Raw genomic sequence first — 46,470 nt, 5'->3', positions numbered from 1 at the left:
TTTTTTGGTTTCCCCCGCCTTTGTTCACAAGTTCTGCCAACCGTCTCGGGAGGGTGGTCCTGGTGCGCTGGTTTCCCCCCCCGAGCGCCTGCCCCACGACGCTGGTCGAAATCACCAAGGCCGGGCGCGATCTGGCGCTTGAGGCAACGGAGCGACTCAACAGCAAGGTGTTCGCGGCTCCCGGCCTGTCCGCGGATAAACTCGACACCCTGGTCCGCATCCTCGCGGAGTTGCGCCGCGAGGCAGGCGACTTCGACACCGGGGGCGCGCCGACCCGATGGTGACGTGATCTGCGACGAGGAGTTCGACAGTGGCGCTGGTTCTCGGTGTCTCGGCGGGAGCGAGCGGGGCCCGCGCGGTGCTGTCGCTGCCGGATCGTCCCCACCACGAGCCGGTGGCCCGCTGCGCTGTCGGGCGCGGGCCGGGGGTGTCGATCGGCGAGCCCGCGGTGTCCGCCATCCGCACGCTGCGTGCGGTGGCCGCCGAGCGGGGTGAGGCCGTCGCCGCGACCGCGGTGACGGTGCGGTCCGGCCTCGAACCCGAGATCGCGGCGGATCTGGGCTCGGTGGCCGGCCGCCAGCATGTCCGGGTGCTCGCGGAAACCGCAGCGCAGGTGCGGTATCTGCGGTTCACCGGAGCGCTCCCCCGGCACGCCGTCGCGGTGCTCTACGACATCGGCCGTTCCGGACTGTCGCTGTGCCTTGCCGAGGGGGCGACCGGAACGATCATCACCTCCCGGCGCAGCGCCCTGGTCTGCGGGGACCGCCTCGACCAGCTGGTGCAGGAGACGCTGGCCGCGGCCGGCGTGTGGCGGGACCTGCAGCACTGCGCAGAGGTCACCCGGCAGCTCACCATCGATCGGGTCGCGACCGTCACCGATCCGCACACCGGTGCGGCGACGGTGGTGACCGCAGGCGACCTCACCAGGCTGATCCGCGACGACCTGGCCGCGTCGACCTCGTTGCTGGACAAGATGGTTCGGGAAAGTGGCGTCTCCCCCACCACCGCGGTCCTGCTCGGCGGTGGTGCCCAGCTACCCGGCCTCGGCACCCACCTGCAGGAGCTCCTCGGCCTTCCGGTCGCGGACGTGGCGGATCCGGCGTCGGTGGCGGCGCGGGGCGCAGTGCTCCTCGCCGCCGCCGGTGCCCCCGTCAGCCGTTGACGAATGTCGGCGCCCGCTTCTCGACGAACGCGGCCATGCCTTCCTTCTGGTCGGCGGTCGCGAACGTCGAATGAAACACGCGCCGTTCGAACTTCACGCCCTCGGCGAGGGTGGTCTCGAACGACCGGTTGACCGCCTCCTTGGCCATGATCGCGATCGGCAGCGACATCGACGCGATCGTGGTCGCCGCGTCGAGCGCGGTACCCTGCAGTTCGGCGGCGGGGACGATGCGGGCGACGAGGCCGGCGCGCTCGGCCTCCTCCGCGTCCATCGTGCGTCCGGTCAGGCACAGGTCCATGGCCTTGGCCTTGCCGACCGCGCGGGTCAGCCGCTGGGAGCCGCCGATGCCGGGGATGACGCCGAGCGTGATCTCCGGCTGACCGAACCTCGCGGTGTCGGACGCGATGATGAAGTCGCAGAGCATCGCCAGTTCGCAGCCGCCGCCGAGGGCGTACCCGGACACCGCGGCAATCATCGGGGTGCGCACCGAGGACAGCCGATCCCACTGGGAGAACAGGTCTTCCGCATACACCTGCGCGAACGTCTTGGGTTGCATCTCCTTGATGTCGGCGCCCGCCGCGAAGGCCCGCTCCGAGCCGGTGACGACGATCGCGCCGATCTGCTCGTCCGCGTCGAACGCCTCCACCGCGGCAACGACCTCGCCCATCAGGCGGCTGTTGAGCGCGTTGAGGGCCCTCGGCCGGTTCAGGGTGACGACGCCGACGCGGCCCGTGCGCTCGGTCAGGATGGTCTCGTACTCGCTCACGTCGGTGCTCACTCACTGTCCCTGGATCGGCTGCGGATGTCGCCTACGATGGCGGAGAAGTCCTCACCGCCATGCCCTTCGGTGTTGAACCGGTGGTACAGCTCGGCGGCGCGCAGACCGAGCCCGTCCTCGACGCCCGCCGCGCGCAGCGCGTTCGCGGCCAGCCCGAGGTCCTTGTCCATCAGCGCGGTGGCGAAACCGGGCTGATAGTCGTTGTTCGCGGGGCTCGTCGGCAGCGGGCCGGGCACCGGGCAGTAGCTGGTCAGCGACCAGCACTGGCCGGATGCATTGGACGCGACATCGAACAGCGCCTGGTGGGTCAGCCCGAGCTTCTCGCCGAGAACGAACGCCTCGCTGACCGCAATCATCGAAATGCCGAGGATCATGTTGTTGCAGATCTTCGCTGCCTGCCCGACCCCGGATCCGCCGCAGTGCACCACCTTGGCGCCCATGACGTCGAGCAGGGGCCGGGCCGACGCAAAGTCGGCCTCGGAGCCGCCGACCATGAACGCGAGGGTGCCCGCCGCTGCCCCGGCAACGCCGCCGGAGACGGGAGCGTCGACGGCGCGGTGACCGGCGGCGTGCGCGCGGTCCGCTGCCTCGCGGGCGTCGGCGACGTCGATGGTGGAGCTGTCGACGAACAGGGTGCCCGCCTTGGCGACCGCGAGGATCTCGGCGTACAGGTCGAGGACCAGCCTGCCGTTCGGCAACATCGTGATCACCACGTCGGCGTCCGCGACCGCGGCCGCGGCGGTGTCAACGACCGTGACACCGTCCTTGAACGCCTGGGTCTGGGCGGCGGGCACCGGGTCGAACCCGGTGACCGGATAGCCGGCCTTCACGAGGTTCGCGGCCATCGGGCCGCCCATGTGCCCGAGACCGAGGAAGGCGACGGTGGGGTGGGTGGTCATGGTCGGACCCCTTCGAGGTCGGGTGCGGCGAGCCCGAGTTCGAGGTCGCCGAGCGGCTGGAAGTAGCGGTCGACGTCGGCCGCGGTGACGTCGGCGAGGGTGGCTGGCGCCCACCGCGGGGTGCGATCCTTGTCGATGACCTGGGCGCGGATGCCCTCGACGAGGTCGTGCGAGTCGAGTGCGGCGACGGAGACCCGGAATTCCTCGCCCAGCACCTCCTCCAGGCTGCCCAGGGTGCGGGCGTGGCGCAGCGAGCGCAGCGTCACCTTCAGCGCGACCGGCGACTTGCCGAGGATCTGCTCGGCCGCCTTCCGCGCCTCGGGGACGTCGCTGCCCTGCAACCGGGCGACGATCTCCTCCACGGTGTCGGCACCGTAGGCGGCGTCGATCCAGGAGCGCTGCCCGAGCAGCGGGGATTCCGGTGCGGGGCGCTCGAACTCGGCGAGCGCATCCGGGACCGACCCGGATGCGAGGGCGGCAACGAACGGGCCGAGGGAGTCCGACGGCACGAAGTGGTCGGCGAACCCGAGCGCGATGGCGTCACCGGCGTTCAGCCGCCCGGCGGTCAGCGCCACATGGGTGCCGATCTCGCCGGGCGCCCGGGACAGCAGGTGGGTGCCGCCGACGTCGGGGACGAAGCCGATCCCGGTCTCCGGCATCGCGATCGACGATCGTTCGGTGACGACACGGACGCTGCCGTGCGCGGAGATGCCGACCCCGCCGCCCATCACAATGCCGTCCATGATCGCCACGTACGGCTTGGGGTAGCTGCCGATCGCGGCGTTGAGGATGTATTCGTCGCGCCAGAAGTCGCGGGAGCCGGTGCGGCCGAACTTGGCGTCATCGTGGATGGCGACGATGTCGCCGCCCGCACACAGCCCGCGTTCCCCGGCCCCGTCCACCACCACCGCCCGGACCTGCGGGTCGGCCTCCCATTCGAGCAGAGCGGACGCCATCGTCCGCACCATCGCATGGTTGAGGGCGTTGATCGCGCGAGGCCGGTTGAGGGTCAGCCTGCCGATCGCGCCGACCCGCGCCGCGATGACCTCCGGTTCGTTCACGCTGCTCACGTCGCGTCCGCCTTTCCTGCCACCACGCTGCGGGCGACCACCACCCGCATGATCTCGTTGCTGCCCTCCAGGATCTGATGGACCCGCAGATCCCGGACGATCTTCTCCAGACCGTACTCGGCGAGATACCCGTATCCACCGTGCATCTGCAGCGCGCGATTCGCCACCTCGAAACCGGTGTCGGTGGCGAACCGCTTCGCCATCGCACACAGTTCGACCTTGTCTTCGGCGTCGGAGTCGAGCGCGGCCGCCGCCCGCCACAGCAGCGTGCGGGCCGCTTCGAGCTCGGTGCGCATGTCCGCGAGCTGAAACTGAAGCGCCTGCGAATTCACCAGCGGCGCACCGAATGCGCGCCGCTCACCGAGATACGCGACGGCCTTCTCCAGCGCCGCCTGAGCACCGCCCACCGAACACGCCGCGATGTTGAGGCGACCGCCGTTGAGCCCCGCCATCGCGATGCGGAATCCGTTGCCCTCACCGCCGAGCAGGTTCGCCGCGGGTACCCGCACGGCGTCCATGACCACCTGCCGGGTCGGCTGCGCATTCCAGCCCATCTTCTTCTCGTTCGCACCGAACGAGAGCCCGGCCGCGTCCTTCGGGACGAGGAACGCCGAGATGCCGCGCGGGCCCGCATCGCCGGTCCGGGCCATCACCACGTACACGTCCGAGGTGCCCGCGCCGGAGATGAACTGCTTCACCCCGGTGAGCAGGTAATCGTCGCCGTCCCGGACGGCCTTGGTGGACAGGGCCGCCGCGTCCGACCCGGCGCCCGGCTCGGTCAGGCAGTAGCTGCCGAGGTGCTCCATCGTGGCCAGCGCGGGCACCCAGCGGCGGCGCTGCGCGTCGGTGCCGTAGGTGTCGATCATCCACGTGACCATGTTGTGGATCGAGAGGTACGCGGCGATCGACGGATCCCCGGCCGCGAGCTGCTCGAAGATACGGACGGAGTCGAGCCGGGTCAGGCCCGACCCGCCCACGTCCTCGCGGATGTAGATGCCGCCCATGCCGAGCGCGCCCGCCTTCCGCAGCACGTCCACCGGGAAGTGCTTGGTCTGGTCCCATTCGATCGCGTTGGGTGCCAGGTACTCGGCGGCGAAGTCGCGGGCGGTCTCGGCGATGGCCCGCTCATCGTCGGTGAGGGTGAACATGCCGGCCGCCCTAGTCCATCGTCGGGATGACGAAGTGGTCGCCGGGAGCCGAGTCCACGGAGCGGCTCTTCAGCTCAGGATGCTCCTTGGTGCCCGACGGCCAGCGCTGGGTGACCGTCTTGGTCTTGGTATAGAAGCGGAACGAGTCCGGGCCGTGCTGGTTCAGGTCGCCGAATCCGGACCGCTTCCAGCCCCCGAAGGTGTGGTAGGCGATCGGAACCGGGATCGGGACGTTGACGCCGACCATGCCGACGTTGACCCGGTTCGCGAAGTCGCGGGCGGTGTCGCCGTCCCGGGTGAAGATCGCGACGCCGTTGCCGTACTCGTGCTCGGAGGGCAGCCGCAGCGCCTCCTCGTAGTCGGCGGCGCGGGTGACGACCAGCACCGGGCCGAAGACCTCCTCCCGGTAGATCGCCATGTCGGTGGTGACCCGGTCGAACAGGGTTGCGCCGGTGAAGAAGCCGTCCTCGTTGCCCGCGAGGGAGAAGCCGCGGCCGTCGACGACCAGGTCGGCGCCCTCGTCGATGCCGACCTGGATGTAGTGGTTCACCCGGTCGACGGCGTCCCGGCTGACCAGCGGCCCGAAGTCGACACCCTCGTCGTCGGAGCGGCCGATCGTCAGCCTCCCGACCCGCTCGGTGAGCTTCGCGACCAGCGCGTCGGCGGTCTCCTCACCGACCGGCACCGCGACCGACAGCGCCATGCAGCGCTCGCCCGCGGACCCGTACGCCGCCCCGACCAGGGCGTCCGCAACCTCGTCGAGGTCGGCGTCGGGCATCACGATCGCGTGGTTCTTCGCGCCGCCGAAGCATTGGGCGCGCTTGCCGTTGGCGGCGGCGGTCTCGTAGATGTACTGCGCGATCGGGGTGGACCCGACAAAGCCGACCGCCCTGACCCGATCGTCGGTGAGCAGCACGTCGACGACCTCCTTGTCGCCGTTGACCACGTTGAACACGCCCGCGGGCAGGCCGGCCTCGAGGAACAGCTCGGCGAGGCGCAGCGGCACCGACGGGTCGCGCTCGGACGGCTTGAGGATGAACGCGTTGCCCGCGACGAGGGCCGGGCCCGCCTTCCACAGCGGGATCATCGCCGGGAAGTTGAACGGGGTGATGCCCGCGACGACGCCGAGCGGCTGGCGCATCGAATAGACGTCGATGCCGGTGCCCGCGGATTCGGTGTATTCGCCCTTGAGCAGATGCGGGGCACCGAGCGCGAATTCGATGACCTCGAGGCCGCGCTGAATGTCGCCCCGCGCGTCGGGGACGGTCTTGCCGTGCTCGGAGGACAGCAGGCGGGCGAGCGAGTCCATCTCGTCCTGCACCAACTGGAGGAACCTGATCAGCACCCGGGCCCGCTTCTGCGGGTTGAACGCGGCCCATTCCCGCTGCGCCGCTTCGGCGTTGGCGATGATCCCCTCCGTCTCGGCGCGGTCGGCCAGCGGGACGCGGGCCTGCACCTGACCGGTGTTGGGATCGAAGACGTCGGCGAACCTGCCGGAGCTACCGGGGATGCGCTTGCCGCCGACGAAGTGCGTGAGTTCCTGAACCATGACCAACCGTCCTGACTGAGAGCGTGAGCGATCCTCGCGAATATGTGCTCATCCTATAGTTGGATGTCCATGTATGTCTAGATCGGCGCACCGAGAGGTACGACCCGCCCTGCCGCGCATGCCCGCCGGAGCCACCCGGACCGTGATGTTTGACGGCGCCCAGAAACGGTCATCCCACCAACATGCGACGCAGATCAGGGATGACTCTCGGCACCATCGCGATCGCCGGCACGGTGTCCGGCTGCTGGGGTGGCGCCAACCCGGTCGAGGACATTCCGCACGCGTACGGCAGCCAGGCCGAGGTGGGCGGCATCGACCTGCGGAACGTTCGAATCACCCCCTCGGTCGAACCCGGAACCTGCGACCTGCAACGCGACGGCCCGTCGGAACTGTCCTTCACGGCGGTCAACACCGGCCGGGAGCCCGATCGCCTGGTCGGAATCACCAGCGACGCTGCGCAGTCGGTGACCATTGAGGCTGCGCCGGATCTGCTCCTCCTCGCCGGCGGGTCCGCCCTCGCCGCCGGTCAACCCGTCGAGCAGCTCGACACGCCGATGGCACCGGACGAACCGATCCACGTGCTGATGTACCAACTGGAAGAATGGGTGCAGCCGGGGCGGAGCGCGGCGGTCACCTTCGTCTTCGAGGTCGCAGGCAGCGCCACCGTCGAGGCACCGATCGATTCCTGCCCCTCCGGCGCACCCCGGTAGCCGCCATGTCCGCCGACCCGATGGCGGCCCGACCGGAATGACGACGAGCGCTATCCCCCGAGGGCCGAATAGAGGTCGTCGAGGTCGCGGGCGGCCCGGACGAGGTCGTGGTCGCCGGGGGCGGTCGCCCGCAGCGCGGCATGCAGGTGCACCGGGTTCAGCTCCTGCGGCGCTGGCGCGATCGGCGGGCGCGGCAGCCCGGGCAGGTCCGTCGCGTCGCCGAACCAGTCCCCCGGATCCTCGGGTCCGTCGGAGCGGTCGTCGACGCCGTGGATCAGGGTGTCAAGGTCCACCCCGCGCAGCGTCAGCAGCAGCGTCGGGTCGGTGTCGAGCCGCTCCGCCGTCACCGCGACCAGCGCGGCCGCGTGCCGGCACGGCCACCCCTGGTCCGGGCAGGTGCACCCGAAGTCGATGTCGCCCGACCCGGTCGGCAGCAGCAGCTCCCCGAGCTCGGCGGGCACCTGGCCCGCCGCGACCGACGCGAGCACTCCCGGCGTGCCGCGGACCCGGTCCACCACCTCGCCCAGTTCCGCGGCGTCGAGGCGGCGGACCGTGACCGTCGCGGTGAACGGCTCGTTCTGACTGCCCTGTACTTCGCCGATCACCAGGCCCGGCGCGATCCGCGTCCCGAGCACCTGGCCCGCCCGGACGTGGCTGCGCCCGCGCGCGAGGCGGGCCACCTCGACGGAGCGTTCGATGGCCGCGAGCAGGGACCGACCCCAGCCGGGCGTGGCCGCCCGACGGGGCACCGCACGGCTGCTCATTCGCCGACCGCGTCGGGGCCGAGGCGCATCAGCGCGGCGAGCTCGTCGTCACTCATCTCGGTGATCCACTTCTCCCCCACCCCGACCGCGAGGTCCGCCAGTTCCGCCTTGCCGGTAAGCATCGCGTCGATCCGTTCCTCGAGGGTGCCGACGCACAGCAGCTTGCGCACCTGCACGTCCCGGCGTTGCCCGATCCGGAACGCCCGGTCGGTGGCCTGGTTCTCCACCGCCGGATTCCACCACCGGTCCAGGTGCACGACGTGATTGGCGGCGGTCAGGTTGAGTCCGGTGCCGCCGGCCTTGAGGGAGAGCAGCATGATCGGCGTCGTCGACGCGCCCTGCTGGAAGTCCCGCACCATCGCGTCGCGGGCGGTCCGCGGCACCCCGCCGTGCAGGAACGGGACCTGCACCCCGAACCGCTCGGCGAGGTACGGCGCGACGATCGACCCGAACTCCCGGAACTGGGTAAACAGCAGCACCCGCTCACCGTCCCCGAGGACGGCGTCGACGATGTCCTCGACGAGGGCGAGCTTCCCGGACCGGTGCCTGCCGCGGCGCAGCACCGCCGACCCGTCCGCGAGGTAGTGCGCGGGATGATTGCACACCTGCTTGAGCCGGGTCAGCGCCGCGAGCACCACCCCCTTGCGGGCGCGCGGATTGTCGGCGTCCCGCAGTCGCCGGGTCATGTCGTCGAGCACCGCCCGGTACAGGCTCGCCTGCTCGGCGGTCAGGTTGGCGCGCACCGTCATCTCGAACTTGTCCGGGAGATCCGAGATCACCGCCGGGTCGGTCTTGACCCGGCGCAACACGAACGGTGCGGTGACCGCGGTGAGCCGCGCCAGCGCCGCCTGGTCGCGTTCGCGTTCGATCGGGACCGCGAACCGGGCCCGGAACTGCTGCGGCGACCCGAGCAGCCCGGGGTTCGCGAAGTCGAGGATCGCGCGCAGTTCCTCAAGCCGGTTCTCGACGGGCGTGCCGGTCAACGCCAACCGGTGCCGGGCGGGTATCGCGCGCACCGCCCGCGACTGCGCCGTCCCCGCGTTCTTCACGTGCTGCGCCTCATCGAGAACCACCCGCCCCCAGCCGATCCCACCCAGCACGTCGCGGTCGCGGGCGGCGAGCGCATAGGTGGTGACGACGAGGTCGTGTCCGGTCGCCGCGGCGATCAGCGCGTCGCCGCGCAGTCGGCCCGCGCCGTGGTGGACGTATACCCGCAGGCGCGGGGTGAAGGTCGCCGCCTCGCGCTGCCAGTTACCCACCACCGACATCGGGCACACCAGCAGCGTCGGTGGGACCGGATCGGGCTGTGTCCGGCCTGCCGTCTCCCGCTCGTGGGCGAGCAACGCCAGCACCTGCACCGTTTTTCCGAGCCCCATGTCGTCGGCGAGGACCGCACCGAGCCCGAGCTTGGACATGAACGCCAGCCAGTCCAGTCCGCGCCGCTGGTAGGGCCGCAGCGTCGCGGCCAGCCCCGCCGGGACGGCAACCGGTTCGGGACGCGACCGGGAATCGAGCAGCGCCGCAACCCATCCCGTCGACGCGATCTCGTCGACCGGCAGCGGAGGCGGGCCGGACCCGAGTTCGGCGAGCAGGCCACCCAGCGTCGAAGCGTCATCGGGTCGTGCGCCGACGTACTTCGCGGCCCTCGCGAGCGCCGCCCCGTCGGCCTGCACCCAGCGACCCCGCAGCCGGACCAGATCCGAGGCGGAGCTGGCGAGCCGGTCCAGTTCGGCGGCGGTGAGCACTAGGTCGCCGACGGCGAGTTCCCAGTTGTAGGACAGCAGCTGGCCGAGCCCGACGGCCCGGTCGTCGGTGTCGAGCAGCACCGGCGGGCTGGTCACCGTCAGCCGCAGGGAGGGCGCGGCGATCATCCATTCCCTCGGCAGCAGCAGCGCGATCCCGGCGGCGGCGAGCTCGCGGGCACCGTGCGCGACGAGGTCGGTGACCACCGGCAACGGCAGCAGCAGGTCAAGCCCGTCCGGGTCGGTGGGGACGGCGCGCAGACGCGGATAGGCCTCCATCGCGACCGCGAGTTTGCGCAACGCGAGCCGGAGCCCGTCCGGGTCGGTGTGCCGGACCGGTGCCGGCGCCTCCCCCGCCGGACGCAGGCACACCTCGAGCCGCCACAGCGCGTCCTCGGGATCGTCCCCCGAGTCGTCGGGCTCGAGGAGTCGGAGCACCAGATCCGGTTCCTGCGCGGTGGCCGACTCCCGCCATCGGGTCAGCCGGGCCTCCGCCTGCGCCGCCCCGCCCGCGTCGGCCACCGCGAGCGGGGTGTCGGTGAGCAGCGCGTGCAGCAGCGGATGGCTGGCGTCCCGGCCCGCGAGCCGGCCCCGCACGATCGGATCGGTGAGCGTCTCCACGAACGCCTCGAGGGCCTGCCTGCCACCGGCGGCGCGCAGCACGCCGGGCATCGCGACCGCGAGTTCGGCGAGCCACGCGCGCTGCCCGTCGCCACCGAGCAGCCGCCACCGCACCCACCACTGGCCGTCCTCGCGGCGCAGGTCCGGCACCACCCGCCCGGCCTCCGCCCACCGACACACCCCCCGCGCGACGTGGATCAGGTAGCGGAGGTCGCCGGACAGCCGGGGATCGGCGGCGGGCAGGTCGAGCAGCAGGGAGGCGGCGGCGGGCGGCGCCAACGCCAACGCGGGCACCGTCACCTCCGCGACGGTGCCGTCGCCGTTCGGCAGTGCGACGGTGGCACGGTGCCGGAACCGGCGACCCAACACACCGGGCAGCGGCGACGGCAGATCGGCGGCGTCGCCGGGAGCTGCGGCGTCGCGCCAGAGCATCAGGCCCGACCCGGGGGACCACAGCGCGTGCACCACCGGACCATCCAATCACCCGGGCCCGACACCTGGATTTACGACCGCGGCCGGCGGAATAATGACGCTGGAGGCCGGCAGCGATGACGATTCTGATTCAGGTGCTCGAACAGGGCTACTCGCACAGCACGCCGTGGCAGCACCGCAAGTACCAGTTCGTCGACGTCACCCACGTGCTCGGGATGCGACTCGACGGCAACCGGGGCGTCTGGCTGGACATGGCCCGGCCCGGTGAATCCCATCAGCTCGCCCTCGCGCCGAACGCCGAGGACGCGATCCTGTTCCTGATGAAGGCCTTCGATGTGGTCGCTACCTGCCACCAGCAGGGTGGCTCGTGGATGGTCGGGCACGACGGGACCGACTACGCCTCCCTTGCCGCGACCCGGTTCCCGCTGCCGTGACGCGCCGCCAGGATGCGGGTTAGGACGAGATCGTGATGGTGATCGCGCGGCGGGCGTCGACCGACCCGACCGTCACCTCCGGGGCACCGCTGCGGGTACCGACGAAGACCTGCTTCACCCCGTCGCCGGTCGGATAGCTCAGCACCTCGACGACCGGGGAGGTCGCGTCGCCGTCCGGCGTGATCCGGGTCGGACCGCCGCCCTCCCCCGGCTGGCCGGGGTCGATCCCGGTCAGGTCGACCTGCAGGATGCACGCCCCGGGGACCGCGACGGGGTCGTCCGTCCCCCGCAGCAGCGGCATCTGCACGAAGCGGGCGGCCCACCCCGTGGTGCCGTCGCCCCCGAGTTCGAGGACGACGCTGTCGCGGCCCGGTTCCCGGTCCACCCCGATCGACACCAGCGACGGAAGGTCGGGTGGCTGCGGCAGCGCCGCCCCCGGCTCCACCGGCACCAGCACCCGGGTCGGGGGCGCCGCGTCCGGGTTGCCGACGACGAGCTGCCCGGAGAACGACTCGAATCGTTGACACGTGCCGCCCCTGGCTGGCCCGTCCGCGTGGGTGTCGCCGTCGGGCGTGCCGCACCCGCCGAGCAGCACCGCGACGGGGATGAGGGCGGCCAGCCCGCTCGCTGATCGTCCGGTTCCTGGCACGGTGTTGTCCTCCCGGTCGGTGGTCACCGGGTGCCCGGCGCCGCTCAGGGTAGCGGTGTCATCGGGGCTGGTCGGCGGGAACCGGATCCGGCCGGTCACCGGCGGGCCGGACGAACCGCAGGTACGCCAGCGCGAGACCGACCAACCACACCGCACCAACGACGAGGGCCACCCTGGTGTCGGCGTCGAATGCGAGGACCACGATCACGAAGCCGAGGAACGCGAGCGCCGCGAGCTGCGCGTACGGCCACAGCGGGACCGGGAAGGTCAGCGCCGCCACCTCCGCGTCGCTCATCCGGCGGCGGGACCGGTACTGCGACAGCAGGATCATCACCCACACGAAGATGGTGGCGAAGGTGGCGATCGACGCGATGACGAGGAACACCGATTCGGGGATCAGGTAGTTCAACAGCACCGCGACCAGCAGCGCGCCGATCATCACCACCACCGTCATCCACGGCACCCCGGCCCGGGTCACCCGCGTCATCACGGCAGGCGCCTGACCCCGCTGCGCCATGCCGTACATCATCCGGCCTGCGCCGAAGATGTCGCTGTTGATCGCGGACAGGGCCGCGGTGATGACGACGACGTTCAGCACGGCCGCGGCCGGCCCAACCCCGAGGCCCTCGAAGATCTGCACGAACGGGCTGCCCTCGGTGCCGACCGAATGCCACGGGGTGATCGCCATGATCACCGCCAGCGTCGCAATGTAGAACAGCATGATCCGCGCGGGCACCGTGTTCACGGCGCGGGGAATCGTGCGGGCCGGATCCTCGGCCTCGCCGGCGGTGATGCCGATGATCTCGGTGCCGCCGAACGCGAACATGACAATCGCGAAGCAGGCGACGAACCCGCCGAAGCCGTTCGCGAAGAAGCCGCCCTCGGCCCACAGGTTGCTCACCCCCTCGGAGGTGTCGTGGATGCCGAACCCGAAGATCAGGATCGCAACGCCCGCCGCGATCATCGCGATGATCGCGGCCACCTTGACCAGGGTGAACCAGAACTCCAGCTCGCCGAACACCTTGACGCTGAGCAGGTTCAGTGCCCCGATGAAGAACACGATCGCCAACACCCAGATCCAGCGGGGGACATCGGGGAACCAGAAGCCCATGTAGACGCCGAACGCGGTGACGTCGGCGAGGCACACGACGATCATCTCGAACGTGTAGGTCCAGCCGGTCAGGAATCCGGCGAGCGGTCCGAGGTGTTTGCCTGCGTACTCGCCGAACGAGCCGGAGACCGGGTTGCGGACCGCCATCTCACCGAGCGCCCGCAGCACGATGTAGACGACGACGCCGCCGATCAGGTACGCCAGCAGCACCGACGGTCCGGCCTTCTCGATGGCCTCGGCCGAGCCGTAGAACAGTCCGGTCCCGATCGCCGAGCCGAGCGCGATGAAACGGATGTGGCGGGCCGACAAACCCCGGGTCAGCGCCGACGCGGCGTCCTTCACTGCGGAAATCCCCCAGACTGGTCGGGCATGCGTGCGACCAGGACTTTAGTCGTGTTACGCGGGTCACCCGATCGCGGCTCCGCCCCGATGCCGCGGGTTCGACCGCTGACGCTAAGATCGCTGCCAGGTCATGAGTGCCAGTGCCAAGCCCCGGCTCGCTGGTCGGCAACCCTCCATCCGCGGTGGGGTGCCCCGGGTGATGACCTGGTTGTTCGAGAACACGTCGGATGACAAGCGCGGGTCCGCTGGGACGGACCCACCGACAGGGCCACGACCCACCGGAGGTTCACCATGTGTTGTTGTCGCAGATAGGCCCGATCAGCCCTCGGCGCCGGAGACGCGCCCCATCTCCCGACACCCCTGGAGCCAGAGTCACCCATGAGTGAGAACACGATCGATCCGACGGCAGGGTGGAGCTTCGAGACGAAGCAGATCCATGCCGGGCAGACCTCGGACGCCACCACCAAGGCCCGGGCGCTGCCGATCTACCAGACCACCTCGTACACCTTCGACAGCACCGACCACGCCGCGGCGCTGTTCGGGCTTGCCGAACCCGGCAACATCTACACCCGCATCATGAACCCGACGCAGGACGCGGTCGAGCAGCGGATCGCCGCGCTCGAGGGCGGCGTCGCCGCGCTGCTGCTCGCCTCCGGGCAGGCCGCGACGACGTTCGCGCTGCTGAACCTCGCGGGTGCTGGCGACCACGTGGTCGCCAGCCCGCGGCTGTACGGCGGCACCTACAACCTCTTCCACTACACCCTCGCGAAGCTCGGCGTCGAGGTCACGTTCGTCGGGGACCCCGACGACCTCGAGCAGTGGCGGGCCGCGATCCGCCCGACCACCGTCGCGTTCTACGGCGAGTCCATCTCGAACCCGCGCAACGACGTGCTCGACATCCCCGGGATTGCCGCGGTCGGGCATGCGGCGGGGATCCCGCTGATCGTCGACAACACGGTCGCCACCCCGTACCTGCTGCGCCCGCTCGAGCACGGCGCGGACATCGTCGTGCACTCGGCGACGAAGTACCTCGGCGGCCACGGCACCGCGATCGCCGGGGTCATCGTCGACGGCGGCACCTTCGACTGGACGCAGGGCAGGCATCCCGGCTTCACCACCCCCGATCCCAGCTACCACGGTGCCGTCTTCGCGGACCTCGGTGCGCCCGCCTACGCGCTCAAGGCCCGCGTGCAGCTGCTGCGCGACCTCGGGTCGGCGGTGTCGCCATTCAACGCGTTCCTGATCAGCCAGGGCACCGAGACGTTGAGCCTGCGGATCGAACGGCACGTGCAGAACGCGCAGCGGGTCGCGGAGTTCCTGGATGCCCGGTCGGACGTCACGTCCGTCTCCTATGCGGGGCTGCCGAGCTCGCCGTGGCACGAGCGGGCGCGGGCGCTGATCCCGAAGGGTCCGGGCGCGATCGTCGCGTTCGAACTCGAGGGCGGCGCCCCGGCGGGCAAGAAGTTCGTCGATGCCCTGACGCTGCACAGTCATGTCGCTAACATCGGCGACGTGCGTTCGCTCGTGATCCACCCCGCCTCGACCACCCACGCCCAGCTGTCCCCGGAGGAGCAGTTGGCCTCCGGCGTCACACCCGGACTGGTGCGGCTGGCCGTCGGCATCGAGGGGATCGACGACATCCTGGCCGACCTCGAGACCGGATTCGCGGCGGCGAACTCTTGACAGTCGGCTCCGTCTCGGGCGCCCGTCCGGCCGGCACCCCCGCGGGGTTCCCGCCGCCGGACGGGCGGCTGACGCACATCCCGATCGGCGCGCTCACCCTCGAGAGCGGCGCCGTGCTGCCCGACGTCGTGCTCGCGGTCCAATGCTGGGGCACGCCCACCGCGGCCCGGGACAACATCGTTCTCGTCGAGCACGCGCTGACCGGCGACTCGCACGTCACCGGCCCGGCGTCCGCCGACCACCCGTCGCCCGGCTGGTGGGACGGCATGGTCGGGCCCGGCGCGCCGATCGACACCGACGAGTGGTGCGTCGTCGCCACCAACGTCCTCGGCGGGTGCCGCGGCAGCACCGGCCCGGCGACGCCAGCCCCGGACGGGCGGGCGTGGGGGTCCCGGTTCCCGGGGATCTCGGTGCGCGACCAGGTGACCGCCGAGGTGGCGCTCGCGGACCGGCTGGGAATCGAGCGGTTCGCGGCCGTCCTCGGCGGGTCGATGGGCGGCATGCGCACCCTGGAGTGGATCGTCGGCCACCCGGACCGGGTGACGGCCGCGCTCGTCCTCGCGGTCGGCGCCCGCGCCACCGCCGACCAGATCGGCACCCAGACCACGCAGATGGCGGCCATCACCGCCGACGCCGACTGGCAGGGCGGCGACTACCACGGCACCGGACGCTCGCCGGAGGCCGGTCTCGGCATCGCCCGCCGCATCGCGCACCTGACGTACCGCACCGAGGGCGAACTCGACTCCCGGTTCCGGAACGCCGCGCAGGACGGTGAGGACCCGCGCCACGGTGGCCGCTACGCGGTGCAAAGCTACCTCGAGCATCAGGCGGCGAAGCTGGTCACCCGCTTCGATCCGGCCACCTACGTGCTGTTGTCCGAGGCGATGAACCGGCACGACGTCGGCCGCGGCCGCGGCGGCGTGGAAGCAGCCCTTGCGGCGTGCACCGTGCCGACGATCGTCGGCGGGGTCGACTCGGATCGGCTGTATCCGCTGTGGCAGCAGCGGGAGATCGCGGACCACCTCGCCGGCTGCGAGGGCCTGCGGGTGGTGCATTCGAAGGACGGGCACGACGGCTTCCTCACCGAGGCGGCGTGGGTCACCACCCTGCTCGGCGAGACGATGGCCCTGGCGCGGGCGCATCGGGCGGGCTGCCGGGTCCGATAGCGGATCCGTCGACGCGACACACCCGCGGTGTTTGGCGGCCCGCACCCCGATCATTAGCATGGGGAATCGTGCCCGTCCCCGACTCGCCGCCCACGATCGCCGCATCGAACGAGCAGTCCGCACCGGGCGCCCCCGGGGCGTCCTGGCTGCTCCCGACGGACGGGACCCGAGTCACGGTCGGCATCGGCGCGCTGCGCCTCGAGAGCGGGTCCGTGCTGCCCGATGTCGTCCTCGCCGTGCAGTGCTGGGGCACCCCAACCGCAGCGCGCGACAACATCGTGCTGGTCGAGCACGCGCTCACCGGCGATTCGCACGTCACCGGCGAGGCCGGACAGGGATCCGCCACCGCCGGTTGGTGGAACGACCAGGTCGGCCCCGGCGCGCCGCTGGACACCGAGGAATGGTGTGTCGTCACCGCGAACGTGCTCGGCGGATGCGACGGATCCACCGGCCCGGCATCGCCGGCACCGGACCGTGCCGCGTGGGGCTCCCGGTTCCCGGCGATCTCCATCCGCGACCAGGTCGCCGCCGAGGTCGTGCTCGCGGACCTGCTCGGGGTGGACCGCTTCGCGGCGGTCATCGGCGGCTCGATGGGCGGCATGCGCGCCCTCGAGTGGATGGCCGGACACCCGAACCGGGTGCGGTCCGCGCTGGTGTTGGCGGTCGGAGCGCGCGCCACCGCCGACCAGATCGGCACCCAGACCACCCAGATCGCGGCCATCACCGCCGACCCCGACTGGCAGGGCGGCGACTACCACGGCACCGGGCGCTCCCCCCGGGCCGGGCTGGCCCTCGCCCGCAAGATCGCACACCTGACCTACCGCGGCGACGCGGGCCTGGACGGGCGCTTCGCGAACGATCCCCAGCCGGGTGAGGATCCCGGGGCGGGCGGCCGGTACGCGGTGCAGAGCTATCTCGACCATCAGGCGAGGAAACTGACCTCCCGGTTCGACCCCGGCAGCTACGTGGTGCTCACCGACGTCATCAACCGGCACGACGTCGGCCGCGGCCGCGGTGGCGTCGCGGCCGCCCTCACCGCGACCCCGGTCCCGGTTGTCGTCGGCGGCATCGACTCCGATCGGCTGTTCCCGCTGCGGCAGCTCGAGGAACTCGCGGACCTGCTGCCGGGCTGTGACGGGCTGCGGGTGGTCCACTCCGCGGACGGCCACGACGGGTTCCTCACCGAGGCCGCGTGGGTGCGCGGGCTGCTCGGCGAGACGATGGAGCTGGCGCGCGCCGGGCGCACCGGCTGACCGGCGGGCGGGACGCAGTTTCGCGAATGCTCCATCGCGCGTGTCTCGGCTCGATAACATCGCGCCGTGCTCCCTACAGCTTCCGCCTCGACCACCACCCGGCCGCTCCCCCGGCCGCTGGTGGACTTTCCACCGACCGACGGAACGGTGGTCCATCTCGGGATCGGCACCCTGCCGCTCGAGTCGGGCGGGCAGCTGCCCGACGTCACGGTCGCCGTCCAGTGCTGGGGTGAGCCGAGCCGCGACCTCGACAACATCGTGTTGATCGAGCACGCGCTGACCGGCGACTCGCACGTGATCGGGCCCGCGGATGACGCCCATCCCACCCCCGGCTGGTGGCAGGGCATGGTCGGGCCCGGTGCCCCGATCGACACCGACGAGTGGTGCGTGCTCGTCACCAACGCCCTCGGCAGCTGCCGCGGAACGACCGGGCCCGCGTCACCGGCACCGGACGGGCGCGCCTGGGGCTCGCGGTTTCCCGCGATCTCGGTCCGCGACCAGGTCGAGACGGAACGGGCGCTGGCGGACCTGCTGGGTATCGACCGGTTCGCCGCGGTCGTCGGCGGCTCGCTCGGCGGCATGCGCGCCCTGGAGTGGATCATCGGCCACCCGGACCGGATCGCATCGGCGCTGCTGCTGGCGGTCAGCCCGCGGGCCACCGCGGACCAGATCGGCGGCCACACCGCCCAGATCGATGTCATCGCGTCGGACCCGAACTGGCATGGCGGCGACTACTACGGCACCGGCACCTCGCCGGACAACGGGCTGAACATCGCCCGCCGGTTCGCGCACCTGACGTACCGCGGCGCGGCCGCCCTCGACGACCAGTTCGAGAACGCCGAGCAGGACGGCGAGGACATCTGGACCGGCGGCCGGTACGCGGTGCAGAGCTACCTCGAGCATTGCGCGTCCAAGCTGGTGGCGACCTTCGACGCCGGCTCGTTCGTCGCGCTCACCCACTGCGCCAACAAGCACGACGTCGGCCGGGGCCGCGGCGGCATCGCCGCCGCGCTGTCCTCGACGCCGGTGCCGGTGGTCGTCGGCGCCATCGACTCCGACCGGATCATGCCGCTGCACCAGATCGAGGAGATGGCGAATCTGCTCCCCGGGTGCGACGGCACCCGAGTGGTGCACTCGCCGGCGGGGCACGACGGCTTCCTCACCGAGGTCGCGTGGGTGACCGAACTGGTTGCCGAGACCCTGGGGCTGGCCAGGACCGCGCGCCCCGCCCGGTAGCCGCCGCCCCTCGGGGCGCGGCCGCGGCTCAGCCGGTCCCGAGCGGGTCGATCGAGACCGCGAGCCAGACGATGGTGCCACCGACGAGGGTGAGGGCGGCCACGTCGAAGGGCTGCCCGCGCACGGCGAGCAGGCCGACCTCCTCCGGTTGCAGGCAGAGCCGGAACCCGGCCGCCAGCAGTGTCGCGATCCCGAAGACGAAGGCCCCGCGCCGCCACCGATCGGCGAGCACGAATCCGACGCCGACCAGAACCACCGCGGCCACCACGAGCAGCGGCAGGTTCCGGCGCGCGAACCCCGGCTCACGGGCCGGGGTGCCAGCCGAGGCGTTCACCGGCGGTCAGGCCGACTCGGCCGCGAGCTGCTCGGCCCGCTCGACCACGTTGCTGAGCAGGAACGCCCGGGTCAGCGGGCCGACACCGCCGGGGTTTGGGGAGAGGAATCCGGCGACCTCACGCACCCCGTCGGCGACGTCTCCGCGCAGCCCGTCCGCGGTGCGGGACACCCCCACGTCGAGGACCGCGGCACCCGGCTTGACCATGTCCGCGGTGATCAGGCCAGCGACACCCGCGGCGGCGACGACGATGTCGGCGCGGCGCACCTCGGCGGCCAGGTCCTTGGTGCCGGTGTGGCAGAGGGTGACGGTGGCATTCTCGGACCGGCGGGTCAGCAGCAGCCCGATCGGGCGGCCGATGGTGACACCGCGGCCGACGACGGTGACGCGGGCGCCGTCGATCGGCACGTCGTACCGGCGCAGCAGGTGCACGACCCCGCGCGGGGTGCACGGCAGGGTGGCGTCCTTGCCGAGCACCAACCGGCCCAGGTTCACCGGGTGCAGCCCGTCCGCGTCCTTGTCCGGGTCGATGCGCTCAAGGGCGGCGTTCTCGTCGAGGTGCTTGGGCAGCGGCAGCTGCACGATGTAGCCGGTGCACTCGTCGTTGGCGTTGAGCTCGTCGATGACGGCCTCGAGCTCGGACTGGGTGATGTCGGCGGGCAGGTCGCGGCGCAGCGAGTTGATCCCGACCTTCGCGCAGTCCGCGTGCTTGCCGCGCACATACGACGCGGAGCCGGGGTCGTCGCCGACCAGGACGGTGCCCAGTCCGGGGGTGATGCCCTTGGCCCTGAGTGCGTCCACCCGGGCCTTCAGGTCGATGAAGATCTCGTCGCGGGTTGCCTTGCCATCCAGGATCGTCGCAGTCACGGCGACCATTGTTTCAGGTAAGACTGGACTCATGGCACACAGTCCTGAACTCGCGCCGGAATTGCGGGGTCCGCGGGTGCTGCTGACCCCGCTGACCGCCGAGCACCGGACCCGGCTACGGGAGATCCACCGGGAGCCCGAGGTGCGGCGCTGGTGGCAGATGCCGGACGACGACTGGCCCGACGCGGCGGAACCGAACACCACCCGGTACACGGTGCTCGCGGACGGGGTGATCGTCGGCTACGCGCAGTGGTACGCCGAGCCCGATCCGGAGTACCGCCGCGCGGGCCTCGACCTGTTTCTGTCCGCCGAGGCGCAGGGTCGCGGCCTCGGAACCGAGGTGGTGCGGGTGCTGTGCGCGCACCTGATCGACGACCACCACCATCACCGTCTGGTGATCGACCCGACGGTGTCGAACACGGCGGCGATCGGCTGCTACCGCAAGGTCGGTTTCCGGGATGTCGGGGTGATGCGCGAGTATGCGATGCGGCACGACGGCAGCTGGGACGACGGCCTGCTGATGGACCTGCTTGCCCGCGAGTTCGTCCGCTGACCCGCCGTCACTCCCCGACCACGAGGCCGTGCGCGGCGGCCATCGCGACGGCCTGAGTCAGATCGATCTTGGCTCCGGCGAGTTTTGCGGTGGTCCACAGCGAGGCGTCGGCGTGCGCGCCGCGCAGGTCCGCCCCGTCCAGGCGCAGACCGAAGGTGCGGGCACCGTGCAGGTCCACCGCCCGCAGCGCGGTCTCCCGCAGGTCCGTCTCGACGAGGTTCGCCTCCCGCAGCCGGCAGTCGGTGAAGTCGACGCCGCGCAGATCCGCCCCGCCGAGGGAGGCCAGGGTGAAGTCGACCTCGTCGAATTCGATCGGGCGCAGCCGACACTGCTCGAACCTCGACCCCAACATCGTGGAACTGTGAAATTCGCTGTGCCACAACGTGGCCCGCACGAAGTCGCAGGACCGGAAGGCGGCGACCCGGTGCACGGACCCGGACAGGTCCGCGCCGGTGAAGTCGCAGTCGGTGAACACCACCCGCTCGGTGCGCAGTTCGCTGAGGTCGGCGTCCCGGAAGGTGCACCCGGTGTAGTGCCGGTCCACCCAGTGTTGACCCGCGAGCCGCGCATCCGAGTAGTCCACGCCGACGAACTCCTGAATCTGCTCCTGCGCCATACCCCGATACTGCCCTGCCGCACCGACGGGCGGGACGGGCGGTACCGACGTCCGCGGGCGGGCGGGCGGTCCGGCCGACGCGGTGAACTCCCGCCGACGACGACGCGACCACCACACGACGACGTCGTGAAACCCTACCGAACTCCCTGCGCACGAGTCGATTTCGATGTTTTCGCTCACTAGCGTCCTGTGACGAGCGCCCGATCCGGGCGCCTTCGTACGCGAAAGGACTTCCATGTCGCACAGTCGACGTCCCGGTGGACGCCGTCCGGCCCTGTTGGTGCGCGGCGCAGCCGTCGCAGCCGCCGCCGTTGCCGTCACCACGCTGGGCACCGCCGCCGCGCAGGCCGCCCCGAACCCGCTCGACGACCTCGTCGGCATGTTCGGGACCGGTTCGAGCGGCACCGGCTCCCTGGCCGGGCCCGGCACCACCCTTCCTGCCGGCTTCGACCTGCAGGCGCACCGCGGCGGCATGGGCGAGACGATCGAGGAGTCGCTGCCCGCGTTCCGGAAGGCCCTCGAACTGGGGGTGACGACGCTCGAACTGGACGTCGTGATGAGTGCCGACGGCGTCCCCGTGGTGTGGCACGACGCGACCATCTCGTCGAACAAGTGCTCGGACACCGCGGCGGCCACCGAGAACGACCCGCAGTTCCCGTACGTCGGCGACGCCATCCACGACCTCACCTGGGCCCAGCTCCAGACCCTCGACTGCGACAAGAAGCTCGCCGCACACCCGGACGCCGAGACGATCGAGGGCAACAAGCTGATCCAGCTGCGCGAGGTCTTCACGCTCGCCGCCGCGCACGGGGCGGACGTGCACTTCAACATCGAGACGAAGATCGAGGCGGACCGCCGCGAGCTCACCGCGGAGCCCGAGGAGTACGTCGACGCGATCCTCGACGAGGTCCGCGCCGCGGACGTCGTCGACCGGGTAATGATCCAGAGCTTCGACTGGCGGTCACTGCCGCTGGTGCGCGCCGCGGAGCCGTCCATTCCGCTGGTGATGCTGTGGAACGAGCCCAAGTGGGTCCCGGGCTCGGCCTGGACCGGCCCCGTCGACTACGACGCCGTCGGCGGCGACATCTTCGAGGCCGCGGAGCAGTTGGGCGCCGACGTGATGTCGCCCTCGCACAGCCTGGTGGACGAGGCGCTCGTCACCGGCGCGCACGAGGCGGGTCGCGTCGTGGTCCCGTGGACCGTCGACGATCCCGCCCGGATGCACGCGCTGATCGACCTGGGGGTCGACGGCATCATCACCAACTACCCGACCCGACTGCGGGCCGTGCTGGCCGAGCGCGGGATGGAGCTGCCGCGGGCGTACCCCGCGCCGTGAGCCCCCGCCGCACGCGTCCCCGGCACCGGGAGCCGGGGACGCGTGCGGCACCCGGTGCCGCCGGGGACCACCGCGCGTCGGAGAGGTCCGCGTCGACGCATTCGTCGATCTCCTCCGCTGGTCACCGTTCCAGGGCTGGCTCGGGCACCGGATGGTCGGCCGCCTGCTGCGCGTCCGCGGGCCTGCGAACGAACAGGCACGCCGCGATCAGCACGAACGACAGGATGCCCGCGACGAGGAAGACCGCCCGCACCCCCTCAACGATCGCGTCGGGCGATTCGGCGTCCGCTCCGGATCGCGAGGCGACCACCGTCATCACCGTGACGAACATGGCCGTGCCCGCGGCGCCAGCCACCTGCTGGAAGGTGCCAACCACCGCCGAGCCGTGCGCGTAGAGGTGCGGGGCCACCGACCCCAACCCGGAGGTCATCAGCGGCGTGAAGGTCGCGGCGAGGCCGAGGCACAGGGCGATGTTGGACAGCAGCAGCCACCACAGCGACGTCGAAGCGCTCACCGCGATCAGCATCCACACACCGATGCTGACGAGGATCGATCCGGGGACCACCAGCACGAGCGGGCCCCGCCGGTCGTAGACGCGGCCGACGATCGGCCCCGCGATACCCATCAGCAGGCCGCCGGGGAGGGTGATGAGGCCCGTTTCGAACGGGTCGAGGTGCAGCACCGACTGCGCGAAGTACGGGACGATGATGAAGGTACCCATCATCGTCGCCATGCCGACCAGCATCGCGACGACGGAGATGGTGAACTGGCGGGAGCCGAACACCCGCAGGTCCAGCAGCGCCCGGTCCTCGCGTTGCAGCCGCGACTGTCGGGCGATGAAGCCGGCCAGCGCGGCCGCACCGATCAGGAACGGCACCCACGCCGGGGTGGTCGAGGATCCCTGCGCGGACTCGCCGATGCCCACCAATCCGTACACCAGGCCACCGAATCCGAGCACCGCGAGCGGGACGGACATCAGGTCGACGCGCGCCGCCGACGTCTCGGACACCGACACCACGAACCGTGCGCCGACGACCAACGCCACCACGGCGAACGGGGCAACGAACCCGAAGATCCACCGCCACCCGAAGTGGTCGAGGATGAATCCCGACATGGTCGGTCCGAGCGCGGGCGCCACCGCGATCACGATCGAGATGTTGCCCATCATCGCGCCCCGGCGGGCGGGCGGAACCAGGGTCATGACCGTGGTCATCAGCAGCGGCAGCATGATGGCCGTCCCCGATGCCTGCACGATCCTGGCGATCAGCAGCACCCCGAATCCGGGTGCGGCGAACGCGATCAGGGTTCCCGCCGTGAACAGCGACATCGCGAGCAGGTACAGCGAGCGGGTGGGGATGCGCTGGATGAGATAGCCGGTGAGCGGGATGATCACCGCCATCGTGAGCATGAACGCGGTCGTGAGCCACTGCCCGACGCTCGGCGGCACACCCAGTTCGACCTGGAGGACCGGGATGGCGATGGACATCACCGTCTCGTTGAGGATCACGACGAAGGTGGCGACCAGCAGGACGCCGATCACCTGGAGGTGTCGCCGCTCGATGCGGTCGCCGACGGCGGGCCCGTCGGCGGTGTCGAGACGGGTGGACTCGGTCACGATTGACCTTTCGGGTGGTGGGAGCTGGGTCACGCCGGCGGCCGACGGCACGCCAGGGGAGGATCCCGAACCTACTGCTCCCCCGCGGTGCCACGCCACCGGATTTCGGTGCGCTGATGTTTCGTGGGAGAGGGTCGCACGGCCCACCGACACGTTTCGGCCGGCGGGTCGGCGCCGAACGGGTGGTTATCGCGGCATCGCCCGAGAGGCCTGCCCGGCAACAGCCCGTTCGCTGCGGCTCGCCGCCGCGGTGGCAAGCTGAACGCCGTGTTCCGAGTGATGTTCCATGAGCCCCGCATCCCACCCAACACCGGCAACGCGATCCGGATGGTCGCCGGCACCGGGTGCGAACTGCACCTCGTCGGGCCGCTCGGGTTCGATCTCTCCGAGCCGAAGCTGCGCCGGGCCGGACTGGACTACCACGACCTGGCGTCGGTGACCGTGCACGCGGACCTGTCCGCGGCGTGGGCGGCGCTGTCCCCGCAGCGGGTGTTCGCGTTCACCGCGCACGCGAGCACCGGATACGCCGACATCGCCTACCTGCCGGGTGACGTGCTGCTATTCGGGCCGGAGCCGACGGGCCTGTCGGAGGAGGTGTTGGCGGACCCGCACGTCACCGACCGGGTGCGGATCCCGATGGTGCCGGGCCGCCGGTCACTGAACCTGTCCAACGCGGCCGCCGTCGTCACCTACGAGGCCTGGCGCCAGCACGGCTTCGCGGGAGGCGAATAGACGACACAGCGCGGGAGGCGAATAGGCGACACAGCGCCGGAAGCGAATAGCCGGACGCGGTCACCGCGCCCCGGCCGCGATGTCGAGGAACTCGCGGGCGGACCCGCGGACCCCGCGGTCGCGATCCCAGACGGCGAGCAGCCGCCGCGGAATCCGCAGGCCCTCGAGCGCGACGCCGACGAGGCGGCCGTCCGTCAGGTCCGCCGCGACCGCCAGCGACGAGACCACGGCGGGGGCGTTGCCCGCGACGACGGCGGCCTTGACGGCGGTGCAGGACGTCAACTCGAGCAGCGGTGCCACGCATCCCGGGACGGCCTGCTCGAGGGTGGTGCGGGTACCGGACCCGAACTCCCGCTGGATCAGCGGGGTGCGGGCGAGTTCGGCGGGCGAGATCGGCCCGGACCGGGCCCACGGGTGGCCGGGCGGAACAACGACCACCAGCTCGTCGCGGGCCACCTCCCGCGCGTCGAGACCCGCGGGCACCTCGGGCCCCTCCACGAAGCCGAGGTCGGCGTCACCGCCGAGGACGTGGGCGGCGACGTCGGCGGAGTTGAGCAGCCGCACCGAGGTCACCACCTTCGGGTTCTTGCGGCGCATCGTCACGGTCCACGCCGGGACCAGGTACTCGGCGATGGTCATGCTCGCGGCAACGGTGAGGTTCGCTTCCCGCTCCCCCCGGAGCGCGGAGACGCCGGAGGCGAGATGTTCTGCGGCGGTGAGTGTTCCGGTGGCCCATTCCAGCACCAGGCCGCCCTCGTAGGTGGGGGTGACGCCGGTGGTGGTGCGGTCGAACACCTTGATGCCGAGCTGCCGTTCGGCTGACCGGACCCGGGCGCTGACGGCCTGCTGACTGAGGCCGTGCTCGCGTCCGGCCGCCCCCATGCTGCCCAGCCGGGCGACGGAAACCAGCACGTCGAGTGCGGCCAGTTCGGGGACCCGGGGCGAGAGCGGCATGGCCGCCAGACTACCTCGGCAACAAACAGCGCTTGTGGGGTGACAACCGTGAGCTGCCCACCCGGATCAGAGGACGACGACCGCCAGCGCCGCCACGATCAGGGCGACCCCCGCGAGGATGACGAGCACCCACAGCAGGATTCGCCCGGCGGGTCCCGGCTCCGAGTCGGGGTCATCGTCGCCCGAGATCACGGCGGCGGTGCCGCCCGAGGGCACGGCGGCGGTGCCGCCCGAAATTACGGCGGCGTCCCTGCCGACCGGCTCGGGGTCCGCGGCGGCGGTGGCCGCCTCGGGCAGGACCGTCGCGACCGCCGCCGCGCTGGCCCCCGCCTCGATCACCACCACGTCCGGGGTGACCGTCTCGTCCGCCGCCGCACCCGACGCGGCCGCCTCCGCCGTCAGTTCGGGCGGCAGCAGCGGACCCCGGATCGCGGTCAACACCTCGGTCACGTCGTAGGACGGCGGCAATCCGATCGGCTTGTTCGGCCGGGTGGAGCTGCGGAACCCGGCGGCGAGGATCGCGGCACCGAGCGCCGCGGCCTGCTCCGGCCCCGGGCCGACGACGACGTGCACCCCGAACTTGCCTGCGAGCGCGTCGGCAACCCCCCGCAGCGCGACATCGTCGCGGGCGACCAGTCCGTCGCCGGTCACCACCACCGCGTCCAGGTTCGACGGCAGCCAGCCGAATGCGCCGAGCGCGGTGGACAACTGCGCGGTCGGCGACGATCCGCGGCCCGCGGCGAACCAAAACGAGCGGCCGCTGGACACTCCGGACCGGACCAGGGTGACCGTCGCGCCCGCGTCGTCGACGTGATAGCTGCCGATCAGCTGGCCGGGCTTCTCGGCAACCTCGGACTCGAACCAGGCGCAGGCCGCCTCCGCATCGGAGACGAGCGAAAGATCGTTCAGGCCCGCATAGTTCAGTGAGTTGCGCAGGTCCGCAACGAGGTCGCCGTCCCACATGGACGGGTACGCGGCGACCACGGTCGGTGCGCCGCCGTCGCGGCCGCCGAAGGTGGGGAGGGGCTCACACTCGCGCACCAGTCCGCGCATCGCGGACGCGACGACGTCCTCGGCGCGATACCGGGTCCCGTCACTGGCGGCGATGCCTTCCGGATCTCCGACTCGGCCAACGAATCCCGACACCGTTGCGACGAACTCGGTACCCTCCGGCGGATCGCCGCCCCCGAGGACCACCTCGCCGTTTGAACAAACGTAGAGCACGGTGTCCCGGACGATGACGATCGGATCGGGGGTGCCTGGCTCGTTCGACGCGACAACCAGCGTCGACACCAGGCTGCCGATTCGGACCCCAATTCCCACAGACATGCGCACTCCATTCGGTGACGAACAGAGTGCAATCTACGCGCCCGCCGCGGCGGATCGAACGTCAGGCGCGAAGCGCGTCGACCGCCGCCTCCAGCAGTTCGGCCGCCTCGTCGGCGACGGCAGCGAGCTGCGGGTTGCCGGTGACCTCGACCATCAGCCGGGGGTTCATCGCCTCAACGACCACCGCGTCACCGTCGGCCCGCACCACCACATTGCAGGGCAGCAGCAGCCCGATCCGCGGGTCGGCGCCGACCGCCCGGTTCGCCAGTCCGGGATTGCACGCGCCGAGGATGAGGTAGCGGTCCAGGTCCGCGCCGATCTTCGCCTTCAGCGTTGCCTGCATGTCGATCTCGGTGAGCACGCCGAACCCCTGCTGCTGCAGCGCGTCCCTGGTGCGGGCGACCGCGTCGTCGAAGTCCGCGGTGAGGGTGATTCCGATGCCGAGTTCCATGGTGCGTCTTCCCTTCTCAGTGGTGTTCGGGCTGCTCCCACGGACCGCACTCGAGCAGGATGTCGATGGCGGTACCGTCGCCCTGCTGCCGCAGGACGTGTTCGAGCGCGTCGACGCGCAGCCCCCGCGCGGCCGGTGCGAGGTCCGCGATGCCGGGCAGGATGGTCGGGTCCGGTGGGCCGCCGGTCCCGCGGTGATGGTTGTCGATCGAGTGTCCCAGGTACAGCAGGCGCCCGCCCGGGTCGAGCCACCGCGCTGCCGTCGCGATCAGCGCCTGCAGCTGCGGGATCGGCAGGTGCAGGAAGCTGATCAGCACCAGGTCAGCGGCGCCGTCCGGAACCAGGTTCGTGACATCGCCTACCCGCCAGTCGATCCGGCCGGCGGGGTCCTTGGCGCGGGCCTGTTCGATCGCGACCTCGGAGTGGTCGACGGCGGTGACCCGCCACCCCTGGCGGGCCAGCCAGCGGGCGTGCCTGCCGTCCCCGCAGGCCAGGTCCACCGCATGCCCCGGGGACGCGCCAGCCAGCCGCTGGCGGACGGTCTCCGCGGGTTCGCCGCCCCACGGGTCCGGCCGGTCCCGGTAGCGCTCGTCCCAGGCCGCGGCGTCCATCTCGGTCACGCCAGTGTGAGGAAGAGCTTCTCGAGCTCCGCCTCGGTCATCGGTTCCTGGTTCTCCCTGCTGGCGCCCTGCAGGCAGTCACGCAGGCCGGTCGCGACGATCTTGAAGCCTGCGCGGTCCAGCGCTCGGGAGACCGCGGCGAGCTGGGTGACCACGTCCTTGCAGTCGCGGCCGTCCTCGATCATCGAGATCACGCCCGCCAACTGTCCCTGTGCCCGGCGCAATCGGTTGAGCACCTGGGCGATGCTCTCCTCGTCTCCGGTCATCTTTCGGCACCTGCACTTTCTCTCGACGTCCCGATACCCCCAGGGTACCCCTCGGGGTATTTGACGGATCTCGTGGCGGGGCGGCCGTGACACGCCCACACTGGAGGCACAGAGGCGAACGCTCCCCCGTCCACGACCACAGGAGACCTCCATGACCAGCAATGGCCCCTTCGGATTCGATCCCGACGACCTCGACCGCCTGGCGAGGCAGGTCGGGGAGGGCATCCGTGAGACCGTCGACCGGATCGGCGACATCATCGGCGATGCCGGGCTTGAGTGGACAACCCACCACGGCCCCGCCAGCACGGTGACCTACCCGCGTCGACGGCGAACCACCGGCGAGACCGGCGACGGGGTGTGGGCGATCTTCGTCGTCGGAGACGACGGCGCAGCAACGGTCGAACAGATCCACGCGACCGAACTCGACGCGCTGCGCGCCAACAAGTCCAACACCGACCCGCGCCGCCGGGTCCGGTTCCTCCCATACGGCATCGCGGTCGGTGCACTCGACGACGACCGTGACCCCGGATCGGACACCGAACCGGGGCCGGACGAGTACACCGAACCCGATCCGGAGCACTGACGTCAGTGCGAGAAGCTGATCTCCGGCAGCAGCCTGCGCAGCCACGCCGGTGACCACCACGCCGCCTGGCCGGTGATGCGCAGCAGCGCAGGCAGTAGCACCAGTCGGATCGCCGCCGCGTCCAGCAGCACCGCGACACCGAGGATGATGCCCATCTCCTTCGGCGGCAGCGGCTGCGCCAGCGCGAAGCTGAAGAACACGCCGACCATCACCGCGGCAGCGGCGAAGATGACCCGACCCGAGTGCGCCATGCCCTCGACCTGAGCGGCCGCGGCGTCGCCGGTGCGCTCGTAGTGCTCCTTGACGGTGGAGAGCAGAAATACCGTGTAGTCCATCGCGATCGCAAAGATCATCGCGAAGAAGAACACCGGACCCCAGCCATCGAGGAAGCCCTGCGGCTCGAAGCCGAGCAGCGCGGCGCCGTGCCCGTCCTGGAAGATCAGCGTCGCGACACCGAACGCGGCACCGGTGGACAGCAGGCTGACGACCGTGCCCAGCAGCGCCACCAGCGGGGCGCGCAGCGCGACCAGCAGCAGCAGGAAGCCGAGCACCAGGATCACCGCCATCACGATCGGTAGGTAGTCGTTCAGCGTCTGCTGCAGGTCGAGGTTCTCGGCGGGAACGCCGCCGACGAGCGCGGACGCGGGCAGGTCGGTGCGCAGCCGGTCCAGGGTGTCCGCGAGCGCCGGATCGGACGGGTCGACGTCCGGCACCGCCTGCACCAGCACCAGACCGGAGTCACCCGAGGAGTACACGGCCGGGCTCACCATTGCCACGCCGTCGGTGGCGGCGGCGGCCCGGGCCACCTCGTCGGCGTCCCGGGCATCCGCGACGATCTGCAGCGTGCCGGGCACGCCCGCACCCATCTGCTCCTGCACGATCTCGTAGCCCTGCCGCACCGCGGCGTCCTCCGGGACCACCTGGATCGACGGCATCGCGACCTTCAGCCCGAACACCGGGATCGACAGCAGCGCAAGGACGGCGAGGGCGCCGAGCGCCAGCGGCCACGGCCTGCGGTGCACCACCCCACCCCAGCGGGCGAACAGCGGCGACCGGTGTTCCTGACGCTTCGCGTAGGGCAGTGATCCCGCGTTGATCTTGCCGCCGAGCCTGCCCAGCACCGCGGGAAGCAGCGTCAGGGTCGCGGCGAGCACGAACAGCACCGCCAGCATGATCCCGACCGCCATCGTCCGCACCGCGGGAGCGGGCACCAACAGCACCGCGGACAGGCTGACGAGCACGGTCAGCCCGGACAGCAGCACCGCCTTGCCCGCGGTCGCCATCGTCTGCGCGACCGCCAGCCGGGCACTCGCCCCGCCGCGCAGCGCGTCCCGGAACCGGACGACCAGGAACAGCGCGTAGTCGATACCGAGCGCGAGGGCGAACATCATCGCGAAGTTCATTGCCCACACCGAGATCGGCGTGAGTTCGTTCAGCAACACCAGCGCGCCCGCGGACGCGATCAGCCCGGCCATCGTCAGCAGCAGCGGTAGACCGGCGGCGACGAGCGAGCCGAACGCCAGCACCATGATCGCGAGGGTGACCGGCCAGGACAGCATCTCGGCCTTGATCATCGCGTCGTGATTGGCGGCGTTGAAGTCGCTCCACAACGCCGACGCGCCGGTCGGGTGGATCTCGATCCCCTCTCCCGCGACCGCGGCGAGGGGGTCGGCGAGGTCACCGGCCGCGGTGACCATGGCGTTCGGGTCGGCGCCTGCGCCGCCGAGCACGATCGCGGTGTGCCCGTCGGGGCTGATCGTCATGCCCGGCCGCGGCGGCACCACCTCGGAGATGCGGTCGTCCGCGTTCAGGACGTCGGTGACGCCGGCGATCGCGGCCGCCATCTCGGGGTCGTCGACGGTGCGGGTCGGCGAGTGCACGACGACCTGGATGGCGTCGGACCCGGTGCCACCGAATTGTTCCTGAGCGAGTTCGCGGACCTGGACGGACTCGGAACCGTTGGCCTGCCAGCCAGCGCCGGCGAGCGAACTGAACACGCTCGGCGCGGCGGCGCCGAGCGCGACGACGACGGCGATCCAGGCGAGGACGACGAGGCGGAAGCGGTCGGCCATGGTGGCGCCGAGCCGGGCCATCAGTTCGTGCCCCGGTACCGGTGGTGCGTGGGTGTCGGTGGTGGTCATGACTTTCTGAACCCTTCACAGAATACGGGTGGGGGTATATGGGTGGGCCGAGAAAAGCCCCGGCGAACCGGGGCTGCCTCGCGACTCAGACCAGGATGTCGGTGCGTGACCGGCCGGCGAGCCAGGTGCGGTAGCCGCCGTCCAGGTTGCGGACGTCGCGGCCGAGCTGACGCAGCAGCCGGGCCGCGGTGTGCCCGCGCTGGCCGACCTGGCAGTGCACGACGATCTCCCCGACAGGCAGCTCGCCGGCCCGCGACCGCAGCGCGTCGAGTTCGATGTTCACCGCCCCGGGGATCGACCCGGTCGCGAACTCCGCGGGGGTGCGCACGTCGACGAGCGTGGCCCCGGCCGCCAGCGCGGCGTCGAGTTCGTGCCACTGGATCGTGGCGGCGGTGCCGGCACGCAGGTTGTCCGCGACGTAGCCGAGCATGTTCACCGGATCCTTCGCCGACCCGAACTGCGGCGCGTACGCCAGCTCGAGATCGGCGAGCTCGGATGCGGTGATGCCGCCGACCATTGCGGTCGCGATCACGTCGATGCGCTTGTCCACCCCGTCGCCGCCGACGCCCTGGGCGCCGAGGATCGTGTCGGTATCCGGGTCGACGAGCAGCTTGAGCGACATGCCCTCGGCACCCGGGTAGTACCCGGCGTGCGACTGCGGGTGGGTGTGGATCGCCCGGTACGGCCGACCTGCGGCACGCAGCCGCTTCTCGTTCCAGCCGACGGCCGCGGCCATCAGCGCGAACACGCCGACGATCGCGGTCCCGACGACGGGACGCGGACGCACCGGCAACCCGGAGATGACGTCCGCAACGAGCCTGCCCTGCCGGTTCGCCGGGTTGGCCAGCGGAACGAGGCCGGTCTGCCCGGACACCGCGTCGATCTTCTCCACCGCGTCACCGACCGCGTATACGCGGTCGGCGGAGGTGCGCATCCGGTCGTCGACCGCGATGCCGCCACGCGGGCCGACGGCGATCCCGGCCGCGACCGCGAGCCCGGATTCGGGACGGACGCCGATCGCCATCACCACCACCTCGGCCGGGAGGACCCGACCATCGGCCAGGGTCACGTCGTCGGCGCCGATCGAGACGACCTGGGTGCCGAGTTCGATCCGCACCCCGTTGGCCCGCAACTCGTCCGCGACGGGCGCCGCCATCTCCGGGTCGAGCGGGGCGAGCACCTGGTCGGCGAGCTCGACGAGCGTGACGTCCAGGTCGCGGCGGCGCAGATTCTCGGCCAGCTCGACCCCGATGAAGCCCGCACCGACGATCACCGCGCTGCCCGCGGCGGAATCCAGCGCGGCAACGAGGCGGTCGACGTCGTCGACGTCGCGCAGCACCAGGGCACGCCCTACACCCGGCAGGTCGGGGACGATCGGGCTCGCGCCGGGGCTGAGCACCAGCTCGTCGTACGACTCGACGGCCTCGGCGCCGGTGCGCAGGTCGCGGACGGTGACGGTCCGCGCGGTGGGGTCGACGGCGGTCACCTCGGTGTGCACGCGCACGTCGAGGTCGAAGCGGGCGGCGAGCGACTCGGGCGTCTGCAGCAGCAGGGCGTCACGCTCCTCAATCACCCCGCCCGCGTAGTACGGCAGGCCGCAGTTCGCGAACGAGACGTGCGCGCCCCGCTCGAACACCACGATCCGCGCGTCCTCGTTCAGTCGGCGCAACCGGGTCGCGGCGGACATTCCACCGGCGACCCCACCCACGATGACGACCTTCACGTCGACTCCCTTCGCTCGTTCACCACACCATACCCCCTGGGGTATCTGAACGGCGACGGGTCGAGGTGTGTTCCCCGCCCGGCGTCGAGGTGGCGCGGGTCACCGGAAGTCCCGGGATTTCCCCGTCATCCGCAGGTCCATCCGCTGCAACCGGTCCGCGACCACCGTCACCGCGCCCTCCGCGTTCTGCACCCGCCCGCGCACCAGCAGCGCAGGCGCGGTGTGCGCGAGGGTGCGGTACCGCGCCCACAACCCCACCGAGCAGACCACGTTGACCATCCCGGTCTCGTCCTCGAGGTTGATGAAGGTCACCCCCGCCGCGGTGGCTGGCCGCTGCCGGTGCGTGACCGCGCCGCCGACGAGCACCCGGTCCCCGTCCGGCACCGACAGCAGCCGCGCCGCCGGGACCACGCCGAGCGCATCGAGCTGCGGCCGCAGGAACTGGGTCGGGTAGGAGTCTGGGGAGATTCCGGTCGCCCACACGTCGGCGGCGGCCAGCTCCACGTCGCTCATTCCGGGCAGCGTCGGCGCAAGCACCGAGGCGCCGGTGCCGGGCAGCCGGTCGGGTCGTTCGCCCGCCGCCGCCCCCGCCGCCCACAGCGCCTGCCTGCGGGTCCCGGCGACACCGGCAAGGGCACCCGCCGTGGCCAGCGACTCCGCCTGCGCGGTAGTCAGTTCCACCCGTCCGGTGAGGTCGAGCAGGGACGCGTACGGCCCGCCCTCCTGTCGCGCCGTGACGATCCGCTCCGCCAGCGCGGTACCGATGTGCCGCACCGCCCCCAGCCCGAGCCGGACCTCGGCACCCCCGCCCTCCAGGCCGGCGTTGGCTCCGGAGGCGTTGACGTCCGGGCCGTGCACCACCACCCCGTGCCTGCGGGCGTCGGCGACCAGGGACTGCGGCGAATAGAACCCCATCGGCTGGGCGCGCAGCAGCCCGGCACAGAAGGCCGCGGGGTGGTGCAGCTTGAACCACGCCGAATAGAACACCAGCGCCGCGAACGACTGCGAATGACTCTCGGGGAAACCGAAATTCGCGAAGGCGTACAGCTTCTCGTATATCCGGTCGGCGACCTCCCCGGTGATGCCGTGCAGCTCGCGCATGCCCTCGTACAGCCTGCCGCGGAGCCGTTCCATCTTCTGCGGGGACCGTTTCGATCCCATCGCCCGCCGCAGCCGGTCGGCCTCCGCCGCGGTGAACCCGGCCACGTCGACGGCCATCTGCATCAACTGTTCCTGAAACAGCGGCACCCCCAGGGTCCGGCTCAGCGAGCGCTCCAGGCTGGGGTGGTCGTAGGTGACGGGTTCGCGGCCGTTGCGGCGCCGGATGTAGGGGTGCACCGAGCCGCCCTGAATCGGGCCCGGCCGGATCAGCGCCACCTCCACCACCAGGTCGTAGAACGTGCGGGGCTTCAGCCGCGGCAGCGTCGCCATCTGGGCCCGGGACTCCACCTGGAACACGCCGACCGAGTCGGCGCGGCACAGCATCTCGTAGACGGCGGCCTCGGACAGGTCCAGGCGCGCGAGGTCCACCTCGACGTTCTTGTGCTCGGCGACCAGGTCGATCATGTAGTGCAGCGCGGACAGCATGCCGAGGCCGAGCAGGTCGAACTTGACCAGCCCCACCGCAGCGCAGTCGTCCTTGTCCCACTGCAGGACGCTGCGGTTCTCCATCCGCGCCCACTCGACCGGGCAGACGTCCGCGATCGGCCGGTCGCAGATCACCATGCCGCCGGAGTGGATGCCGAGATGCCGGGGGAAGCCCTCGATCTGACCGGCCAGGTCGAGGACGGCGGGCGGAATATCTGTTCCTGCCTCGTCCTTCACGCCGCTCCACCGGCTGACCTGCTTGCTCCACGCGTCCTGCTGCCCCGGCGAGTAGCCGAGGGCTCGGGCCATGTCCCGGACCGCCATCTTCCCGCGATAGGTGATGACGTTGGCGACCTGCGCGGCGTACTCGCGGCCGTACCGGTGGTAGACGTACTGGATGGCCTCCTCCCGCCGGTCCGACTCGATGTCCACGTCGATGTCCGGCGGGCCGTCCCGCTCCGGGGACAGGAACCGCTCGAAGAGCAGCTTGTTGCCGACCGGGTCCACGTTGGTGATGCCGATGGCGTAGCAGACCGCCGAATTGGCCGCCGAGCCCCGGCCCTGGCAGAGGATGTCGCTGCGCTTGCAGAACGACACGATGTCGTGCACCACCAGGAAGTAGCCCGGGAACCCCAGTTGCGCAACGATTCCCAGTTCGTGGTCGATCTGCCGGTAGGCATCGGGGCGGTCGGCCGGTGCGCCGTAGCGGCGCCGGGCACCGGACAGCGCCAGTTCCCGAAGCCAGGTGTCCTCGGTGTGCCCGTCGGGCACGTCGAACGGCGGCAGCTTCGGCGCGATGAGCGCGAGGTCGAATGCGCACTCCCGCCCGAGGTCGGCCGCGGTCGGGACCGCAGACGGGTGGTCGGCGAACAGGCGGGCCATCTCGGCCCCGGAGCGCAGGTGCGCGCCGCCGGTGGGGGCGAGCCATCCGGCGGCCTCGTCGAGGGACTGCCTGGCGCGGACCGCCGCCATCGCCATCGCGAGCCGCCCCCGGTCGGGTCCGGCGAAGTGCGCGGCGGTGGTCGCGACCACGGGAAGCCCGCAGCGGCGGGCCAGATCCGCGAGCGCGGCGTTGCGCTCCCCGTCCTCGGCAACCCCGTGAACGGTCAACTCGACGGCCACCCGGTCCGCGCCGAATCTCTCGACCAGGCCCCGCACTTCGGCCTCGGCAGCGGACACTCCCCCGGATGCGAGCGCCGCACGCACGTGCCCCTTGCGGCACCCGGTGAGGATCTGCCAGTGCCCACCGGCGGCCTCGGTGAGCTCGTCCAGGTCGTAGGTCGGCTTCCCCTTAGTCCCCCCGGCCAGGTGCGCGGCGGCGATCTGCCGGGACAGCCGCCGGTACCCCTCTCGCCCCCTGGCCAGCACCAGCAGATGGTTCCCGCCCGGGTCCGGCACCCCGGTGCGCGGCGGCGCGGACCCGGCACCCTGCGCGGGGAGGGACAGTTCGGCGCCGAAGACGGTCCGCATCCGCAACTCCTTGGCCGCCTCGGCGAACCGGACCACGCCGTAGAGGCCGTCGTGGTCGGTCAGCGCGATCGACTCGAGGCCGAGCCGGACCGCCTCCTCCACCATCTCCTCCGGCTGCGCCGCGCCGTCGAGGAAGCTGAACGCGGAGTGCGCGTGCAGTTCGGCGTAGGGCACGACCGGCCCCGGCCCGGGGGCGATCCCGCCTGCCCGATAGGCGCCGCGCTTGCGTGACCACGCCGGGCTGTCGCTGCCGTCGCCGGGGTGCATGGCCTCGGGCGGGGTGCGCCCCGGCCGCCCCGAGAGCACCCGCTCCAGCTCCGACCAGGTCGGCGGACCGTTGTGCCATCCCACCGTGCACTCCTCCCGTTCGGTTTCCGCCGACGGGACAACCGTCGGCGAACCCGAAGCGGGGAAGCGCTTCGAACATGCGTTCTATTTTGCACGGGGCGGCGGGATGGGTCAACCGGTAATCAGCACCGCGGCGCCGACGACGCGCCCCTCCTTCAGATCGGTGAGCGCGCGGTCGGCCTCGTCGAGGGCGTAGGCGTTGGCGGTGACCCGCAGCCGATGACCGGCCGCGAAGTCGAGGAACTCGCGGGCGTCGTCGCGGGTGTTCGCGGTGACCGACCGCAGCGTCCGCTCCTGGAATAGGTGGCTTCGATAGTTCAGCCGCGGCACGTCAGTCAGATGGATGCCCGCGACTGCGAGGGTGCCGCCCCTATCGAGTGCGGCCAGCGCGGCGGGCACCAGGGCACCCACCGGCGCGAACAGGATCGCCGAATCCAGCGGCACCGGCGGCGGATCCGCCGCTCCCTGCACGGACGCCACCCCAAGGTCGAGCGCCAGCCGCTTGGCCCGATCACCGCGCGTCATCACGTGCACCTCGACGCCGCGAGCCAACGCGACCTGCGCGGCCAGGTGGGCGCTGCCGCCGAACCCGTAGATCCCCAGCCGTCCGCCGTCCGGGACGGCAGCGCACCGCAGCGCCCGGTAGCCGATGATCCCCGCACACAGCAGCGGGGCCACCTCCTCGTCGAGGTAGCCGTCCGGCAACCGGTGCGCGAAGGCCGCGGGCACGACGGCGTACTGGGCGTACCCGCCGTCGACGTCCCATCCGGTGTACCGCGAGTCGGGGCACAGGTTCTCGTCGCCCCGCAGGCAATACCGGCACCCACCGCAGGTGCCGCGCAGCCACCCGATCCCGACCCGATCGCCAAGGCCGTAACGAGCACCGACCCGATCACCCCACGCCACGATCTCCCCGACCACCTCGTGACCGGGGACCACGGAGGGCCCATGCACCGCCAGGTCCCCCTCCACGACATGCAGGTCGGTCCGGCACACCCCGCACACCCGCACCCGGAGGAGCAACTCGTCGGGTCCCGGATCCGGCACCGGCATCGTCAATCGCGCGAGCGGCCTGCCGCGCATCGGTCCGGGCTCGCGCACCCGCCAACCGGTCATCGTGCCGGGGAGGTCCACCCGTCCACTGTCCCCCGATCCCGGGCAGTGCGCCAGACCACATTCGGCGGCGCCCCCGGCAGCCGGTCACGTCTGTAAAGTCGTGGCGCCGCCGACCACACGACCCCCCGAGGACACCACTTCATGACACGCTGGGCCGCATTCGTCGTTGCGAGGAAATGGTGGGTGCTGGCACTCGCGGTGCTCGCGGTGCTCGCCGCGGGCGTCTGGGGCCTCGGGGTATTCGGGAAGATGAGCCAGGAGGGCTATTTCGACCCGAACAGCGAAGCAGCACAGGTCGGCACGCTGATCAGCAGGGAACTCGGCCCGCAGTCCCCCGACATCGTCGCGATCTACACGATTCCCGACGGTCGGACGGCCGCGGACATCGGTCCCGAGGTGCAGCGCACCCTCGCCGACTTCCAGCAGACCTGGCCGACGCGATCGGTCACCTCGTACTGGTCGGTGGATTCCGCGACCGCGCGACAACTGCTGTCCGAGGACGGCACGAAGGCCCTCGCGACGGTGTTCGTCGACTGGGACGCTGGCCCGACGCTGAACGACCTGGACGCGATGGCCGCGTCGCTGAGCCCGCCCGGCATCGACGCCCAGTTCGCGGGCGGCACCCTCGTGGCGCACGCCTTCAACCAGCACCTGCAGCAGGACCTGGTGAAGGCGGAGGCGATCGCCCTTCCGATCACCCTGCTGCTGCTGGTGCTGATCTTCGGCACCGTCACCGCCGCCGCGATCCCGGTGTTCGTCGGCATCCTCACGGTGTTCAGTGCGCTCGGCACGCTGCGACTGCTCACCGAGATCACCGAGGTCTCCTCGTTCGCGTTGAACGTCGCGTCCCTCCTCGGCCTCGGACTGGCCATCGACTACGGCCTGTTCATCGTCAGCCGCTTCCGCGAGGAACTCGCGGCGGGCAGCGACCCCGCCGCCGCCGTGCGACGCACCGTCCTCACCGCGGGCCGCACGGTGCTGTTCTCCGGCCTCCTGCTCGCGTGCGCGTTCGCCGGGATGCTGGTGTTCCCGCAGCCGGTGATCCGGTCCCTCGGCTTCGGGGCGATCGCGGCAGTGACCAGCGCGGCGCTGCTGTCGCTGACCGCGGTGCCCGCGCTGCTCGCGATCCTCGGCCGCCGCGTCAACGCGCTGGCGTGGCGGCGCGGCGCCGTCGAACGCGGCGAGGAACGGGCGGCGCGGTTCTGGTCGCGGGTGGTGACCGGGGTGATGCGCAGGCCGGTCTTCTTCTCCGTCACCATCGTCGCGGGCCTGCTGGTGCTCGCGTCCCCGCTGCTGCGGGTCGCGCTCGGTGAGGTCACCTACACGGTGCTCCCGACCGGGGACCCGGCGCGCGTCGCCACCGAGACCCTCGCCACCGAGTTCACCTCCATGGGCGACGGCGCGAGCGTGCTGCTGCGCGGCGAGGACGGCGCACCGCCGACCACCCCCCAGCTTGCCGAGTTCGGCCGTGCGGTCCGCGACGTCGACGGCATCGCGCAGGTGAAGCTCGCCGCGACCACCGGCGACGTGTCGGTGCTGAATGCCACCTTCAGCAACGACGTCGACCCGGCCGACGCGGTGCGGGACCTGCGGGCGATCACACCGCCGCCCGGCACCGACGTGATGGTCGGTGGCGGCGCCGCGCTGACCGAGGACACCAACTCCTCGATCGTCGCCCACCTGCCGCTGATGATCGCGATCATGGTGGTCTCGACGCTGGTGCTGCTGTTCCTTGCGTTCGGCTCGGTGGTGCTGCCGTTGAAGGCAGTCGCGATGGCGGGCCTGAGCCTTGCCGCAACGTTCGGCCTGCTGACCTGGATCTTCCAATTGGGGTACGGGGCGGGCCTGCTCGGGGTGACCCCGAACCCCCTCGAACCGACGTTCGTGGTGCTGATCCTCGCGGTGGTGTTCGGGCTGTCCACCGACTACGAGGTGTTCCTGATGTCGCGGATGGTCGAGGCCCGCGCGAACGGGGCGAGCACCGAGGAAGCGGTCCGGGTCGGCACCGCCCGCACCGGCCGGATCGTGACCGCGGCGGCGGCCCTGCTGATCATCGTCACCGGCGCCTTCACCCTGTCGGGCCTGTCGATCATGCGGTTCCTCGGGGTCGGCATGATCATCGCGCTGATCGTCGACGCGACCGTCGTGCGGATGCTGCTGGTGCCGTCGCTGGTGAAGCTGATGGGCGAGGCCAACTGGTGGGCACCGGCGTGGATGCGGAAGGTCCACGCGAAGGTCGGCATCGGGCACTGACCGGTGGGTTCGCGAACCTTCCCCCGCATCTGACTATGGAGTAAGTTAGCGGCATCCTGCCCGCACAGAAGGAGCGCCGATGCCGACCTTCCTCGTGACCGGCGGCACCGGCTTCCTCGGCCGCCACATCCTGCCCCTGCTGCTCGCGCGGGTGCCCGATGCCCGGATCCACGTCCTGGTCCGGGCCGGGTCCGTCGACCGGCTCACCGACCTGGCCGCGGGCTGGCTGGGCGGCGACCGGATCCACCCGCTGGTCGGTGATCTCACCGCGCCCGGCCTCGGCCTCGGTTCGCCGCCGCCCGCCGCCGACCATCTCCTGCACCTCGGCGCGATCTACGACCTGACGGCAGGCGACGAGCAGGCCGCGACGAACGTCGACGGCACCCGCGCCGTGATCGACCTGGCCGATCGACTGGGCGCCACCCTGCACCACGTCTCCTCGATCGCGGTGGCCGGTGACCACCGGGGCACGTTCACCGAGGCCGATTTCGACCTCGGCCAGTCCTTCCCCACCCCGTATCACCGCACCAAATTCGAGGCCGAGAAGCTGGTCCGGGACCGCGGCGCCGCGTGGCGGATCTACCGGCCCGCGGCGGTGGTCGGGGACTCGGTCACCGGCGAGATGGACAAGGTCGACGGCCCGTACTACCTGTTCCCGACCATCGCGGCGCTGGCGGCGCTGCCCGCCCGGCTCCCGGTCGCGGTCCCGAATCTCGGTGCCACCAACATCGTTCCGGTCGACTACGTGGCGCACGCAGTCGTGGAGTTGATGATGACACCGGGCCGCGACGGCGAGGTCTTCCACCTGGTGAACCCGCGGCCCCAGCCGATCCGGGAGATCTACGCCGCACTCGCGGCCGCCGCGGGCGCCCCGCACCCGGTCGCGGACCTGCCCGCGCTGGTTGCCGCACCGGTACTGCGGCCGCCGGGCCACGCCGCGACCGCCGCCCGCAACGAGGCGCTGCGCCGACTCGGCATCCCGCCGGTCATTCTCGACCACCTCGCCCTGCCCACCACCTTCGACTCCACCGCGACCCGCGCCGCCCTGCACGGCACCGGCATCACCGTCCCCCCGTTCGGGTCCTACGCCGACACCCTCTGGCGCTACTGGCGGGGCCATCTCGATCCGGACAGGCACCGCAGACCCGACCCCGCGGGCCCCCTCGTCGGCAGGCACGTGCTGATCACCGGCGGATCGTCGGGAATCGGTCGGGCCACGGCGACCGCGGTCGCGGCGAAGGGCGCACGGGTGCTGCTGATCGCCCGCGGCGCTGCGGATCTCGACGCGACGGTCACCGAGATCCGCGACGCGGGCGGCGACGCGCACGGCTATCCGTGCGACCTCACCGACGACGCCGCCGTGACCGCGACCATCGCCCGCATCCTCGCCGACCACGACCACGTCGACATGCTGGTCAACAACGCGGGCCGCTCGATCCGGCGCGGCGTGTACGCCTCGACCGGCCGCGTCCACGACTACGAACGCACGATGGCCGTCAACTACTTCGGGGCGGTGCGCCTGGTCCTCGCGCTGCTCCCCGGGATGCGCGACCGGCGTTTCGGCCACATCGTCAACATCAGCACCGCCGGCGTGCAGGGTCGCACGCCTCGCTTCTCGGCGTACGTTGCGAGCAAGTCGGCACTGGACGGGTTTACCGACACCGTTGCCGCCGAAACCCTGTCGGACGGAATCACGTTCACCACCATCCACATGCCGTTGGTGCACACGCCGATGATCGCTCCGTCCGGCAGGGCGAACGTCGGACGGGTGCTCAGCCCGGGGCACGCCGCCGCGATGGTCGTGCGCGCGCTGGTCGAACGACCCAAGCGCATCGACGTTCCCCTCGGCACCCTCGGCGAGTTCGGCAACCTGTTCGCGCCCGCCACGAAGGATCGGATCCTGCACCGGCTGTACCTGGCGTACCCCGATTCCCCCGCCGCACGGGGGCAGGCGCCGGCGGCGCCGGACACGCGGTCCCCGGTCCGCGCCGCGGAGCGGCACCGACGGTCGGCGGCGGCCCGCGCCTGCCGCAGGCTGGCCCGGCTAGTTCCCGGCACCCACTGGTGACCCGGTCCGGTCGCGGCGCTCAGCGCGGGAGGTCGTGCACTGCCCCGGCGACGAGCGCACGCACCGGCTTGGCCGCGGCGCCGCAGCTCGCCGGGCGCGGCGGCAGGTCGACGCCGTCGACCGTCACCTCCCAGGATCGGCCGTCGCGATGCCGCACCACCGGTGCCGCGCCGGACTCGTCCACCGTCAGGTCCGCGGCGCCTGCGGGCACCCGCTGCCGGACCGCGATCTCCGCGACCTGCCCCGCCTGCGTCCAGCAGCTGCGACCCCGCAACCCCGGCAGGGAGACCTCGCCGCGGGCCGCGGCGGTCACCGCGGCGACGGACCCCGCCGGGCCGAGCCTGCCGTAGGTGTAGCCGGTGGGCAGCACGATCATCGACGGCGCGAACCGGTGCCCGCCGGTGTGCGAGCACTCCCACACCGCGTCACCGAACCCGGCGACCAGTTCCGCCGCGACGGGTCGACCCAATACCGCGCAGCACTGGTCGCGTTTCCCGTGCGCGCACACCAGCGCGACGGGGTCGGTGACCGCGGTCCCCCACCCGGGCGGGGCTGGGGTGGCGGCCAGGTCGAGGTCGAGGAGGTCTGCTGGACCGTCCACCTCGACCCGTGCGCACCAGCTGCCGTCCGGTGCGGACCGGGCGAACAGCACCGTGCGCCTGCCGCGGTGGACGGTGCGACCCGGCCTCCGGATCAACATCAGCCGGACCCCGGCCCGCTCGGTCCGTTCCTGCAGCCGCGCGGACAACTCCGGGCCGAACGCCTCCCCGGAGAACACGTCCCGACCCCATGGACCCGGATGCTCGAGGCACAGCCACGCCGTCACCTGCGCTGCGGTGCCGGGCAGCGGCTCGTCGACCGCGGACAGCGCGGCGCAGGTGCCCGACCCGAGTACGGTCGCGGTGGTGTCGTCGGTCATCGGGCCCTGGCTCACCCCGCCATTGTGCCCGGCCGTGCGGTGATCGAGCAGGTACCGCCTCAGCGGCCGAGGAAACGCCCCACCGTCGTCGCGAACTCGCGGTGCCGGTCGCGGTGCACGCTGTGCCCGACCTCGATCGTCACGGTCCTGCTGTCGGGAATGGCGGCGAGCGCGGCGGCGAGCCGCGCGGGGTCCACCATGCCCCTCGGCCCGCCGGTGACGAGCAGGGTCGAAGCGGTGATCGACGGCAGCGCCTCCCACCAGTCGGGGTGCGGGGCGTGGAACTGGGTCAGCATTCCGCCGGTCATGGATCGGTCGAACGCCAGCGTCGCGCGGGGGCTGCGCACCATGCTGGTCGCGGCGTGCCACAGTTCCACCGGTGACGGCAGGTGCCGGGCCAGCGGCCCCATCTGCTCCCCCGGTCGCAGCGGCACCGGCGCCTCCTCGAGCACCAACCGCCGCACCAGAGCGGGCCGGGACTGCGCGACGAGGGACGCCGCGTGACCGCCGAGGGAGTGCCCGACGATGTCCACCCGGTCCAGCGCGAGGTGGTCGCACAGGGCAAGCAGATCGGCGCCGAACTCGCGGAACAGGTAGCTGGGGGCGTGGGCGCTGCGGCCGTGCCCGCGCAGGTCCGCGGCGACCACGCGACGGCCGCGGCCGATCAGGGTGCGGGTGAAGCGGTCCCAGGTGCGGCCGTCGCCGCCCATGCCGTGCACGAGCAGGACCGGCGCGGGATCGGCGCCGCCGGTGTCCCGGTAGTGGATGTCGACACCGCCGAGGGTGGCCGTTGCCGTCGCCGTCATCGAATCGGACCTGTCCTTCGCAGTGCTCATGTTCCCGGGGAGAGGGTAGTCCCCCGCGCGGCGACGCCGGGTCGCAGGTCGAGACGCCGCAGCAGCTGGGCGTTGAGCGCAACGACCACCGTGGACGCCGACATCAGCAACGCCCCCACCTCCATCGGCATCGTGATCCCCCACGGTGCGAGGACACCGGCCGCGAGCGGCACCGCGATCAGGTTGTATCCGGCCGCCCAGGTGAGGTTCTGGATCATCTTGCGGTAGGTGGCGGTGGAGAGCTCGATGACCGACAGCACGGACCGCGGGTCGTCCCCGGCGAGCACCACCCCGGCCGAGGCGATCGCGACGTCGGTACCCGCGCCGATCGCGAGACCGACGTCGGCCTGTGCCAACGCGGGCGCGTCGTTGACGCCGTCACCGACCATGGCCACGGTGTGCCCCGCCTCCTGCAGCGCCGTGACCTTGGCACCCTTGTCCTCGGGGAGCACGCCCGCGAACACCTCGTCGATACCCAGGTCCGCCGCGACGGCATCCGCCACCGCCTGCGCGTCCCCGGTGATCATCGCGACGTGCACCCCGCGGGCGTGCAGCGCGTCGATCGCCTGCCGCGACTCCGGGCGGACCGCGTCGGCCAGCGCCAGTGCCCCGATCACGGCGTCGCCCCGGATCACCTGCAGCACCGTCGCGCCCGAGGCCGTCGGCGCAACGTGCTGCGCCGCGATCCCATGCGCGGCGAGCATGCCGGGGCCGCCGACGCTGACGGTCGCGCCGCCGACGACGGCGGTGACCCCGACCCCGTTGCGCGCCCGGAAGTCCGACGCCGCCGCCGCGGGCAGTCCCCGCTCGTCGGCCGCGGCGACGATGGCGCGCCCCAGCGGGTGTTCGCTGTCCCGCTCGACCGCGGCGGCCGCCGCGACCACCTCGTCCGGGGTGCTGCCTGGCGCGGGCACCACCTCGACGACCGCGGGTTCGCCCCGGGTGAGGGTTCCGGTCTTGTCGAACAGCACCGCATCCACGGTCCGCATGGCCTCGAGTGCGCGGCGGTCGGTGATCAGCACCCCGCCCCGCGCCGCGCGTTCGGTGGCGATGGACACCACCAGCGGGATCGCGAGTCCGAGCGCGTGCGGGCACGCGATGACCAGGACGGTGATGGTGCGGGTGACGGCGGACTCCGGCTGACCGAGCAGCAGCCAGGTCGCGGCGGTGAGCAGCGCGGCCCCCAGCGCGAACCAGAACAACCAGCCTGCGGCCCGGTCCGCGAGGACCTGGGCGCGGGAGGTCGAGGTCTGCGCCTCGGCGACCAGGCGCCGGATCCCGGCGAGCGCGGTGTCCTCCCCGATCGCCGTGACCCGCACCCGCAGCGCCGAATCGGTGGTGACGGTGCCTGCGACGACCCGGTCCCCGACGGCGCGGCGGACGGTGACGGACTCGCCGGTGATCATCGACTCGTCGACGTCGGCCGCGCCGTCGACGACGGTCCCGTCCGCGGGCACCCGCCCACCGGGCCGGACGATCACCAGGTCGTCCGCGCGCAGCGCCGTCAGGGGCACGGTGTCGGTGCTGCCGTCGGCTCCGAGTCGTTCGGCCTCGTCGGGCAGCAGTGCCGCCAACGAGTCAAGTGCACTCGACGCCTGCCCGAGCGAACGCATCTCGATCCAATGGCCGAGCAGCATGATCACGATGAGAAGCGCCAGCTCCCACCAGAAGTCGAGATCGTGGGCGAGCAGTCCGAGGGTCGCACCCCAGGACGCGACGAAGGCGACGGTGATGGCCAGCGCGATCAGCAGCATCATGCCGGGTTGGTGGGCCCTGATCTCGTCGACGGCACCGGCGAGGAAGGGGCGGCCGCCCCACAGGTACATCACCGTGCCGAGCAGCGGGGAGATCCAGGTGACCGGCCCGTCGTGCGGCAGCGTGTACCCGACGAGGTCCGCGAACATCGCGTTGGCAAGGACGACCGGGACCGCGAGCACGAGCATGATCCAGAACAGCCGACCGAACCGGGCTGCGTGATCGGCGTGGTCGCCGTGCCCCGCATGTCCGGCGTGCTCGGAGTCCATGCCACGAGGATGAACCCCCTGCGGGTATGCCGCAACAGCACCGAGCCCGGTTCCGCTCACTCGTACACCCCCTCCACGCACCACCCGGTCCCGTCGTACAGCACCAGCAGCGCTCGCGGCGCGCCCGCCCCGCTCCCGGCCCCCTGCCCGAGCAGTACCTGCGCCCGCGCCACCCGACGCGCCGTCGACCGGTCCCACCACCGCTCGTCCACCGACCAGGGACCCGCGTGGCCGAGCAGGGCCCAACTGTGGTCCCCCCAGCGCAGCCTGGCGGGGTTGGCACCGAACTCACCGCGCTCGGTCACCGTCACCGGGACCCCGTCGACGCTCTCGAGCACCACCCGCGGGGGGATCGGCAGCACCGCGGTGGGTGCCGGTTCGGGCAGCCGCCCCGGCCAGGGCGCGGCCGGATCGGCGTCCGGCACCATCTCGTCCCCGAGGGACACCACCGTGACCCGTTCCGCGGGGCCGCGTCCGCCGCTGAGCACCCCGATGCGTACCGCGTCCCCGCCGAGCAGCCCCTGCACCCGTGTCAACGCGCGGCGAGCGCGGTCGTCCTCCGCACCGACCCCGCCCCACAATCCGAGTTGCAGCGCCCCGGTGGGCACCACCTCCACCGGCTCCAGCCGCAACAGGTCGATGCCCGCGGTGGGCCGGGATCCGCTGCGTCCGGTCAGCCAGCCGTCCAGTTGCCAGCGCACCCGGTCCGCCGTTCCGTCCGGCGTCAGCGGTTCCGCGCACCGCCATGTTCGCGAAAAATGTTCTCCCCGAACGGTGCTCGCATGAACCGCCAGGCGCGTGCAGGACACCGACGCCGCCGCCAACCGCCCGTGCAGGCGCTGCGCCAATGCGCGACCCGCGAAGGCCGCCGCGTCCACCCGGTCGACCGGCGGATCGCACCGCATCTCCACCTCCAGATCCGGCGGCAACGGCCGCGCCGACGGCGGACGCTCCGGTTCGGCGCGGGCGCCGCGGTGCGCG

38 protein-coding genes, 2 pseudogenes and 1 riboswitch are annotated in these 46,470 nt (G+C 71.8%); of the genes and pseudogenes, 14 read left to right on the top strand and 26 right to left on the bottom strand.

Features of this window, described 5'->3' with window-relative positions; all coding sequences use genetic code 11:
* Positions 1 to 95 precede the first annotated feature (95 nt).
* Together ACWF62_RS01365 and ACWF62_RS01360 are read left to right on the top strand one after the other, a co-directional pair.
* Positions 96 to 284, top strand: a pseudogene (locus ACWF62_RS01365) (MarR family transcriptional regulator); the annotation flags it as partial.
* Positions 285 to 310: 26 nt separating this feature from the next.
* Positions 311 to 1,162: a hypothetical protein gene (locus tag ACWF62_RS01360; RefSeq protein ID WP_452629257.1), complete on the top strand. Its 852-nt coding sequence runs from the start codon at positions 311 to 313 to the stop codon at positions 1,160 to 1,162.
* Here ACWF62_RS01360 and ACWF62_RS01355 read toward each other — a convergent pair.
* Genes ACWF62_RS01355 through ACWF62_RS01335 form a run of 5 tightly spaced genes read right to left on the bottom strand, consistent with a single transcriptional unit; the run spans position 1,152 to position 6,606 of the window.
* A complete protein-coding gene (locus ACWF62_RS01355) occupies positions 1,152 to 1,928 on the bottom strand; it encodes an enoyl-CoA hydratase (protein WP_452629283.1) in 777 nt (258 codons plus the stop codon). The two genes, ACWF62_RS01360 and ACWF62_RS01355, sit on opposite strands and share 11 nt — an antisense overlap.
* Positions 1,929 to 1,936: 8 nt before the next feature.
* The gene (gene mmsB, locus ACWF62_RS01350; protein ID WP_452629256.1) at positions 1,937 to 2,839 is read right to left on the bottom strand and encodes a 3-hydroxyisobutyrate dehydrogenase; all 903 of its coding nucleotides are present in this window, start codon (positions 2,837 to 2,839) and stop codon (positions 1,937 to 1,939) included.
* Complete coding sequence (locus ACWF62_RS01345) at positions 2,836 to 3,909, bottom strand: enoyl-CoA hydratase/isomerase family protein (RefSeq protein WP_452629255.1); 1,074 nt, start codon at positions 3,907 to 3,909, stop codon at positions 2,836 to 2,838. Before ACWF62_RS01345 ends, mmsB begins: the two co-directional genes overlap by 4 nt.
* Positions 3,906 to 5,057, bottom strand: coding sequence for an acyl-CoA dehydrogenase family protein (locus ACWF62_RS01340; RefSeq protein ID WP_452629254.1), 1,152 nt, complete (start codon positions 5,055 to 5,057; stop codon positions 3,906 to 3,908). The genes ACWF62_RS01345 and ACWF62_RS01340 overlap by 4 nt, the downstream gene beginning before the upstream one ends.
* 10 nt (positions 5,058 to 5,067) lie before the next feature.
* Entirely contained in the window at positions 5,068 to 6,606 is a 1,539-nt protein-coding gene (locus ACWF62_RS01335) for a CoA-acylating methylmalonate-semialdehyde dehydrogenase (RefSeq protein ID WP_452629253.1), read from the bottom strand.
* 200 nt (positions 6,607 to 6,806) lie between these two features.
* Between ACWF62_RS01335 and ACWF62_RS01330 the strand changes: the two genes are divergently transcribed.
* Positions 6,807 to 7,316 carry a hypothetical protein gene (locus ACWF62_RS01330; protein WP_452629252.1) on the top strand — a complete coding sequence of 170 codons (510 nt, stop codon included), beginning with the start codon at positions 6,807 to 6,809 and terminating at the stop codon, positions 7,314 to 7,316.
* A gap of 50 nt (positions 7,317 to 7,366) precedes the next feature.
* Here the strand turns inward: ACWF62_RS01330 and ACWF62_RS01325 are convergent, their stop codons facing one another.
* Positions 7,367 to 8,080 carry an SWIM zinc finger family protein gene (locus ACWF62_RS01325; protein ID WP_452629251.1) on the bottom strand — a complete coding sequence of 238 codons (714 nt, stop codon included), beginning with the start codon at positions 8,078 to 8,080 and terminating at the stop codon, positions 7,367 to 7,369.
* Entirely contained in the window at positions 8,077 to 10,875 is a 2,799-nt protein-coding gene (locus ACWF62_RS01320) for a DEAD/DEAH box helicase (protein ID WP_452629282.1), read from the bottom strand. The genes ACWF62_RS01325 and ACWF62_RS01320 overlap by 4 nt, the downstream gene beginning before the upstream one ends.
* Positions 10,876 to 10,991: 116 nt before the next feature.
* On the opposite strand from ACWF62_RS01320, the gene ACWF62_RS01315 reads away from it, so the two are divergent.
* Positions 10,992 to 11,309, top strand: coding sequence for a hypothetical protein (locus tag ACWF62_RS01315; RefSeq protein WP_378505975.1), 318 nt, complete (start codon positions 10,992 to 10,994; stop codon positions 11,307 to 11,309).
* Between the two features lie 19 nt (positions 11,310 to 11,328).
* Here the strand turns inward: ACWF62_RS01315 and ACWF62_RS01310 are convergent, their stop codons facing one another.
* Positions 11,329 to 11,958 (bottom strand): AMIN-like domain-containing (lipo)protein, encoded by a 630-nt coding sequence (locus tag ACWF62_RS01310; protein WP_378505974.1) that lies wholly within the window; start codon positions 11,956 to 11,958, stop codon positions 11,329 to 11,331.
* 58 nt (positions 11,959 to 12,016) lie between these two features.
* Positions 12,017 to 13,411: an amino acid permease gene (locus ACWF62_RS01305; RefSeq protein ID WP_378569753.1), complete on the bottom strand. Its 1,395-nt coding sequence runs from the start codon at positions 13,409 to 13,411 to the stop codon at positions 12,017 to 12,019.
* Between the two features lie 126 nt (positions 13,412 to 13,537).
* Positions 13,538 to 13,654: riboswitch (SAM riboswitch) on the top strand.
* 135 nt (positions 13,655 to 13,789) lie between these two features.
* On the opposite strand from ACWF62_RS01305, the gene ACWF62_RS01300 reads away from it, so the two are divergent.
* The 4 genes from ACWF62_RS01300 (at position 13,790) to metX (ACWF62_RS01285) (ending at position 18,749) form a co-directional block, all read left to right on the top strand.
* Positions 13,790 to 15,094, top strand: a complete 1,305-nt coding sequence (locus ACWF62_RS01300; protein ID WP_452629250.1) for a bifunctional o-acetylhomoserine/o-acetylserine sulfhydrylase — start codon at positions 13,790 to 13,792, stop codon at positions 15,092 to 15,094.
* Entirely contained in the window at positions 15,091 to 16,260 is a 1,170-nt protein-coding gene (gene metX / locus ACWF62_RS01295) for a homoserine O-acetyltransferase MetX (protein ID WP_378569752.1), read from the top strand. Before ACWF62_RS01300 ends, metX (ACWF62_RS01295) begins: the two co-directional genes overlap by 4 nt.
* Before the next feature lie 95 nt (positions 16,261 to 16,355).
* Positions 16,356 to 17,513 carry a homoserine O-acetyltransferase MetX gene (metX, locus tag ACWF62_RS01290; RefSeq protein WP_452629281.1) on the top strand — a complete coding sequence of 386 codons (1,158 nt, stop codon included), beginning with the start codon at positions 16,356 to 16,358 and terminating at the stop codon, positions 17,511 to 17,513.
* 120 nt (positions 17,514 to 17,633) lie between these two features.
* Positions 17,634 to 18,749 (top strand): homoserine O-acetyltransferase MetX, encoded by a 1,116-nt coding sequence (metX, locus tag ACWF62_RS01285; protein WP_452629280.1) that lies wholly within the window; start codon positions 17,634 to 17,636, stop codon positions 18,747 to 18,749.
* A gap of 28 nt (positions 18,750 to 18,777) precedes the next feature.
* Here the strand turns inward: metX (ACWF62_RS01285) and ACWF62_RS01280 are convergent, their stop codons facing one another.
* Both ACWF62_RS01280 and ACWF62_RS01275 read right to left on the bottom strand, forming a co-directional pair.
* A complete protein-coding gene (locus ACWF62_RS01280) occupies positions 18,778 to 19,083 on the bottom strand; it encodes a DUF3017 domain-containing protein (RefSeq protein ID WP_378569751.1) in 306 nt (101 codons plus the stop codon).
* A 6-nt stretch (positions 19,084 to 19,089) separates the two neighbouring features.
* Positions 19,090 to 19,950: a bifunctional methylenetetrahydrofolate dehydrogenase/methenyltetrahydrofolate cyclohydrolase gene (locus ACWF62_RS01275; RefSeq protein ID WP_378505969.1), complete on the bottom strand. Its 861-nt coding sequence runs from the start codon at positions 19,948 to 19,950 to the stop codon at positions 19,090 to 19,092.
* Between the two features lie 31 nt (positions 19,951 to 19,981).
* Between ACWF62_RS01275 and ACWF62_RS01270 the strand changes: the two genes are divergently transcribed.
* On the top strand, positions 19,982 to 20,503 hold the full coding sequence (locus ACWF62_RS01270) for a GNAT family N-acetyltransferase (protein WP_452629249.1): 522 nt from the start codon (positions 19,982 to 19,984) through the stop codon (positions 20,501 to 20,503).
* Positions 20,504 to 20,510: 7 nt separating this feature from the next.
* On the opposite strand, the gene ACWF62_RS01265 is transcribed toward ACWF62_RS01270, so the two are convergent.
* Complete coding sequence (locus tag ACWF62_RS01265) at positions 20,511 to 21,119, bottom strand: pentapeptide repeat-containing protein (protein ID WP_452629248.1); 609 nt, start codon at positions 21,117 to 21,119, stop codon at positions 20,511 to 20,513.
* Between the two features lie 235 nt (positions 21,120 to 21,354).
* Here ACWF62_RS01265 and ACWF62_RS01260 point away from each other — a divergent pair, with 235 nt between their 5' ends.
* A complete protein-coding gene (locus ACWF62_RS01260; protein WP_378569748.1) occupies positions 21,355 to 22,455 on the top strand; it encodes a glycerophosphodiester phosphodiesterase family protein in 1,101 nt (366 codons plus the stop codon).
* Between the two features lie 121 nt (positions 22,456 to 22,576).
* On the opposite strand, the gene ACWF62_RS01255 is transcribed toward ACWF62_RS01260, so the two are convergent.
* Complete coding sequence (locus tag ACWF62_RS01255; protein WP_378505965.1) at positions 22,577 to 24,070, bottom strand: MDR family MFS transporter; 1,494 nt, start codon at positions 24,068 to 24,070, stop codon at positions 22,577 to 22,579.
* Between the two features lie 267 nt (positions 24,071 to 24,337).
* On the opposite strand from ACWF62_RS01255, the gene ACWF62_RS01250 reads away from it, so the two are divergent.
* Positions 24,338 to 24,802 carry a tRNA (cytidine(34)-2'-O)-methyltransferase gene (locus tag ACWF62_RS01250; RefSeq protein WP_378505964.1) on the top strand — a complete coding sequence of 155 codons (465 nt, stop codon included), beginning with the start codon at positions 24,338 to 24,340 and terminating at the stop codon, positions 24,800 to 24,802.
* A 60-nt stretch (positions 24,803 to 24,862) separates the two neighbouring features.
* Here the strand turns inward: ACWF62_RS01250 and ACWF62_RS01245 are convergent, their stop codons facing one another.
* The 5 genes from ACWF62_RS01245 to ACWF62_RS01225 all read right to left on the bottom strand — a co-directional run bounded on the left by ACWF62_RS01245 (position 24,863) and on the right by ACWF62_RS01225 (position 28,421).
* Positions 24,863 to 25,756, bottom strand: a complete 894-nt coding sequence (locus tag ACWF62_RS01245; protein WP_378569746.1) for a LysR family transcriptional regulator — start codon at positions 25,754 to 25,756, stop codon at positions 24,863 to 24,865.
* A 66-nt stretch (positions 25,757 to 25,822) separates the two neighbouring features.
* Entirely contained in the window at positions 25,823 to 27,085 is a 1,263-nt protein-coding gene (locus ACWF62_RS01240) for a hypothetical protein (protein ID WP_452629247.1), read from the bottom strand.
* A 61-nt stretch (positions 27,086 to 27,146) separates the two neighbouring features.
* Complete coding sequence (locus ACWF62_RS01235) at positions 27,147 to 27,536, bottom strand: DUF302 domain-containing protein (RefSeq protein WP_378505961.1); 390 nt, start codon at positions 27,534 to 27,536, stop codon at positions 27,147 to 27,149.
* A 16-nt stretch (positions 27,537 to 27,552) separates the two neighbouring features.
* Positions 27,553 to 28,146: a class I SAM-dependent methyltransferase gene (locus ACWF62_RS01230; protein WP_452629279.1), complete on the bottom strand. Its 594-nt coding sequence runs from the start codon at positions 28,144 to 28,146 to the stop codon at positions 27,553 to 27,555.
* A gap of 5 nt (positions 28,147 to 28,151) precedes the next feature.
* Positions 28,152 to 28,421, bottom strand: coding sequence for a metal-sensitive transcriptional regulator (locus ACWF62_RS01225; protein WP_378505960.1), 270 nt, complete (start codon positions 28,419 to 28,421; stop codon positions 28,152 to 28,154).
* Positions 28,422 to 28,572: 151 nt separating this feature from the next.
* Here ACWF62_RS01225 and ACWF62_RS01220 point away from each other — a divergent pair, with 151 nt between their 5' ends.
* Complete coding sequence (locus tag ACWF62_RS01220) at positions 28,573 to 29,004, top strand: hypothetical protein (RefSeq protein WP_378505959.1); 432 nt, start codon at positions 28,573 to 28,575, stop codon at positions 29,002 to 29,004.
* A gap of 2 nt (positions 29,005 to 29,006) precedes the next feature.
* Here ACWF62_RS01220 and ACWF62_RS01215 read toward each other — a convergent pair whose 3' ends face one another.
* The 4 genes from ACWF62_RS01215 to ACWF62_RS01200 all read right to left on the bottom strand — a co-directional run bounded on the left by ACWF62_RS01215 (position 29,007) and on the right by ACWF62_RS01200 (position 37,389).
* Positions 29,007 to 31,145 carry an MMPL family transporter gene (locus ACWF62_RS01215; protein ID WP_452629246.1) on the bottom strand — a complete coding sequence of 713 codons (2,139 nt, stop codon included), beginning with the start codon at positions 31,143 to 31,145 and terminating at the stop codon, positions 29,007 to 29,009.
* Positions 31,146 to 31,230: 85 nt separating this feature from the next.
* Positions 31,231 to 32,868, bottom strand: coding sequence for an FAD-dependent oxidoreductase (locus ACWF62_RS01210; RefSeq protein WP_452629245.1), 1,638 nt, complete (start codon positions 32,866 to 32,868; stop codon positions 31,231 to 31,233).
* 99 nt (positions 32,869 to 32,967) lie between these two features.
* Positions 32,968 to 36,276, bottom strand: a complete 3,309-nt coding sequence (locus ACWF62_RS01205; protein ID WP_452629244.1) for an error-prone DNA polymerase — start codon at positions 36,274 to 36,276, stop codon at positions 32,968 to 32,970.
* A 108-nt stretch (positions 36,277 to 36,384) separates the two neighbouring features.
* Entirely contained in the window at positions 36,385 to 37,389 is a 1,005-nt protein-coding gene (locus ACWF62_RS01200) for a zinc-binding alcohol dehydrogenase family protein (RefSeq protein WP_452629278.1), read from the bottom strand.
* Between the two features lie 141 nt (positions 37,390 to 37,530).
* Between ACWF62_RS01200 and ACWF62_RS01195 the strand changes: the two genes are divergently transcribed.
* Positions 37,531 to 39,642 carry an MMPL family transporter gene (locus ACWF62_RS01195; RefSeq protein WP_378569742.1) on the top strand — a complete coding sequence of 704 codons (2,112 nt, stop codon included), beginning with the start codon at positions 37,531 to 37,533 and terminating at the stop codon, positions 39,640 to 39,642.
* Positions 39,643 to 39,721: 79 nt separating this feature from the next.
* Positions 39,722 to 41,710: an SDR family oxidoreductase gene (locus ACWF62_RS01190; protein WP_452629243.1), complete on the top strand. Its 1,989-nt coding sequence runs from the start codon at positions 39,722 to 39,724 to the stop codon at positions 41,708 to 41,710.
* Between the two features lie 19 nt (positions 41,711 to 41,729).
* Here the strand turns inward: ACWF62_RS01190 and ACWF62_RS01185 are convergent, their stop codons facing one another.
* From ACWF62_RS01185 to ACWF62_RS01170, 4 genes and pseudogenes are all read right to left on the bottom strand, one after another.
* Positions 41,730 to 42,629 carry a sucrase ferredoxin gene (locus ACWF62_RS01185; protein ID WP_378506057.1) on the bottom strand — a complete coding sequence of 300 codons (900 nt, stop codon included), beginning with the start codon at positions 42,627 to 42,629 and terminating at the stop codon, positions 41,730 to 41,732.
* Between the two features lie 59 nt (positions 42,630 to 42,688).
* Entirely contained in the window at positions 42,689 to 43,465 is a 777-nt protein-coding gene (locus tag ACWF62_RS01180) for an alpha/beta fold hydrolase (RefSeq protein ID WP_378505953.1), read from the bottom strand.
* On the bottom strand, positions 43,462 to 45,489 hold the full coding sequence (locus ACWF62_RS01175; protein WP_378569741.1) for a heavy metal translocating P-type ATPase: 2,028 nt from the start codon (positions 45,487 to 45,489) through the stop codon (positions 43,462 to 43,464). The genes ACWF62_RS01180 and ACWF62_RS01175 overlap by 4 nt, the downstream gene beginning before the upstream one ends.
* A gap of 56 nt (positions 45,490 to 45,545) precedes the next feature.
* Positions 45,546 to 46,470, bottom strand: a pseudogene (locus ACWF62_RS01170) (DNA polymerase Y family protein); the annotation flags it as partial.

The organism is Rhodococcus sp. NPDC054953 (genome assembly GCF_053609225.1).
The sequence above is the reverse complement of the archived record's forward strand: the minus strand, read 5'-3'. Positions and strand labels throughout refer to the sequence as shown.

What these genes read in the sequence shown, in the direction of transcription:
- ACWF62_RS01185 (WP_378506057.1), bottom strand. Translation starts at nt 42,629, where the DNA reads ATGACCGACGACACCACCGCGACCGTACTCGGGTCGGGCACCTGCGCC.
- ACWF62_RS01245 (WP_378569746.1), bottom strand. Translation starts at nt 25,756, where the DNA reads ATGCCGCTCTCGCCCCGGGTCCCCGAACTGGCCGCACTCGACGTGCTG.
- ACWF62_RS01230 (WP_452629279.1), bottom strand. Translation starts at nt 28,146, where the DNA reads ATGGACGCCGCGGCCTGGGACGAGCGCTACCGGGACCGGCCGGACCCG.
- ACWF62_RS01195 (WP_378569742.1), top strand. Translation starts at nt 37,531, where the DNA reads ATGACACGCTGGGCCGCATTCGTCGTTGCGAGGAAATGGTGGGTGCTG.
- ACWF62_RS01340 (WP_452629254.1), bottom strand. Translation starts at nt 5,057, where the DNA reads ATGTTCACCCTCACCGACGATGAGCGGGCCATCGCCGAGACCGCCCGC.
- ACWF62_RS01175 (WP_378569741.1), bottom strand. Translation starts at nt 45,489, where the DNA reads ATGGACTCCGAGCACGCCGGACATGCGGGGCACGGCGACCACGCCGAT.
- ACWF62_RS01200 (WP_452629278.1), bottom strand. Translation starts at nt 37,389, where the DNA reads ATGACCGGTTGGCGGGTGCGCGAGCCCGGACCGATGCGCGGCAGGCCG.
- ACWF62_RS01215 (WP_452629246.1), bottom strand. Translation starts at nt 31,145, where the DNA reads ATGACCACCACCGACACCCACGCACCACCGGTACCGGGGCACGAACTG.
- ACWF62_RS01320 (WP_452629282.1), bottom strand. Translation starts at nt 10,875, where the DNA reads ATGCTCTGGCGCGACGCCGCAGCTCCCGGCGACGCCGCCGATCTGCCG.
- ACWF62_RS01315 (WP_378505975.1), top strand. Translation starts at nt 10,992, where the DNA reads ATGACGATTCTGATTCAGGTGCTCGAACAGGGCTACTCGCACAGCACG.
- ACWF62_RS01220 (WP_378505959.1), top strand. Translation starts at nt 28,573, where the DNA reads ATGACCAGCAATGGCCCCTTCGGATTCGATCCCGACGACCTCGACCGC.
- ACWF62_RS01300 (WP_452629250.1), top strand. Translation starts at nt 13,790, where the DNA reads ATGAGTGAGAACACGATCGATCCGACGGCAGGGTGGAGCTTCGAGACG.
- ACWF62_RS01330 (WP_452629252.1), top strand. Translation starts at nt 6,807, where the DNA reads ATGACTCTCGGCACCATCGCGATCGCCGGCACGGTGTCCGGCTGCTGG.
- ACWF62_RS01225 (WP_378505960.1), bottom strand. Translation starts at nt 28,421, where the DNA reads ATGACCGGAGACGAGGAGAGCATCGCCCAGGTGCTCAACCGATTGCGC.
- ACWF62_RS01335 (WP_452629253.1), bottom strand. Translation starts at nt 6,606, where the DNA reads ATGGTTCAGGAACTCACGCACTTCGTCGGCGGCAAGCGCATCCCCGGT.
- mmsB (WP_452629256.1), bottom strand. Translation starts at nt 2,839, where the DNA reads ATGACCACCCACCCCACCGTCGCCTTCCTCGGTCTCGGGCACATGGGC.
- ACWF62_RS01235 (WP_378505961.1), bottom strand. Translation starts at nt 27,536, where the DNA reads ATGGAACTCGGCATCGGAATCACCCTCACCGCGGACTTCGACGACGCG.
- ACWF62_RS01260 (WP_378569748.1), top strand. Translation starts at nt 21,355, where the DNA reads ATGTCGCACAGTCGACGTCCCGGTGGACGCCGTCCGGCCCTGTTGGTG.
- ACWF62_RS01180 (WP_378505953.1), bottom strand. Translation starts at nt 43,465, where the DNA reads ATGAGCACTGCGAAGGACAGGTCCGATTCGATGACGGCGACGGCAACG.
- ACWF62_RS01265 (WP_452629248.1), bottom strand. Translation starts at nt 21,119, where the DNA reads ATGGCGCAGGAGCAGATTCAGGAGTTCGTCGGCGTGGACTACTCGGAT.
- ACWF62_RS01270 (WP_452629249.1), top strand. Translation starts at nt 19,982, where the DNA reads ATGGCACACAGTCCTGAACTCGCGCCGGAATTGCGGGGTCCGCGGGTG.
- ACWF62_RS01190 (WP_452629243.1), top strand. Translation starts at nt 39,722, where the DNA reads ATGCCGACCTTCCTCGTGACCGGCGGCACCGGCTTCCTCGGCCGCCAC.
- ACWF62_RS01325 (WP_452629251.1), bottom strand. Translation starts at nt 8,080, where the DNA reads ATGAGCAGCCGTGCGGTGCCCCGTCGGGCGGCCACGCCCGGCTGGGGT.
- ACWF62_RS01240 (WP_452629247.1), bottom strand. Translation starts at nt 27,085, where the DNA reads ATGTCTGTGGGAATTGGGGTCCGAATCGGCAGCCTGGTGTCGACGCTG.